The sequence below is a fragment of the Giesbergeria sp. genome (assembly GCF_028686475.1).
Classification (GTDB): Bacteria; Pseudomonadota; Gammaproteobacteria; order Burkholderiales; family Burkholderiaceae_C; genus Simplicispira.
Window position 1 is genome coordinate 1 of the sequence record NZ_JAQUCA010000006.1, and the last position, 54,742, is coordinate 54,742.

Consider the following 54,742-nt stretch of genomic DNA (forward strand, 5'->3'; position numbering starts at 1 on the left):
AATCCGATGAATTTCACAACCTTGTCACTCATCTTTTTATACGAAAGTATAATTTAAATCTTTTATTTAGAAGTTAATAATTTTAAAAACAAAAAAATTGAAAACATTTGAAATTTTACCACCACCAAGCGCTTAATGGACAACAACCCGCGCAAGCACCCCAAGGCCGCCAATGCCGACATTGCCCTGCTGCTAGAAGGCACCTTTCCGTATGTCAGTGGCGGGGTATCGAGCTGGATTAACCAAATCATTCGCGCTTATCCCGAATACCGTTACGCCATCATTTTTTTGGGCAGTCGCCGTGGCGATTACAAAGGCTTTCGGTACGAACTGCCCGCCAATGTGGTGCATTTTGAAGAACACTACCTCTACGACGATTTAACCGCCGCTGGCTTGCCCACAGGGCGCAAAGGCAGCCCCGCGGCCTTTGCCATGATGAATGCGCTGGTGCAATCATTGCGCCAAGGCGAAGCAGGGCGAGACCTGACCTTGGGTTTGCTGCGCGATTTGGTGCGCGAAATCATGCCCGGTGGCCAGTTGCAATTGGACGATTTTTTATACAGCGAACTCTCTTGGCAACTGCTGCGCGATACCTACCGTGAGTATTGCACCGACCCCTCGTTTGTCGATTATTTTTGGACGGTACGCATCATGTTTCAGCCGCTGTGGCTGTTGGCGCGTATTGCCCACCAGCTGCTGCCGGTGCGGGTGCTGCACAGTGCATCCACCGGCTATGCGGGCTGCTTGGGGGCAATGGTGCATCAAAGCCGGGGGCTGCCGCTGATTTTGTCGGAACATGGCATTTACACCAAAGAGCGCCAAATTGACCTGCTCAAAAGCGAGTGGATTCGCGACAACCGCAACGTGTTTCAGCGCGACCCGACCGAGGTATCGTACTTCCGGCAAATGTGGATTCGGTTTTTTGAGTGGATGGGGCGCTACTGCTACGAAGCCGCCAACCCCATCATTGCGCTCTACGAAACCAACCGCCTGCGCCAAGTGCATGACGGAGCCAAGGCCGAACGCACCTTCAACATCCCCAACGGCATCAACTTGGGGCGCTTTGCCCCCTTACGCAGCCAACGCCCCGCAACGCCGCCGCCAGTGTTGTGCCTGATTGGCCGGGTGGTACCGATTAAAGATGTCAAAACCTTCATCCGTGCCATGCGCCGGGTGGTGAACCAATTGCCACAGGCCGAAGGCTGGATTGCTGGCCCAGCAGAAGAAGACCCCAGTTATGCCCAAGAATGCACCAACTTGGTCCAAAGTTTGGGCCTACAAACCCAGGTTAAATTTTTGGGCTTTCAGAAGGTAGAGGCCCTGATGCCGCAAATTGGGCTGGTGGTGCTGTCGTCCATCAGCGAAGCGCTGCCGCTGGTGATTTTGGAAGGCTACGCCGCTGGCGTGCCGACCATCTCCACCGATGTAGGCTCTTGCCGCCAACTGATTGAGGGCCTAGATGCCGAAGACCGCGCTTTAGGCCCGAGTGGCCGCGTGGTCAACATTGCCGACCCGCAAGCGCTGGCCGATGCCAGCATCGCCCTGCTCTCTGATACCCAAGCCTGGGCGCAGGCCAGCGCTGCCGCCATTGCCCGGGTGGAGCGCTACTACACCGACACCATGATGTTTGACCGCTACCGCCAAGTCTATGAGCAAGCGCTACACCACCCGAAAGGAGCGCCCTGATGGCTGGCATTGGCTTTGAACTGCGCCGCCTGCTACGCAAAAACACCCTGCTGGGTTTAGCGCAAGCCTATGCCTATGCCGGGGTGATTGGCTCGGGGCCGTGGATTTTTTCCATTGTGGGGATTTTGCTGGTGGGAATTTTTAGCGCCAGCGTGGTGGTGCCCGCTTTTTTTGTCACGCAGTTTCAAACCTCGGTCACCTATTTGGTGGCCAGCAGTTTGGTACTGACCGGGCTGGTGCAACTGGCGTTTACCCGTTTTGTGTCCGACCGCTTGTTTGAAAAAAAGCCCGAAGTGATTTTGCCCAATCTGCACGGCCTGCTGCTGCTGGTGGTGGGCGCGGCCAGCATTTTGGGCACGCTGGCCTTGTTTGTACTGCTACCGGGCGAGCGCCTGTTGTATCGGCTGTTGATGTTGGCCGGTTTTGTGGTGATGTGTGCCGTCTGGGTGCTGACGGTGCTGCTCTCGGGCATGAAGCACTACAAAGCCATTACCTTCTTGTTTGCTGGGGCTTACACCCTGATTGTGATTGCGGCCCTGCTGATGCGCCCTTGGGGCTTAGAGGGCCTGCTGGGCGGCTTTGTATTGGGCAATTTGGTGCTGCTGGCCGGAATGTGGTTGTTTGTGGTGCATGACTTCAACCCTACGGGACAGTTGATGGCCTTTGATTTCGCCCGGCGTGAGCTGTGCTACTTCTCTTTGATGGCGGTGGGCTTTTTGTACAACTTTGGCATCTGGGTGGATAAGCTGATGTTTTGGTACTTTGAGCCTACCTCGCAGCAGGTGATTGGCCACCTGCGCGCCTCGCTGATTTACGACCTGCCGGTGTTTTTATCCTACCTGTCCATCATTCCGGGCATGGCGGTATTTTTGGTACGCATCGAGACCGATTTTGTCGAGTTTTACGACAAGTTTTATGATGCGGTCCGCAGTGGTGGTTCTTTAGAATACATCGAATCCATGCGCGATGAAATGGTCTATTCGATTCAGCAAGGGCTGGTAGAAATTGCCAAAACCCAAACTTTGGCCGTACTCATCACCTTTGTGGCTGGGCCAGCTATCTTAAAAGCCTTGGGCATTTCTTTGCTTTACCTGCCCTTGCTGTATGTGCAGGTGGTGGGGGCCGGTTTGCAGGTGGGGCTGATGGCGGTGCTGAACGTGTTTTTTTACTTAGACCAGCGCCGCATTGTGTTGCTACTGTGTGGCCAAATGGTGCTGCTCAATATCGTACTCACCGCCCTGAGCCAATACTATGGGGCCGCCCTGTATGGCTATGGCTTTACGGTAGCCATGCTGATAACCCTGCTCACAGGCTTGATTTTGCTCACGCGCCAACTGAATCGTTTGGAATACCAAACCTTTATGCTCCAGTAGCATAGTGGCTGCGCCTGATGAAATCCCCCCATCTTTACTGCACTTGAGTTGCATCTTTACCATGCCTTTGCTACGTCCTCGTGTTTCGCCATTTGCCGCCCCGTGCTGGGCCGCTGCCTTGCTGGCACTGGCCGCTGGCAGTGCCAATGCCAATGTCAGTGTGCAAATAGTGGCCCCCAGTGGCCAAACCCCAGTGCTAGAACTGCAAACACCGGTGCGATTGACAGCGTTGGTCAATATAGATGGCCAGCCGGTCGATAACGGTACGCCGGTGCATTGGAGCAGCAGCAGCTTGGCCGGGAGCTTTGCAACCAGCAGCAGCCCCACCGTCAGTGGCCGGGCCAGCACGCTGCTGCGCGGCATGGTGCCCGGAGCGCACAGCCTGCACGCCGAAGCCGAAGTAGCTGGGCAGCGCTACGCCGTGACCTATGGGTTTTATTTGCGCCAGCTCCCCAGCCCGCTAGAGCTGCTGGTGCCCGCTTATTTTTATCCGTCGAGTGGGGGTTCGGGCTGGGATATTTTGGCGGCGGCGGCCAGCACTTACCCCGATTTAAAAATCAGCGCCATCCTCAACCCAAGCAATGGTATTTTTACGAGCGCCCCAGCCCGCTATGTGCAGGCAGCGCAAAACTTTGTGGATGCTGGCGGCCAATTGTTGGGCTACGTCTATACCAATTATGGGCGTGGCCCGCGCACCTTGGCCGATGTGCAAACCAACGTTGACCGCTATTTAACACTGTACGGGCGCGGCCTGATTAGCGGCATTTTTGTCGATGAAATGAGCAACAAAGCCAGCGATTTGGCTTTTTACCAAGCGTTGTACCGCTACATCAAAGACAAAGACCCCAGCCTGCGCGTGGTGGGCAATCCGGGCACCATACCGGCGACGCGCATGGCCACGGTGGCCGATGCCCTGATTACCTTTGAAGGCCAAGCGCTTAATTTTGCCAATTACGACCCCCGGCGCACCGGCCCTTGGCTTTACAACCTGAGCAACAGCCGCCAAGGCGCGTTGGTTCACAATGCCAGCACCTGCACCGCCATGCAAACCGCGCTCAAGCGCGCCGCCACGGCACAGGCCAATAGCGGCTTGGTGTATATCACGCACCGGCCATACGACTACGCAACCAACACCGGCAACCCCTGGGCCAGTCTGCCCACCTACTGGACAGCCCTGCTCCAGAGCCTGCAAGCTATCAACCAAGGCCAGCCGCTGCCAACGTGCTAGTTTTAGGCCGTGGCCCCCAAGGCATCGGCGCGCGCTTGCGCGGCCTCAAAATCTAAATCGCCCGAGTAAATGGCGCGGCCACAAATCACGCCTTGCACGCCTTCGTCCTCTACCGCGCACAAGGCTTCGATGTCGGCCATGCTACCCAAGCCGCCCGAGGCAATCACCGGGATAGTAACGGCCTGCGCCAGCTTGACAGTGGCCTCTACGTTGATGCCCGAGAGCATCCCGTCGCGGCCAATGTCGGTGTAGATGATGGACTCTACGCCCCAGTCTTCAAATTTTTTGGCCAAATCGGTCACGTTGTGGCCGGTGAGTTTGCTCCAACCATCGGTAGCAACTTTGCCATCTTTGGCATCTAGGCCCACAATGATGTGGCCGCCAAAAGCAGTGCAAGCATCTTTGAGGAAGCCGGGATTTTTAACGGCTGCCGTGCCAATAATCACATAGCGCAAGCCGCCGTCAATGCAGCGCTCGATGGTGTCCAAATCGCGAATGCCGCCACCCAGTTGCACCGGAATGTCGTCGCCCACTTCGCGCAGGATGGCCTTGATAGCGGCCAAGTTTTGCGGCTTGCCCGCAAAGGCACCATTTAAGTCCACCAAATGCAGGCGGCGCGCACCGGCATTTACCCAACGGCGCGCCATCGCGGCGGGGTCTTCACCAAAGGTGGTGGATTGGTCCATATCGCCTTGTTTCAGGCGTACACAGTGGCCGTCTTTGAGGTCGATGGCGGGGATGAGCAACATGGTGGGTTTGGCAAAAACGTAACAAACAACAAAAAAATGCGATTGCACCTCAAACAAGAGGCACCAACCGGGACTTAGGGCATCCAGTGCAAAAAGTTGCGATAAAGCTGCAAGCCTTGGTCGGCACTTTTTTCGGGGTGAAATTGCGTGGCAAAAATATTATCGCGCGCAATCGCGGCAGCAAACCAGCCGCCATAGTCGGCCTCGCCAGCGCAATGCGCGGCTTGGGCCGGTCGGGCATAAAAACTATGCACAAAATAGAAATAACTATGGTCGGGCACGCCTGCCCACACCGGATGCACTGCACCCGCGTGGCGCACTTGGCGCACTTGGTTCCAGCCCATTTGCGGCACTTTGTAGCGGCTGCCATCGGTTTGGCTGCGGCCTTGCAGGTCAAACTTGACGACCTCGCCGGGAACCAGGCCCAAGCCGGGGGTATCGCCCTCGGCGCTGTGGTCGAGCAGCATTTGCATCCCCACACAGACACCAAACAGCGGTTTGTTGACCGCTGCTTCTAGCACCGAGGCGCGCAGGCCCGATTGGGCCAACTCGCGCATACAGTCGGGCATGGCCCCTTGACCGGGCAAGACGACGCGCTGCGCGGCGCGCACATCTTCGGGCTTGGAGGTAACTTGCACCGTCCAGCCACTGCCTTGGGCCGCTGCTTGCACCGCTTGCGATACCGAACGCAAATTGCCCATGCCGTAGTCCACCACGGCCACGATTTTGCTGGCACTCATCACAAAGAACCTTTGGTGGACGGAATGGTGCCAGCAGCGCGCGGGTCTAGCTCCAGCGCGGCGCGCAACGCACGGGCAAACGCCTTAAAAATAGTTTCGCATTGGTGGTGCGCGTTAATGCCCTTGAGGTTGTCAATGTGCAAGGAAACGCCCGCATGGTTGACAAAACCTTGGAAAAACTCAAACACCAATTGCGTGTCCAGCTGGCCGAGCATGGCGCTGGTAAATTGCACATCCATGTGCAAACCGGGGCGACCAGAAAAGTCCACTACCACGCGGCTTAAAGCCTCGTCTAGCGGCACATAAGCATGGCCATAGCGGCGAATGCCTTTTTTATCGCCCACGGCTTGGGCAAACGCTTGGCCTAGCGTGATGCCAATATCCTCGACGGTGTGGTGGCCGTCAATGTGCAAATCGCCTTGGCATTGGACATCTAAATCCATCAGGCCGTGGCGGGCAATTTGCTCTAGCATGTGGTCTAAAAAACCAATGCCGCTGTGGAGTTGGGCTTGGCCGGTGCCGTCCAAATTGAGACGTACCGTAATTTTGGTTTCCAGCGTATGGCGGGTAACGTCGGCTTGACGCATGTCGTGGGGCGCTCGTTCTAGGGTGATGGGAAGCTGGGCATGATAGCATCCAGCGCCTGAGCGGCAGCCCGTGTTTTGTCTGTTGCAACGCTGCCGCCCCTTCTTGGGAAGCTATCGCATGAGCCGTTTTTGGAGCGCCGTAGTTCACGGCCTGACCCCTTATGTTCCGGGCGAACAGCCCAAAATTGACAATCTGGTCAAACTCAATACCAACGAGCATCCCTATGGCCCCTCGCCACGCGCTTTAGAGGCTATTCGGCAGGCCACCAACGACAGCCTGCGCCTCTACCCCGACCCCAACGCCGATGCCCTCAAAGCCGCCTTGGCGCAACGCCACGGTGTGCAGCCAAACCAAATTTTTGTCGGCAATGGTTCGGACGAGGTGCTGGCGCACGCTTTTATGGCGCTGCTAGACCAAGAGCGCCCGCTGTGGTTTCCGGACATTACTTACAGTTTTTACCCGGTGTATTGTGGTTTGTATGGGGTTCAGCACCAGACCATCCCACTCACGGCAGATTACGCCATTTGCGCCGATGATTATTTGCCCCAAGACGAAAGCCAAGCCGGGGCCATCATCTTCCCCAACCCCAATGCCCCCACTGGCTGCTTGCTGCCCTTGGCCGAGATTGAGCGCATCGTGGCGGGCAACCCCGATGCCGTGGTGTTGGTCGATGAAGCCTATGTCGATTTTGGTGGCGACAGCGCCATTGCCTTGGTCAACCAATACCCCAATCTGCTGGTGGTGCATACCTTCTCGAAAAGCCGTTCTTTGGCTGGTTTGCGTGTCGGTTTTGCCGTGGGGCATCCCGCGCTGATAGAGGGGCTAGAGCGGGTGAAAAACAGCTTTAACTCCTATCCGCTAGACCGGCTGGCCTTGGCCGGTGCCGTGGCCTCGGTGGAGGATGAAACCTATTTCCAAGACAGTTGCCGCAAAGTGATGGCCACCCGTGCCACGCTGGTGGCGCAAATGCAGGGCTTGGGCTTTGAGGTTTTGCCATCGGCGGCCAACTTTATTTTTGCTCGCCACCCAGCGCACGATGCCGCTGGTTTGGCGGCAGCGCTGCGCCAGCGCGCCATCATTGTGCGCCACTTTAAGCAAGCGCGCATTGAGCAGTTTTTGCGTATCACCATTGGCACCGATGCCCAATGCGCCACGCTGGTGCAGGCGCTGACCGAGATTTTGGCAGGCTAAAGCTCAGCATCATCCTATGACCACTACCACCGAAATCTCCCCCGGCCTTGTCCTCCAAGGCATTACCAACCCCTTGCGCCTGCAAGACTTCAAGCTCATCGCGTTTGATATGGACTCGACGCTCATCAACATCGAGTGTATTGACGAAATCGCCGATGCAGCGGGCCGCAAGGCCGAAGTGGCCGCCATTACCGAAGCCGCGATGCAAGGCCACATTACCGACTTTAAGGACAGCCTGCGCCGCCGTTTGGCCTTGCTCCAAGGGGTGCCCGTCACACACCTAGAGGCGGTATTCACCGAGCGCCTGCGTTTTAACCCCGGCGCGCAAGCCTTGATGGCGGCTGCGCGCGCTGCTGGCCTGAAAACCCTGTTGGTGTCGGGTGGCTTCACTTTCTTTGCCGACCGGGTAAAAACCGGCTTGGGCATGGACTTTGCCCGCGCCAACCAGTTAGAAATCGCCGATGGCCACCTGACAGGCCGCTTGGTAGAGCAATGTTGGGGCGATATTTGCGATGGCACTGAAAAACGCCGCACCCTGTTAGAGGTGGCCAGCCTGCTGGGCATTGAGCCAAGCCAAACCATTGCCGTGGGCGATGGGGCCAACGATTTACCCATGATGGGCGCGGCAGGGTTGTCGGTGGCCTACCATGCCAAACCAGCGGTGCGCGCCCAAGCCAAGGTAGCGATTAACAGCGGTGGCTTAGACCGCCTGCTAGAAGTGGTAACCACCGCATGAGCGCCCCAAGCCTCCCAGAAAATGCGCCCAACTTAGCGCAAATTACTACCTTGGTGCATGATTTTTATGCCGATGTGCGCGCCGACCCAGTGTTGGGGCCAGTGTTTGAGCAAGCCCTGCATGAGCGCTGGCAACCGCACCTGCAACGCATGGTCAATTTTTGGAGCACGATTGCGCTGGGCAGCAAAAGCTACAGCGGCAATGTATTTGCCAAACACATGGCCTTGCAAGGCATCACGCCCGAGCATTTTGCTGCTTGGGTGCGGCTGTGGGGGCAACATACCGAGCGGCTGTTTGCGCCAGAAATCGCCCATGAATTACAAACCGTGGCCCACGGCATTGCACGCAATCTGTATTTGGGCTACTTTGGCACACGCCCGGTGTTCAGCACCGACCCGCCGCCCGACCCGCACGCCCTGCCCATTTTTCCGGGAACTTCGGCACAAGCCACAGACTCTATCTAAGCGTTGGGATGCACGCCACACCTTTGGGTGCTTGCTGCCATCCATCTTGCCCCTTAAAACCGATTGGAGACTTGTTTCATGCCTATGCCTAGCCCTTCCCTGCGTAGCACGGCCACCGTGATTACCCTCACCACCGCTGCTTTGCTCATGCCTTCGCTGGCCCATGCCAAGCGCTTTGGTAGCAGCAAGCCGGTGCCCGCTACCCGTATCGGCAGCAGTGCGCCACCCACAGCCCCAACGGTGGCATCGCCGTTTGCTACCGCACGGCCCACGGCCCCTACCCCACCCACAACGCCTATGCCCGCCAGTGCCGCACCGATGGCCCCAGCGGCAGGCATGGCCCCAGCTGCCCCAGCAGCTGCCGCCGGTGGCGGCATGATGGGCACCTTGGGCGCTGCCGCCGTGGGTGCTGTGGCTGGCTCTTTGGCGGGCAATGCTTTGGCCAGCGCCATGAGTGGCCCAGATGCCAAGGCCAAAGAGGCCGAAGCCGCTGCGGCCAAGGCCAAGGAAGCCGAAGCCGCCGAAAAAGAAGCCCAAGAGCTGCAAAAGAAGGCCGATGAGGCCAAGAAGAAAGCCGAAGAAGCACGCGCTGCCGCCGCTGCCACAGCGCCAGCGGCCAAATAAACCGCACAGCCAGTGCGGGTGGGTGCGGTGGTGCTGCTTATCCGCCAGCGCGCTTGACGCGGTGGCCTAGCTTTTGCAGGGCCTCCAGCACACGCTCGACGTGGTCGCCCTGCACTTCAATCACGCCCTCTTTGACCGTGCCACCGCTGCCGCAAGCGGCCTTGAGCTGCTTGCCCAGTTGCGCCAGCGCGGGCGCATCCAACAAAACCCCTTTGACCAAGGTGACGGCTTTGCCGCCGCGCCCCTTGGTCTCGCGCGAGACACGCACAATGCCATCGCCTTGCGGCAACACGGCAAGCTTGCAGACGCACTGCGCCTGCGCTTGACGACAATCGGGGCACATGCGCCCATGCTCGGTTGAATAGACCAAGCCCCCTAAACTGGCCAGCCCCTTCATTTGCGGTTACGTCCATCGGGCGCAAAAAACAGCATGATGCCCACGACAATCAAAATCAAAGGCCACCAAACGCGAAACAACTGAAACAGGCTGATGTCAATCAGCTCTAGGTTGTTGAGCAGAAAAAAACTGCCCAACAACACCAATACGATGGCGGCAAAGTTGCCCTTCATAGAAAACTTTCAGTGTAGTAAGGTGGGTGGATGATGCGCCATCGTAAGCGCTTTAACGCGGGCCAGCGTGCCCCAGCATATGAAAATTAAGCAGCCGGGTGGCCATCACGGTTTCGACAAAAAATAACACCAGCGCCAGCAGAAATGACACCACGCCGGTTAAAAAACTGCCCAGCGCCCAACTGTGGCCGCGCAGGTTGGTGGTCTCGCCCAAAAATAACAATACGATGGTCAGGCCAATCAAAAAACCGCACAAGGTCAGCAGACCAATGCAGCCGTTGGCCATGCGGCCCCGGGTGCGTAAATAACCCAGCTCCAACAAAGCGCGTTGCAAAAACTCGGGGTCGGTGCTTTGGCGGGCGCGCTCTTCGACCACTCTGGCACGGTCAATGATGCGCGCCAAGCGTCCGGCCACGGCACCAATCATGCCAGCGACCGCCGTAAGCAAAAACACCGGCGCGACCGAGAGCTGAATGCTGTGGGTGATGGTGGAAGAATCAACAGACAAGGGCATGGCGCACTCTCTCACGGGCAAAGTGAAGGGTTTTCAGGGCAGCAGTTCAAGCGCTTGCTGGTAGGCCGGTTGGAACATCAGTTCGTCCCACGGCAGCGGCGGGGTCAGGGGCAACAGGGCCATGCGGCGCGCTTCGCTGTCGGGGTTGGGTTGCCACTGGCCCAAAGTATGGGCGCGGGCCAAGCCGTCGAGCAGTTCATCAATGGCCGCACCATCGCCCACGCTTTGGTTGCACAGCAATACCAAGTCACAACCAGCTTGCAAGGCGGCCACGGCGGCATCGGTGTAGCTGACGGTTTGTCCATCTAAACGGCGTGCGCCTTCCATGCTCAAATCGTCACTGAAGATGGCTCCGTCAAAGCCCATTTGCTGGCGCAAAATGTCTTGCAACCAGCGGCTAGAAAAACCCGCAGGGCGCTTGTCCACCTTGGGGTAAATCACATGCGCGGGCATCAAGCTGCTCAGGCTGCTACGCAACCACGGATAAGGCGCGGCATCGTCGGCCAAAATTTTCTTCAGGCTACGTTTATCTACCGGCACTTCAGTGTGCGAGTCGGCTTTGACATAGCCATGCCCCGGAAAATGCTTGCCACAGTTGGCCATGCCGCCTTGCAGCAGGCCGTGCATCAGGCTTTTGGCCAGCAGGGTGACGATGCGCGGGTCACGGTCAAAGGCGCGGTCGCCAATCACGCCGCTGCTGCCCCAGTCCAAATCCAGCACCGGGGTAAAGCTGAAATCGACACCGCAGGCACGCAGTTCGCTCGCCAGCACATAGCCTGTGGCGGTGGCGGCATTGCTGGCTTGCAAAGCGCTGCCGGTTAAAAAGCTGCTGCGTTTTTGGCTTTTTTTGCTGGCTTTGTCGCCTTTTTTCTTTTTGCCTTTACTTTTTTTCGTGCTATCGCGTTGCCATAACTTGCCCAGTGCTTGCATGGGCGGCAGATGGGTAAAGCCATCACTGCGAAAGCGTTGCACGCGGCCCCCTTCGTGGTCCACGCAAATCAGCAAATCACCGCGCACTGCTTTGATGGAGGCGGTCAGTTCTACCAGTTGTTGGCGGTTTTGCCAGTTGCGGGCAAACAAAATCACACCGCCGGTCAGGGGGTGGGCCAGACGGCGGCGGTCGGTGTCGGTCAGTGTGGTACCTGCCACGTCCAGAATCAGGGGGGAATGGGTGTTGTCGCTCATGAAAAAAATGGGGCTTCAGAAGGAGGGGGGATAATTTTTTCTACCACGCAAAAGCCGACGGCATAGTCTTGCTCGTCGCTGATGCTCAGGTGGATACTAAGCTGGCGTTGTTGCAGCCAAGTGTGTAAAGCGCCGTGGGCCAAAATGGCCGGTTGACCACCCTCTAGCGTGCTGATTTCGCAGGCTTGCCAAGACATGGGCAGCACCATCCCGAGACCAATCGCTTTGCTGAAGGCCTCTTTGGCACAGAAACGGGTAGCAACAAAGCGTACCGCGCGTTCAGGGCAGCGGTGGTGGCGCTCTTGCCATGTTGCCAGTTCAGTCGGGGTCAAAATTTTGGCGGCAAAGCGCGCGCCATGCTGCGCCAAACTGGCCTGAATGCGCCGAATGTCGCAAATATCGGTGCCGATACCGTAAATCATTTTTTGAAAAGCACCACGACAGATAGACGACCATAATTTAGCATGTGAATTTCCATTCATTTTTTACATGGAGCGCATCATGCCCTTGCCTGTTCGTACCTTTTTCGCGCTTACTGCTTCGTTTCTTCCTTTGCTGGCGGCAGCCCAAGTGGCCGAAATGCCCGCGCCAGAAGCTTTCAAACCCGGTGACCAATGGGTTTGGCGACAAATTGACAACCGAACCAAGCTGGAAGAGGGCAAGCCCACCCGTACCGTGGTGCTGAATGATGGCATCTTGAATTTTTCGTATGGCAATTCGCAGACAAAAATTTTAGATGGCTTGATAGGTCGTCCCGCCACACAGCAATGGCGACAATGGCCGCTGGAAGTGGGCAAAAAATGGACGCACAACGAAGACTGGCGGCGGGCTGATGGGGTGACGGGCAATACACAAGCACAAGTAGAAGTCACGGCTTACGAGGAGGTAGATGTTCCAGCAGGTAAATTCATGGCCTTCAAAATTGAGCACAAAGGCTTTTTTAACAACTCACGCGGCAATCGTGGCCAGCAGATAGATACCTTTTGGTACGCACCAGAAGCCTTGGCAGATGTGAAGCTGATTCGCAACGATGGCTACAACATGTACACCCGAGAGCTGATGTCGTACAAGCGCGGCACGCCCTAATCTGCGGCTTGCTGGATGCAGTCCAGATAAGCGCGCACGGTGGCGGCATAGCCTAGCTCCAAGGCATCCGCAATCAGCGCGTGGCCAATGGAGACTTCCTGTAAGCCGGGCACGGTTTGGACAAAGGCGGCCAAGTTGTCGCGGTTCAGGTCGTGGCCGGCATTGACACCCAAACCCACCTCTAAGGCCGCTTGGGCGGTGGCACGGTAGCGCTCTAGCTGTTGCGCTTGTTCTGCTGTGCCCCAAGCGGCGGCATAGGGTTCGGTATAGAGTTCTACCCGGTCGGCACCTAGGGCTTTGGCGGCGGCCATTTGCTCAGGGATGGCATCCATAAACAGGCTCACGCGCACGCCCAAGGCGCGGCATTCGGCTATCAGGGGGCGCAGGCGCTGGGCCTCTTGCGCTAGGTTCCAGCCGTGGTCGCTGGTGAATTGGCCTTCGCCGTCGGGCACAAAAGTGGCTTGGTGCGGGCGCACGCTGCGGATAAAGTCCATCAGGTTGTGGAACGGGTTGCCCTCGATGTTGTATTCGCGCTCGGGCCATTGTTTTAACAGGGCGGCCAGTTCCGTCACGTCTTGGGCGCGGATATGGCGCTCGTCGGGGCGTGGATGCACGGTAATCCCTTGCGCCCCAGCTTGCAGGCACAGCAACGCCGCGCGCGTCACGCTGGGGATGCCCAAATGGCGCGTATTACGCACCAAGGCGACTTTGTTCACGTTCACCGACAAGACGGTGTGCTGGGTAGAAGAAGCAAAAGCAGTCATAACGTTTGAAGTTCCATCATCAGTTGGCGCGTGCGTAACATCGGCGGGCCACAGTGGTGTTGCAGCACCACGCGCAACTGGGGTTTGAGTGCTGCGGCTACTGGGGCGCAGGCTTGCAACAAGGCCGATAGGCGCATACCGCTGCCCTCTAGTGCCTGGTTGAGTTGCAACCATTGTGCGCCGCTAAGGCAGGCGCGTTCTGTGGCTGGGCTGGGGCACAGGCCACGGTCGGGCAGCAGGGCATAGCGCGCTTCTGGCTGCAAGCGGGCCAAGGTCAGGGTGTCGGTGTTGAGGGCCGGTAGCAAGCCCAGTTCGCGCAGTAGCAACAATTCAAAGGCACGTAACACGGGCTCTAAGGCATCGCCATGCTGGCTGGCCAGCACGCGCACCACGGCGGCATAGGCATCAAACAGGGCCGGGTGGGGGTCTTGGTGCGCCAACAGGCGCAGCAATAGCTCATTGAGGTAGGTGCCCGAGAGCAAGGCATCGCCCATCGGCATGGTGTGTCCGCCCACCCATTCCGCCCCTTTGAGCGGGTGGATGCCACTGCCATCGCTGGGGGAGTTGGCTGGACTGATTGGGCTGGCGCTTTCTGTCCAGTTCAGGCTTAAAGGCTGCAAGGGCAGCAGCACCGGGCGAAAATTGGAGCTGGGCTTTTTGGCCCCTCTGGCCACCAGCGCCACACGCCCGTGGTGGCGGCTAAATACTTCCAGAATCAGGCTGGACTCGCTCCAGTCGTAGCGGTGCAGCACAAAGGCTGGTTCGTGGCTAAAGCGGCGCGCAGTGGCCACGGCAAGGCTTATTCGTAGCCGAAGGAACGCACACGGGCTTCATCGTCGGCCCAACCGGAGCGCACCTTGACCCACAGCTCGACAAACACCTTGGCATCCATCAGTTTTTCTAGCTCTTGGCGCGTTTCGGTGCCAATGCGCTTGAGGCGCTCGCCCTTGTCACCAATCACCATCGCTTTGTGGCTGTCGCGCTCCACCACGATGGTGGCGGCAATGCGAATCATGCGCTTGTGGTTTTTGCTTTTTTCTTCCTCAAACTTGTCGATGACAACGGTGGAGGTGTAGGGCAGCTCGTCGCCGGTGAAGCGAAACAATTTTTCGCGCACGGTTTCGGAGGCGAGGAATTTTTCACTGCGGTCGGTTAGCTCGTCGGCGGCGTACCACCACGGCGCTTCGGGCAGGTATTTTTCGCAGATGCCGTACAGGCGGCCAATGTCACCTTTGTTTTTGGCCGACATGGGCACAAACTCGGCAAACGGGTGGCGCTCTTGCATATCGCGCAGCCACGGGGCAATCTCGGCGCGGCGATGTACGTTGTCTAGTTTATTGGCAATCAGTAGCGTGGGGATGCCCGGTTTGAACAGGCTTAGCACCTTGGCATCGGCCAAAGTAAAGCTGCCGGCCTCTACGACAAACAAAATCAAGTCCACATCACCAATCGCGCCCATCACGGTTTTGTTGAGCGATTTATTCAGCGCGGTGGCGTGGCGCGTTTGAAAACCGGGGGTATCGACAAAAATAAACTGTGTCGCTCCTTGTGTGCGGATACCGGTGATGCGGTGGCGCGTGGTTTGCGCCTTGCGCGAGGTAATGCTGATTTTTTGCCCCACCAGCGCATTGAGCAGGGTGGATTTACCCACGTTGGGCTTGCCCACGATGGCAATCACGCCGCAGCGTTGACCCTCTGGGGCCGGGGTAGCGCCCGGTGCTTGGGCGGCAGCCAGCATGGCCTCTAAATCGGGCTGTGCTGGGGCGGGGGCGGAATCGTTGGCAGAGTCTGGGTTCATATTCTTTTGGATTGGAGGAGGGTCTGCATGGCCGCAGCGGCGGCTTGTTCGGCCATGCGGCGCGTGGCACCGCTGCCGCGTGCAACCAGTTCAAGTTCGGTAATTTGGCATTCCACTTCAAAGGTTTGCCGATGCGCGGCCCCTTCGGTGGCCACCACGGTGTATTGGGGTAGTTTCATTTTGCGCCCTTGCAGCCATTCTTGCAGCGCTGTTTTGGCATCTTTGGCGGCGGCCTGCATTTGTGGGTTGATTTCCACGGCGGCAAACAAGCGATGCACCAGTGCCTCGGCCACGCTATAACCCGCATCCAGATAGACTGCGCCAAGCAAGGCTTCTAGGGTATCGGCCAAGATGGAAGCCCGCTGCTGACCGCCCGAACGCGCTTCGCCCTCGCCCAAGCGCAACACGCTGGGCAGTTGCAATTGCAGCGCCAGTTGGTGCAACGTGCCCTCTTTGACCAAATTGGCCCGAATGCGCGATAAATCGCCCTCAGGTTGGTGGCTCAGGCGCTGGTAGAGCAGACTAGAGACGGCCAAGTTCAGCACCGAATCACCCAAAAATTCTAGGCGCTCGTAGTGGTCGGCGCTAAAACTACGGTGCGTAATGGCGCGTTGCAGCAACGCCGGGTTGGCAAACTGGTGTTGCAGCCGTGCTTGCAAGGCTTGCAACGGAGGCAGGGTTTTAGGGTTTACTTTGGAGGTCAAATCGGTACACCAGATAGGCTGGGCCAGCTAAAGCGATTTCACGGGCATATTTGGCCCGCACGACCACTTTGTCGCCATTTTTGGTCACGTCCAAGTCGGCACCTTTGACGGAGCTGATGTCGTCAATCTGTGCGGCTTTGTCAAACAAACTGCGTACCTCGGGCACACTGGAGCCGGTTTTGGCTTTTTCCAAGGCTTTTTGGATGGATTGTGATTCCACAAAAATCGGAATCGACTGCCCACCAATGGCAAAAGCCGCCACGGCCAGCAAGCCAATGATAATCACACCGATAAAAGACAGGCCGCGCTGGCGTGAGCGGCGGCTACGATGAGGGAGGTGCATAGCTCTACTTCCTTGTATGAAAACGCAGCCGTTAATGGAACGGCCCAATGCGCTTGAGGTCGCCAAAATTCATCCAAACAAAAAAGGCCCGGCCCACGATGTTGGCATCGGGCACAAAGCCCCAGTAACGCGAATCGAGCGAATTATCGCGGTTGTCGCCCATCATGAAATAGTGGCCCTCGGGCACTTTGCACACCACGCCCTCAATGCTGTAGCGACATTGGTCGCGGTAAGGAAAATCACTGGCCCCTTGGACAAAGGCGGGCGCTTCGGCGTTGTTGAGCAAGCGGTGCGGCTGCTCACCCAGTTTTTCTTCAAATTGCTTAAAGTAGCGCATAGCGCTGGCATCAAAAAAATCAGGCACCGCTGTGGTGGGCACGGCTTGGCCGTTTACCGTCAGGCGCTTGTTCAGGTAGGCCACCTCGTCGCCGGGCAAACCCACCACGCGCTTGATGTAATCCATATGGGGCTGGGGTGGGTAGCGAAACACCATCACATCGCCACGCTGGGGTTTATTGCCTTCGGTGATTTTTTTGTTAATGACGGGCAGGCGCACGCCATAGGTAAATTTGTTCACCAAAATCAAATCGCCCACCAGCAGCGTCGGAATCATGGAGCCGGAGGGAATTTTGAACGGCTCGAACAAAAACGAGCGCAACAAAAACACCGCACAAATTACCGGAAACAGCCCGGCGGTCCAGTCTAGCCACCAAGGTTGGGCCAGTGCCTGCTGTTGGGCTTGGTTCACGTCCAAGTCCACCTTGGCAATGCCCATGCGGTCGAGTTCGGCGCGGCGCGCGCTGGCAGCATCGGCAATGGCCTGGGCGGCGCGTTGGCGTTGCGGCAAAAAGATAAAGCGTTCGGCCAGCCAGTAAGCACCCGTGACCACGGTAGCCAAAAACAGCAGCAGGGCGAAGTTACCTTCGATAAAACCGGTGTACCACGCGCCGATGTAGCCGACAAAGGCCGCCAGCAGCAGCGAGGTAAAAATTTGCACCATTTGCATGTCAATCTTCCACTTGCAAAATGGCCAAGAAGGCTTCTTGTGGCACTTCGACCGAGCCAATTTGCTTCATGCGCTTTTTACCGGCTTTTTGTTTTTCCAGCAGCTTGCGCTTGCGGCTGACATCGCCGCCGTAACATTTGGCCAACACGTTTTTACGCAGTGCCTTGATGCTTTCGCGCGCGATGATGTTGGCCCCAATCGCGGCTTGAATGGCCACATCGAACATCTGGCGGCTGATAATTTCGCGCATTTTGGCCACCACAGCGCGCCCCCGGTACTGCGACTGGCTACGGTGGACGATGATGGACAGCGCATCGACCTTCTCGCCATTGAGCAAAATATCCACCTTGACCACATCCGAGGTGCGGTATTCTTTGAACTCGTAGTCCATCGAGGCATAACCGCGCGAAACCGATTTGAGCTTGTCAAAAAAGTCCAACACAATCTCGCCCAAGGGCATTTCGTAGGTCAGCATCACTTGGCGGCCGTGGTAAGCCATATTCATCTGCACGCCGCGTTTTTGGTTGGCCAGCGTCATCACCGGGCCGACGTAATCTTGCGGCATGTACAAATGCACGGTCACGATAGGCTCGCGGATTTCTTGCAGTTTGCCTTGGTCGGGCATTTTGGCCGGGTTTTCTACCATGATGACCTCACCGCCGGGCTTGACCACTTGATAGACCACGCTGGGCGCGGTGGTGATAAGGTCTTGGTCAAACTCGCGTTCTAGGCGCTCTTGCACAATTTCCATGTGCAGCAGGCCCAAAAAGCCGCAACGGAAGCCAAAACCCAGCGCTTGGCTCACTTCTGGCTCGTAGTGCAACGAGGCATCGTTGAGTTTGAGCTTTTCTAGCGCATCGCGCAGTTGGTCGTATTCGCTGGCCTCGGTCGGGTACAGACCCGCAAACACCTGGGGTTGAATTTCTTTGAAGCCGGGCAGGGCCTCGGCGGCGGGGCCAGCATTGTTGGGTAGCTTCTTTTCCAGCGTAATGGTGTCGCCCACCTTGGCCGCTTGCAGCTCTTTAATACCCGCGATGATGTAGCCCACCTCACCGGCGCGCAGGGCATTGCGCGGCTCGTTGGCCGGGGTAAATACGCCCAAGTTATCGGCGTTATAAACGGCCTCTGAGGCCATCATTTTGATGCGTTCGCCCTTGAGCAAGCGGCCATCGACCACGCGCACCAGCATCACCACGCCCACATAGGGGTCAAACCAGCTGTCAATAATCATGGCGCGCAGCGGCGCGTCAGGCTTGCCCTTGGGCGCGGGCACCTTGGCGACGATGGCTTCTAAAATTTCGTCAATGCCCATGCCGGTTTTGGCCGAGCAGGGAATGGCATCGGTGGCATCAATGCCAATTACGTCTTCAATTTCGGCTTTGGCGTTATCGGGGTCGGACTGGGGCAAGTCCATTTTGTTGAGTACCGGCACCACTTCTACGCCCAAATCGAGCGCGGTGTAGCAGTTGGCCACGGTTTGCGCTTCTACGCCTTGGCTGGCATCGACCACCAACAGCGCCCCTTCGCAGGCCGAGAGTGAACGGCTGACTTCGTAAGAAAAGTCCACATGGCCGGGGGTGTCAATCAGGTTCAGGTTATAGACCTGACCATCTTTGGCCTTGTACTGCAAAGAAGCGGTTTGCGCCTTGATGGTGATGCCGCGCTCTTTCTCGATGTCCATCGAGTCAAGCACTTGGGCCTCCATCTGCCGCTCCTCCAGCCCGCCGCAGCGCTGAATCAGCCGGTCTGCCAGCGTGGATTTGCCGTGGTCAATGTGGGCAATGATGGAAAAGTTTCGGATGTGGTTCATGTGTCGGTTACAGAAAAAGGCGCGCGCAAGAAAAAAGGACGCATCCGCTGATGATGCGCCCTGAACCAACGCTCCCCGGCCACTGCGGTGGTTGGTGTGGTGTGGTGGAAGGCAGTACAGCGCAAGTCCCGGCGGCAGGGCCAGCGTCTGGGACAGGCGGCTATTCTACCCAACGAGGCCCCAGCGCCCGCTTTAGCGGTTGGGCCGAATCAGCGCATACTGCGCCCATTCGCCCCGGCGAAACAGCACATTGATGGGCTTGGCTTTATCGGCCTTGGCCAACACGGCCTCTAGCTCTTTGGCGCTAGAGACTTCGGTGTTGGCAATGGCCAAAATAATATCGCCCTCGCGCAGGCCAGCCCGTGCCGCCGCATCGCTGGCGGCATCGACCAACACCCCGGTTTTGTGCTTGAGTTCGCGTTTTTGCGCTTCGCTCAAATCTGACACCTGCAAGCCCAACTGCTGCGCGCTGGCCAGCTTGGTTTTACTGTCGCTGTCGGTGGCTTTGCGCGTGCTGGCAACTTTGTCGGGTTCTACTTCGGCAATGGTGATGGTCAAATCACGATTGCCACCCCGGCGAAACACGCTGATGGTGCTTTTGCTGCCCGGCTTGGTGCTACCGACCAAGCGCGGCAAATCCGATACTTTTTCAATCGCTTTGCCGTTGAACTTGGTAATCACATCACCGGCTTCGATGCCCGCTTTCTCGGCGGGTGAACCCGCTTCTACCCCCGTCACCAGCGCGCCCTGCTGTTTGCCCAAACCGATGGATTCGGCCACATCTTTGGCCACCGGGCCAATTTGTACGCCAATGCGTCCGCGTGTGACTTTGCCGCTGGCGCGCAGTTGTTCACTCACGCGCATGGCTTCGTCGATGGGAATGGCAAAGGCAATGCCCATATAGCCGCCCGAGCGCGAATAAATTTGGCTGTTGATGCCCACCACCTCACCGCGCATATTGATGAGCGGGCCGCCGGAGTTGCCGGGGTTAATCGCCACATCGGTTTGAATAAAGGGCAAATAATCGCCGGTGTCACGTTGTTTGGCACTGACGATGCCGGCTGTAACCGAGCTTTCTAGCCCAAACGGCGAGCCAATCGCCATCACCCACTCCCCCACGCGCAGGCGGCTGCTGTCGCCCACTTTGACGGCGGGCAGGCCGGTGGCATCGATTTTTAGCACCGCTACATCGGTGCGCTTGTCGGTGCCAATCACTTTGGCTTTGAACTCGCGTTTGTCGGTCAGGGTGACCAGCACTTGGTCTGCGCCTTCAATCACGTGGGCGTTGGTCATGACATAGCCGTCGCTGCTGACGATAAAACCCGAACCCACGCCGCGCGAGGATTGGCCGTCTTCATCGTGCGGACGCTGTGGGCGTTGCTGGCGTGGCATTTGTGGCGTGGGCAGGCCAAAGCGCTTGAAAAACTCTAGCATTTCTTCGTCCATGCCCCCGGTGGGCACGCGCGCGGCGATTTTTTCGGTGGTGCGGATATTGACTACCGCCGGACCCACTTGTTCGACCAAATCGGTAAAGTCGGGCAGGCCACGCGCCACAGCGGCTGGTTGGGCGATGGCATTGCCAGGCATGGCGGTGATGCTGGCTGCTGCCATCACGCAGGCGGCCAGCACAGAGCGCGAAACTGTCCAGTGTGTGTTTTTCATCAGAAGCCTTTCTGCAAAGTAAAAACGCCCGGCACGCTGGCGGGGCGGTCTGTGCTTCAGAAGGCGTTGGCGGCGATTGGTTCCGCAGTCTTAGCGCTTGGGCGACTCAAAATTGGCGTTGCGTAAAAAATTAGCAGGCAGTTGCAAGGCCGAGGCTCCATGAAACTGCTGGTGGGCCGCCAGCAATTCGTCCAAACGCGGGTCACGCAACATGACTTGGGGGGTGGATTGGCCCAAGTTATCAGTTTTGGCCACTGCCACCGGAGCAGCAGCCAATGGGGGTTGCGCTACCACCGATGCAGCAGGGGCGCTGTTGGCCGCCCATTGCCCTGTGGCTGGCCCTTGGCCACTGCTGCCCCAAGTGCTCCAAGCCAAACTGGCCACGGTGGCCAAGGAGGCGACACCGGCCAGCATTTTCCAGCGGAACACCGAATCGTTGGCCGCCGCCTTGGGCACGAAAGCGATGGACTGCGCTGGCATTTCTTGCGCCTGTACCGGCGCAACGAGGGCCGCAGGCGCGACCGCCACCGGGGGCACACCGTGCAGGGACTCTTGGGCCAAGTTTTGGCGCAGTCGGGCTAAAAAAGCGCCATCGTCGTGGGTTTGGCGCGCCAATTCGGGCGAGCGCAACACATCGCCCACCAGTTGGTACAACTGCCACGTTTCACGCCCCGCATCGGTGGCGGCAAAGTGCAGGGCTTGCGCCCATTCTTCATCGGGCAATTCACCATCGGCCAAGGCCGAGAGTTGTTCGCGTTGGGTTTGCTGTTCCATGATTTTTTCACCTGTTTGGGGCCTGTGCGGGCCACCATGAGCTATTGCAACGTCAAGCGCCTTCAGCGACGGCTGCTTACCAGCGTTTGCCGCTTTGGTTTTGCAGCAAAGGCCGCACACGCGCCGAAATGGCTTCGCGCGCCCGAAAAATGCGTGAACGCACTGTGCCGATAGGGCAGTTCATGGCCAAGGCAATTTCGTCATAGCTCAATCCTTCAATTTCCCGTAGCGTTACGGCTTGGCGCAAGTCTTCGGGCAGGGCTTCCATCGCGGCATTGACGGCAGCAGCAATTTCTTGCGCCGCCAACACCGTCTCTGGGGTTTCGTCTGTACTTGGTTCATGTCCGGGCCGTGAAGTTTCATCGTTTTCATCGTGAACCGACATAGCGCTTTCGTAAAGCAGCGGGTCACGCTTGAGGTCGAGCAGCGCTTTCTTGGCCGTATTGACAGCAATGCGGTACAACCAGGTATAAAACTGGGCCTCGCCACGAAACTGGGGCAGGGCGCGGTAAGCACGGATGAAGGTTTCTTGGGCGATGTCTTCTATCAAATTGCTGTCGCGCACCATGCGACCAATCAGGCGCTCGATGCGGCGCTGGTATTTAATCACCAACAGTTCGTAGGCGCGCTGGTCGCCTGCCACGGTGCGCTGCACCAGCGCCCAATCACTGTCACCCGGAGGTACATCGGCAGGAGGAGAGACGGTCATGGTGTGGGGGTAGGGGGTGGTGAAGGGGCGGGAGGGGCCAGCAATGCGCGGCGCACATCGAGCCATTGGGGGGGGTCTTGGCGCTGCTCTAGCCACAACCAAACTACTTGGCCAGAGCCGGGGGCTTGCCAGCGTACCCACAGGCTGTGCTGCCAGTCCAGATGAATCGAGGCACTGCCGAGACCACTGGCGGTGCCGCCGGAAGGTGTCCAGCTCCAATGGTAGCCATCCCAAGCCAAGCTGCCTTGGGGCGATTGCCACCAAAACCACAGCACCCACAGGGTACACAGCAGCCACAGCAGCAAGGCCGATGCCCATGCGACTTTGCCCGGCGCGGCCCCCGCTATGCTCCAAGCCAGCAAGCCCCCCAACCCCGCTGCCACCAAGCACAGCAAGCCGCTCAATAGCCTAGGGCTACGGCGCACCGGGTAGGCCACCAAGGGGGCCGACTGGCTCATGCTGCCCCTTGGGCGCTGGCGTGCGATGTGGCGCGGCAGGCCATACAGCAGTAGGCCGGCAATGGCGGCTTAAATGCGCCGGAACACCAGCGAGCCGTTGGTGCCGCCAAAGCCGAAATTGTTTTTGACGGCAATATCGAGCTTGGCATCGCGGGCGGTGTTGGCGCAATAGTCCAAGTCACATTCTGGGTCGGGCGTGTTCAGGTTGGTGGTGGGCGGAATTTTTTGCTGCTGCAAGGCCAGCACGGTAAAGATGCTCTCGATACCGCCAGCACCGCCCAACAGATGGCCCGTCATGGACTTGGTAGAACTGACCACCATTTTGTGGGCATGGTCGCCAAAGGCGGCCTTGATGGCATTGGTCTCGTTGATGTCGCCCAGCGGCGTGGAGGTGCCGTGCGCGTTGAGGTAGTCCACCTGATTGGCGTTGATACCGGCATTGCGTAGCGCAGCCAGCATGGCGCGGCGTGGGCCATCCATGCTGGGGGCGGTGATGTGGCCAGCGTCGGCACTCATGCCAAAACCGCACAATTCGGCGTAAATTTTGGCCCCACGCGCTTTGGCGTGTTCGTACTCTTCTAGCACCATCACGCCAGCGCCTTCGCCCAGCACAAAGCCGTCGCGGTCTTTGTCCCACGGGCGCGAGGCGTGTTGGGGGTCATCGTTGCGCGTGGAGAGGGCGCGCATGGCAGCAAAACCGCCCACGCCCAGCGGCGAAATGGTGGCCTCGGTGCCGCCAGCGACGACGATGTCGGCATCGCCGTACTCAATCATGCGGCCACCTTCGCCAATGCAGTGCAGGCCGGTGGTGCAGGCTGTTACAACCGCCAAATTGGGGCCTTTGAAGCCAAAGCGCATGGAAACATGCCCAGCCACCATGTTGATGATGGAAGCGGGCACAAAGAAAGGAGTCACGCGCCGGGGGCCACGACCGACCAACTCGGTGTGGGTGTTTTCGATCAGCGGCAGGCCGCCGATGCCCGAGCCAATCACACAAGCGATGCGCGTGGCCAACTCTTCATCCAAGGCATCGCCGGTGGGCAAGCCAGCATCTTGCACCGCTTGCGCGGCAGCAGCAATGCCAAAATGGATAAAGCTGTCCATAGTGCGCGCATCTTTGGCGCTGATATAAGACCCTAGGTCAAACCCTTTGACCTCACCGGCAATTTTGCAGGCGAAGTTCGACGTATCGAACTTGGTGATGAGATCAATACCGGATTTTCCGGCGAGGATATTGGCCCAGGCATCTTGTACCGTGTTACCCACGGGGCTGATGCAACCTAGGCCGGTCACGACAACGCGACGACGGCTCATGCGTTAAAACCTTGTGCTGATCGAAAGGCGCGGTGCGCCGATTAAGCCTTTTGGTGGCCGGTGGCGTAGTCGATGGCGTTTTGCACCGTCGTGATTTTTTCGGCATCTTCGTCAGGGATTTCGATGCCGAATTCGTCTTCGAGGGCCATTACCAGTTCTACGGTGTCCAGCGAGTCGGCACCCAAATCGGCCACGAAGGCTTTTTCGTTGGTAACTTGGGACTCTTCTACGCCCAGTTGCTCGGCAATGATTTTTTTGACGCGTGCTTCAATATCGCTCATGGTTTCCCTCTGGGAGGTTGTGAATGAATTCTCGATTCTAGCCGTATCAGGAAGTAAGCCGAAATAGCTTACTGCCACGATGCAATCGGCATCATCTTCGGGCAACTACATGTACATGCCGCCATTGACGTGCAATTCTTGCCCGGTGACATAGCCCGCTTCATGGGACGCAAGGTAGGCCACGGCATGGGCGATGTCGGATGGCTTGCCCAAACAACCCAATGGAATTTGCGCTGTCAGGGCTTTTTGCTGTGCTTCGGGCAGGCTGGCGGTCATGTCGGTGTCGATGAAGCCGGGGGCCACGCAGTTGACGGTGATGTTGCGGCTGCCCAGTTCACGCGCCAAGGCGCGCGTCATACCGGCCACACCGGCCTTGGCGGCGGCGTAGTTGGCCTGACCGGGGTTGCCCGAAGCGCCCACCACGCTGGTGATGCTGATGATGCGGCCAAAACGCTGCTTCATCATGGGTTTGATAGCGGCACGGCTCACGCGAAACACGGCTTTCAGATTGGTGTCCAGCACGGCATCCCAGTCGTCATCTTTCATCCGCATGGCCAGTTGGTCACGGGTGATACCAGCGTTGTTCACCAGCACTTGCAGGCCGCCTTGTTGCTTGACGATGCCATCTATCAGCGCTTCTACCGCTGGGGCATCGTTGACATCCAAAGCCGCGCCTCGGCAGCTGGGGTAGGCGGCCAAGGCCGCGCTGATGCGCTCGGCCCCTTCAGCCGTGGTGGCCGTACCAATGACTTGGTAGCCACGGGCAGCCAGTTCTTGGGCAATGGCTGCACCAATACCGCGCGATGCGCCAGTGACCAGTGCCACGGGGGCTTTTGTGGTGGATTCGCTCATGCCAATAACTCCTTGGTTTGGGTCAGGGTGGTGGGGTCGTACAGGGCGGCACCGACCAGTTCGGCATCAATGCGCTTGACCAGCCCGGCCAATACCTTGCCGGGGCCGCATTCGATGATATGGCTGATGCCACGGGCTTTGAGTGCTTGCACGCATTCCACCCAGCGCACCGGGCCAAAGGCTTGGCGGTAGAGTGCATCGCGGATGGCATCGGCATCTTGCTGTACCGCCACGTCGATGTTGTTGAGGACAGGAATTTGCGGCGCGGCCAGCACGGTCTCTGCCAAAGCCAGGCGCAGTTTTTCAGCCGCAGGTTTCATCAGGCTGGAGTGAAACGGTGCCGATACCGGCAATGGCAGGGCGCGTTTGGCTCCGGCGGCTTTGAGCATTTCGCAGGCTTTTTCGACGGCGGCTTTGCTGCCCGCAATCACGGTTTGGGCTGGGTCGTTAAAGTTAACGGCCTCTACCACTTCGGCGCTGTTGCCCAATGCAGCAGTGGCTTCGGCGCAGCCCGCGATGACTTTGGCGGCTTCTAAGCCCAAAATAGCGGCCATTGCGCCGGTGCCCACCGGCACGGCTTCTTGCATGGCAGCAGCGCGCAGGCGCACCAGCGGTGCTGCTTGGGCCAGCGTGAGTACGCCCGAGGCCACCAAGGCCGAGTATTCGCCCAGAGAGTGCCCGGCCACGGCAGCAGGCAAAGCGCCGCCTTCCGCTTGCCAGACCCGCCATGCCGCTACACCGGCCACCAGCATCACCGGTTGGGTGTTGGTGGTCAGGGCCAAAGCTTCTTTCGGGCCTTCGTGGATGAGCTTGGCAACATCTTCACCCAAGGCATCGGAGGCTTCTTGCAGCGTTTGCGCCACCACGGGGTGGTCGCTCCAGGCATCCAACATACCCACAGATTGGGAGCCTTGTCCCGGAAAGACAAATGCAAAAGTCTTCATAGTTTTTTTATGGAAAAAATCAGAGTTTGAGCAGCACCGCGCCCCAAGTAAAGCCACCGCCTACGCCTTCGAGCAGCAGGGTTTGGCCTTTTTGCACCTGACCGGCGCGCACGGCGTGGTCTAGTGCCAGCGGAATCGAGGCCGCCGAGGTGTTGCCATGCTCTTGCACCGTCACCACGACTTTGTCCATGCCCATTTTGAGCTTGCGCGCCGTGCTTTGCATGATACGGATATTGGCTTGGTGCGGAATCAGCCAATCAATATCGGCTTCGGTCAGGTTGGCTTTGTGCAGCACCGTGCGGGCGGCACCTTCCAATAAACCCACCGCCAGCTTGAACACCGCTTGGCCGTCCATCGTCAGCAAGGGCAGGCCAGTCACTTGGCCGCCCGAAACATGGCCGGGCACGCACAAAATGCCCACATGTTTGCCATCGGCGTGGATGTCGGTGGACAAAATGCCCGGCTCCTCCGAGGCTTCTAGCACCACGGCCCCAGCGCCATCGCCAAACAGCACGCAGGTGGTGCGGTCTTGGAAATCCAACAGGCGGCTAAAAATTTCGGAACCCACCACCAGCGCCCGCGTGGCCGTGCCCGCGCGAATCATGGCATCGGCGACCGTGAGGGCATAGATAAAGCCGCTGCACACCGCCTGCACATCAAACGCCGGGCAACCGTGGGCACCGAGTTTGTGTTGCAAGATGGTGGCCGTGGACGGAAACACCATATCGGGCGTGGAGGTGGCCACAATAATCAGGTCAATGTCTTGGGCTTGCACCCCGGCAGCATCCAAGGCTTGGCGCGCGGCCTCTAGCGCCAAATCGCTGCTCACCACATCGGCATCAGCAAAGTGGCGCGCCCGGATGCCGGTGCGCTCGACAATCCATTGGTCTGAGCTTTCCACGCCACGGGCGGCCAAATCGGCCACTAAATCGGCGTTGGTTACGCGGCGCGGGGGCAGGTAGCTGCCCGTGCCGATAATGCGGGAGTAGGGTTTCATCAGTGTGCGCGTGAAACCTCGGCATTCATGCCGGGGAGGCAGAGCGCGGAACGCACAGCGTTCCTGGCTTGGGGCCTTGCCGGTTCACGTTTTGCGCTGTTGGCCCGGTTGAAGAAGTAGCCATAGCCATCACCACGCTGAATCACGCGACAATGTTTGTGGCTGATGCCTTGCACCACGACGGATTGTCCGTCTTGGTAGCTTTGGATGTTAAAAGAACCACTGGCTCGAATCGCCACACGACCGATGTGGATGCCAGCTTTGACCCCCGAGGGCACTTCGGCGCGTACCATGTCGCCAGTGCCAAAACCATGCACCCGTTTACGGCGCATGAGGTAGCCCCTTGGAAAGCCAAATTTGTTCAGCCTTGTGCGTTGGTAACTGCCTCGGCCTGTGGCTTTGAGTGTTAGCGTGGGGCATTGCCAGTTTTGCAGGACTTGCAGGGTTCCGACGCAAGCAGCATCGAGTGCATGGGTTTTCGGGATACCCAGCGTGCAACGGTTGAATTTGGTTTGACCACCCGAAGCCAGTTCGACCGGCAAGCCGGTGGCTTGCAGCGCATTCGCCAGCGCCCAGCGGGTAGCATTGACTGCTGCTGCATCACGCAGGGGCTTTTTCGCATCTGCGAGTATCTTGGCCAAGCGCTTGGGGTCTTTGGTCAAAAAATCTTCAATGCTACGCGCGGCTTTTTTCTGGTTGCAGCAGGCGCAAGCCAGCGTTAAGTTAGAAGCCCGATTGCTGCCGCCCTGCGCTTTGGGGTGGATGTGTTCGATTTGCAACGGAACGTCTTGGGCATCGCAATACGCGCACTGGCGGCCCCATTTTTCCAGCAGGTACTCGCGCAGTTCGTAGCCGAATAAAGTGCCTTGCTGGTATTCGATGCCCGAGATTTTCGGGTTTTGCAGGGCTTGCATATCAAAGCGCACCAGCTCAGAGCTGATGGCTTTAAGTGGTACCCAGCGTTGGATGCGTCGCACCCACGCCATGCAGGTATCGACCCGGTGTTGCAACGAGGGGGCCAGCCAACCTTCTTTTTGGTTGCCGCGATTGAGAAAACGCGGCGCACGGTGGCGCAACTGGTTTCTACGCCGACGGCGCATCTGGCGGCGAGCGGTTAAGGCTTCGGAAATTTGTCTGCCACGATGGATTAACTCCATCAAGTTCAGCACCACGGCAGTAACTTGCACTTCGCCGCTTTGCTGGTCAATGATTTCAGCATCGCGCACCAAAGCCAAGCCGGTAGTTTTGCTGCCGGGGTCGAGTTTCAAACGCAGTGGCTGAAAAGTGCAGGTATCCGCTGCACGGTCTGTAAGTCGAATCACCATCGGTACCAAGCGATGCACCCGCGCCCGGCCACGCGCCAGCAGCAGCCGGGCGCGCTTTTCGGTGCAGGGCATCAATGCCTTACCTTGGGAATCCAACACAAAAACTGCCACGTATCTCTCCATCTCTCCAAAAAAACGGCTGTCTTTCCAGCTAGTCAGCCCTTACGGGCTTAGTGAGGGACACCTTGCGATGTCGCTCCCCTCGGGAATGTTGGCAACCGGCTCCAGCTTTTACAAGCTGCGGTTTCAAGCTTCGGGCTTTTACCTTGGTCCAGCATGATTAAAACCTTGCAGAGCAGCAAACTGAGGAAGCATTTGCTGGTGCGTCTCAACGACCTGTTGTCAACGTAGCGGGCTGGTTACCGCTTTCCCTGGTCAACTTGGCTTAAATCCTTTCGGCTTCAAGCCCCATCCTTCAGGATGGGGTAATTGACGACTGAGACGCTGGCGTGGGTGCGCGCTCCGTAGTAGGGCTGGCTGGCAGCAAAAAAGGCGCTGCGTTGGCGATGCGGTGGCGTACCCGGTCCAGCAAGTTGTTGCGGGCAGCATCATACGCCCGGTTCAGGGCTTGGCCAAAGGCTACCTCATCAGCCGAGCCGTGGCTTTTGAACACCAAACCGCGCAAACCCAACAAAGCCGCGCCGTTGTAGCGGCGATGGTCTAAGCGCTTTTTGAAGGCCGACAACACCGGATAGGACATCAGTGCAGCCAACTTCGTCCAGGGGTTGCGGGCAAATTCTTGCTTGAGAAAGCTGCTGACCATGCTGGCCAGCCCTTCGCTGGTTTTGAGGGCCACATTGCCGACAAAGCCATCACAGACCACAATATCGGTCGTGCCTTTGAAGATGTCATTGCCCTCGACATTGCCAAAGAAACGGATGCTGCCCGCCTCACCCGCATGGCGCAGCAATTCACCGGCTTTTTTAATCACTTCGCTGCCTTTGATGGCCTCGGAGCCAATGTTGAGCAGCCCAACGGTAGGTTGTTCTTGGCCTTTGAGTACCGTGTCTAATGCCGAGCCCATGATGGCAAATTGCAGCAGGTGCAACTCGGTGCAATCGACATTCGCGCCCAAATCCAGCACCGTGGTGGAGCCACCCAAAGCATTGGGGATTTGGCCCGCAATCGCCGGACGGTCAATGCCATCCAGTGTTTTGAGGATGTAGCGGGCAATCGCCATCAGTGCGCCCGTATTACCTGCCGAAACGGCCGCTGCCGCCGTGCCTTCTTTCACCTGTTGAATTGCTACGCGCATGGAGGAATTTTTTTTGCGCCGCAAGGCAATCTCTACCGGGTCATCCATCGTTACCACTTCGCTGGCGTGGATGGCCTGCGCGCGCTCGTGGGTAAAGCTTTGTAAAGCCTCGGGCAGCCCCACCAGCAACAAACGCGCGTCAGGGTGCTCGTCCAGAAACCGGCGGCACGCCGCCAAAGTGACGCGGGGGCCGTGGTCACCCCCCATGCAATCGACAGCCAGAGTAATCATGGAACAAATGTGGGGCTGTTCATGCAGCCAGTTCAAGAAAGAAAGCAGCGGGAAAAGCAAAGGCCCGTGCTACAAAACAAGTAGCCACGGGCCTTTGGAGGTATGAAGGTCTGGATGCGGTCAGGCAGCAGATTTATTCTTCAGCACTTGGCGGCCACGGTAAAAGCCGTTGGGGCTGATGTGGTGGCGCAGGTGGATTTCGCCGGTGGTGGCTTCGACAGCAATGCCAGGCACGTTCAGGGCATTGTGCGAACGGTGCATACCGCGCTTGGAAGGGGATTTTTTGTTCTGTTGGACAGCCATGATGGGCTCCTGGTCTTAAAAAGGGGTTGGTAAAAACGCGAGAGGCCCATTCAAAAGACACGAGGTGGGATTCGCGCGAAGCCTAAGATTATAGCAAAGGCTTAATTTTGCCCTTTGGCAACGCGCAAACTGGCCAAAGCGGCAAAGGGATTGGGCTTTTCGGCGTTGGCCGCTTCAAAATCTTCGTCGCTGGAGGCCAGCGGCACCGATTCGGGGCACTCTTCATGGCGCGGCACGACCGGCAGGGCCATGAGCAGCTCGTCTTCTATCAGGGTGTGCAGGTCAAAATCTGGCTCTAGGGCCAACAGGTCTTCTTCAAACTCTTCGTCCAGCGCTTCGGCGGTGGCCTCGTCGGGCACAAAGCGAAACGAACGCTCTACCAGCAATGGCACATCGACCGGCCCCAAGCAGCGTTGGCACAGCATCGGGAAGGTGGCCTCGACCCGCAAATGCAGCCAAGGCTGGTGGCCGTTGCCGCCGTCCGAGAGCATCTCGGCGTCGGCTTGCCAGTCCACACGCAAATTCGGGTGCAGCAAGCCGTGGGCCTCTTCGGCCAAACGGGTGTATCTGAGCAGGGTTTCGTGGTTGGCTAAATGCCCACCGGCCTGTGCAAAGGCTTTGATGTCCAGTTTTTCGGGGTGAAAGGTCTTGCTCATGGTGTGCAGTGTAAGAGAATTACCACCATGCAAGCTTTTTTTCCCCTACAACGCCCACTGGTGCTGGGTTCGACTTCGCGTTACCGGCGCGAGCTGTTGCAACGTCTGCAATTGCCCTTTGATGTGGCCGCCCCCGAGGTGGATGAAACCCCACAACCCGGCGAAGCCCCTGCCGCACTGGCACAACGTTTGGCCTTGGCCAAAGCCCATGCGGTGGCCAGCTGCTACCCCGAAGCCGTGGTGATTGGCTCGGACCAAGTGGCCGATTTGGCGGGTCATGCGCTGGGCAAACCGGGCAACCACGAACGTGCCGTAACCCAACTGGGCATGATGAGCGGCCATACGGTGATTTTTCAAACCGCTGTGGCGGTGGTGTGCCATGCCACCGGCTTTGAACAGCTAGAGCTGGCCCCGGTGGAGGTGCGCTTTCGTACCTTATCCGAGGACGAAATTGAACGCTACCTGCGCGCCGAACAGCCCTACGACTGCGCGGGCAGTGCCAAGAGCGAAGGCTTGGGCATCAGCTTGCTCGATGCCATCCTCAGTGATGACCCCACGGCCCTGATTGGCCTGCCTTTGATTCGCACCTGCCGCCTGCTGCGTGCTGCCGGAATCATCTTGCCATGAGTGCGCCCATAGCAAACCAGCAGGGGCGCGGCAGCCTGTATTTGGTGCCTGCGCCCTTGGATTTTGGCTGTGCCAGCCAAGCCGCTTTAACCGACAGCCTGCCCACGGCCACGCTGGCCACCGCAGCGCGGCTGACGCATTGGGTGTGTGAAAACGCCAAAAGCACCCGCGCCTACCTGAAGCGGATAGAGGCCCTGCATCCCTTGGCGCAAGCACTGCAAGCACAACACATCATCGAGCTGCCGCGCGAAGCGCACAAAAAAGGCGACCACGGCGACAAGGGCAGCGCAGTATTTGATGCCCGCCCCCTGTTGGCCCCCGCTTTGGCTGGGCACGATATGGGGCTGGTCAGTGAGGCGGGGATGCCCGCTGTGGCCGACCCCGGTAGCTCGGTGGTGCGTGCCGCGCACGATTTGGGCCTGAACGTAGTGCCCTTGGTGGGGCCGGTATCGTTGTTGTTGGCGTTAGCAGCCAGTGGCTTGAATGGGCAAAACTTTGCTTTTGTCGGCTACCTGCCGCAAGATGCCGCCGAACGCACCCAGCGCATTCGCGCTTTAGAAAGTTTGGCGCTGCAAACCGGGCAAACCCAGTTGTTTATTGAAACCCCCTACCGCAATGCCGCGCTGTTGCAGGCTTTGCTGCACAGTTTGGGGCCAAATACCCGGCTGGCACTGGCCAGCGGCCTGACGCTGGCGCAGGCGCGCATCCAAAGCATGGCAGTGCGCCAATGGCGACAACACCCCGAAGCCCCCGACAAACACACCCCGGTGGTGTTTGCGATTGGCCGTTGACCACAGCTGCTACTACTGACTACTGTTAGTGGCTGTGCGCCATGCTACTGAGCAGCACCACTACGGCCATGCCTAGCAGCAGCCACGCAATTTGAGCGGCAGTTTCGCGGGCGGTGAGGCGCTTTTGCAGTTGCGGGATTAAATCGGCCAAGGCGACGTAAATAAAACTGCTAGAGGTCAAGGCCAAGAAATACGGCAACCAGTCTTGCAACTGTGCCAATAAAAAGTAGCCCAACAGGCCACCAATCGCCGTGACAGCCCCGGCCAAAGACACCTTGAGCAAGGCCATGCGGCGGCTGGCACTGCTTTGGCGCAACACGACCAAATCACCGATGTGGTGCGGTACTTCGTGCGCCAGTACCGCCACGGCAGCAATCAACCCCAAACGCATATCGGCCATAAAGGCCGAGGCAATCAATACACCATCGCCAAAGCAATGCACGCTGTCGCCAGTGAGGAGCGTCCAGCCGCCAGTGCGCGGCCCATGTGCGTGGGCATGGTGGCTATGCCCATGCTGGTGGTGGTGATGATGATTATCGTGGTGGTGCCGGTCTTCTGCGCCATGCTCGTGCCGGGCTGGGCTGTGTGCATGGCCCACTGGGTGGGGGCTGGGTGCGCCGTGGTTATGCTCATGGCCGTGGTGCCAAAGTTCGGCCTTGTCCAGCAAAAAGAAAAACACCAAGCCCACCAGCAGCACAGCAAACAAATCGTGCGCGCCCGCTTGGCTCTCAAAGGCTTCGGGCAGCAGGTGCATGAAGGAGGTGGCCAACAGCGCCCCCGCAGCCAAACTGAGCAGGTACTGTGGCCCCAAGCTGTCACTGCGCCCGCCAAAAGAGGTCCGCAATAACAGGGCCGCAATCCAGACACTGCCAATGCCAGTGACCAAGGTAGCCAGCAAAATAACCAACAACAGCATGGTTACAACACAGTACCAGTACCCTGGGGATTCGGGGCGTGCGCTTGCACCTGTTCTTTGAGCTTTTCGCTGGCATGGAAGGTCACGACACGCCGCGCCCGAATCGGTGCTGGCGCGCCAGTGCGCGGGTTGCGTCCCGGACGGGGTGACTTGCTACGCACCTGAAAATTGCCAAACCCTAGCAGCTTGACCTCTTGGCCCTCAATCAGCTGCTTGGCTATCAAGCCAAAAAAGGTATCGACTATTTCTTGGGCATCGCGCTTGTTAAGCACCACTTCTTGCTGCAACAGCTCGATCAGTTGGGCTTTGGTCAGCGCCGGACTGGCGCAGGGCTGGGAGGACATGGCATTACACCCGCAAGCGGGCTCCGGTTTGTTCAACCAATTTTGCCACCACAGCGGCCACGGCGGCCTCAATCTCGGCCTCGGTCAGGGTGGCTTCGCCACTGCCCAAGGTCAGGCGCACGGCCAGACTCTTCTCTCCAACGGCCAAGCCGGTCGCAGGTGCCACTTCAGCCCCTTTGACTGGCTTGGGACGATAGACATCGAACAACACCGCTTGGCGCAGCATCTCGGGCGCAACAGCCGATTCAATCGCCGCCATGAGCTGGGCATGGCTGACCTGTTCAGCCACCACCACGGCCACATCACGCTGCACTGGTTGGTGCTTGGGCACGGTTTTCAACTGGGGCACGTTGCGTTGCAACACCGCATCCAATTCCAACTCAAACACGATGGGCGCTTGGGGCAATTCCCACGATTGGCGCCACTGTGGGTGCAATTCGCCCACAAAACCAATCGCTTTGCCATCCAACGACACGCGGGCGCAACGGCCAGGGTGCATGGCGGGGTGGGTAGCAGGTTCAAATTGGGCCTTGAAAGGGGACAACAGGGCCTCGACATCGCCTTTCAGGTCGAAGAAGTCCACCGCTTGCTCTTTGCGGCCCCATTGCAGGCTATCGGCGGGGCCAAAAGCCAAGCCTGCTACCCGCATGGGCTGGTCAAAGCCTTGCACGGTGGTGTCGCTGTTGGGCACGGTGGCATCGCGCAAGAACACACGACCCAACTCAAACACGCGCACGCGCTCGGCGCGGCGGTCCACGTTGAATTTGAGCACCTGCAACAGTGAACCCAGCAAGGAGGAGCGCATCACGCCCATTTGGCTGGCAATTGGGTTGAGCAGCTTAATCGGCTGGGCGTTGCCTGCCAACTCGCGCTCCCAACGCTCATCCACAAAACTGAAGTTGATGGTTTCTTGGTAGCCCAGTGCAGCCAATTGGCGGCGCACCGCAAAGGCACTGCGGCGGTTTTCGGCGCGCAGTTTGGCGGTGATGGGGGCCAGTGGTGGCGTGGTGGGCAAGTGCTTGTAGCCCACCATGCGGGCGACTTCTTCAATCAGGTCTTCTTCGATAGTCAGGTCAAAGCGGTAGGAGGGCGGTGTGACGGTCAACACACCATCGCCCTCTTGCACTGGCAAACCCAAACCACGCAAGGCAGCGGCGCATTGTTGCTGCGTAACGGCCATGCCCAACACCTTGGCACAGCGGGCGACGCGCAAGGTAACCGCGCTGCGCTCAGGCAAGGTGGTTTGCTGGTCGTCGATGGGGCCAACCACGGTGTCGGGGGTACCACAAATTTCCAGCACCAATTGGGTGATGCGCTCGATATGCTCAACGGTATGTGCTGGGTCAACGCCGCGCTCAAAACGATGGCCCGCATCGGTAGAGAAGTTATAACGGCGCGAACGGCCCGCAATGGCTTTGGGCCACCAGAAGGCTGCCTCGATGTAGATGTGGCGCGTATCGTCCGACACCGCTGTGGCATCGCCGCCCATGATGCCCGCCAGCGATTCAACTTGGTGCTCATCGGCAATCACACCCACTTGGGCATCTACCGTCACGGTGTTGCCGTTGAGCAGCTTGAGCTGTTCGCCCGGCTGGCCCCAACGCACTTGCAGGCCCCCGTGGATTTTGTCCAAATCAAAAATATGCGAGGGGCGGCCCAACTCGAACATCACATAATTGGAGATGTCCACCAGCGGCGAGACGCTGCGCTGACCACAACGGGCCAGTTTATCCACCATCCACTGCGGCGTGGCAGCGCGGGTATTCACGTTACGCACAATGCGCCCGCTGAAGCGGCCACACAAATCGGGCGCTTGCACGGCCACGGGCAATTGGTCTGGGATGCCGACGGATACCGCCGGAAACTCCGGTTGCAGCAGCGGTGCGCCGGTCAGGGCCGAGAGTTCGCGCGCAATGCCATACACGCTCAAGCAGTGGGCCAAATTGGGGGTGAGCTTGAGCGTGAGCAGGGTATCGTCCAGCTTGAGGTACTGACGAATATCTTGGCCCACGGGGGCATCCAGCGGCAGCTCTAGCAGCCCGGCGCTGTCTTCCGAGATTTGCAACTCGCGCGCCGAACACAACATGCCTTGGCTTTCTACGCCACGCAGCTTGCCCAGCTTGATGCTGAAGGGCTTGCCATCTGCGCCGGGGGGCAGTTCGGCCCCCACCAAGGCGCAGGGGATTTTGATACCGACGCGGGCATTGGGCGCACCACAGACGATATTGAGCAGCGCGCCCTGTCCGGCATCCACTTGGCACACGCGCAGGCGGTCGGCATTCGGGTGCTGCACCGCCTCTTTAATCTCCCCGACCACAATGCGCGTGAACGGCGGTGCTACCGGCTGAAGCTCTTCGACTTCCAAACCAGCCATAGTCAGCGTTTCGGCCAGTTGGGCCGTGGTGAGCGGGGGGTTGCAAAATTCGCGCAACCAAGATTCAGGGAATTGCATAGTCAGACTCGGATACTTCAGGGGCCGGGCAGGGGAGCTGGAGGGGCTGGGTTCGCTTTATTGGAACTGCGACAAGAAACGGATATCGCCGTCAAAGAACAGGCGCAAATCATTCACGCCGTAGCGCAGCATGGTTAAACGGTCCATGCCCATGCCAAAGGCAAAGCCGATGTATTTTTCGGGGTCTAGGCCCATATTGCGTACCACGTTCGGATGCACTTGGCCCGAACCGGCCACTTCCAACCAACGGCCTGCCAAGGGGCCAGTTGGAAACTGAATGTCGATTTCGGCGCTAGGCTCGGTGAACGGAAAGAAGCTGGGGCGGAAACGCAGCACCAAATCATCACTTTCAAAAAAGGTGCGGCAAAAATCGGTAAAAACCACTTTCAGGTCTTTGAAGCTGACGTTCTCGCCAATCCACAAGCCTTCGCATTGGTGAAACATGGGCGAGTGCGTGGCATCGCTGTCCACACGGTAGGTGCGGCCCGGCACAATCACGCGGATTTCCGGCATGGACTGACCGGCATCCATCAGGTGACGGTACTGCTTGACGTGCTGCACCGCATGGCGCACCTGCACCGGGCTGGTGTGGGTACGTAGCAAATTAGGCGCTGTGGCCGAACCGCCTTCGACATAAAAAGTGTCGTGCATGGAGCGCGCGGGGTGGTCTTCGGGGGTGTTGAGCGCCGTGAAGTTGAACCAGTCGGCCTCAATTTCTGGGCCTTCGGCCACGTCAAAACCCATCGAGCCAAAAATGCCCTCAATGCGCTCTTGCGTCAGGGAGACGGGGTGCAAGCCCCCCATGCCGCGCTGGCGACCGGGCAGGCTCACATCCAACGCCTCGGCCTTGAGTTGGAGTTGCAACTCGACATCGGCCAGCGCTTGGCGGCGCGCGGTCAGGGCGGCTTCAATGGCTTGCTTGGCCAAGTTGATGGCCGCGCCGCGCGATTTTTTTTCTTCTACCGACAGCTGCGCCATGCCCTTCATCAGCTCGGTGATGCGTCCAGCTTTGCCCAAAAACTGCGCCTTGGCGTTTTCTAGCTCGGCGGGGGTGGCACTTTGCGCGAACAACTGCTGTGCGCTTTCGGCCAGAGAGTCCAACTCGTTCATGATTTTTGCTCTTGAAAAGGCACAAGGGCTAGTGCTTTTGCAAGCCTAGCCCTTGTGGTTAGTGCGCTCACAGCTACTGCGGGCAGTAGCTACGGCTATGAAACTCAAGCAGCCAGTTTGGCCTTGACTTGTTCCACGATGGCGCCAAAGGCGGCCTTGTCATGCACGGCCAAATCGGCCAGCATTTTGCGGTCAATTTCGATGGCGGCTTTTTTCAGGCCGTTGGCAAATTGGCTGTAGGTCAGGCCCAATTCACGCGCACCGGCGTTGATACGGGCAATCCACAATTGGCGGAAAACGCGCTTGCGGTTACGACGGTCACGGTAGGCGTATTGGCCGGCCTTCATCACCGCCTGTTTGGCGATGCGATAGACGTTACCACGACGACCACGGAAACCCTTGGCCAGTTTCAGAACTTTTTTGTGACGGGCATGGGCCGTTACACCACGTTTGACGCGAGGCATGTGTTTACTCCTTGTTCGTCAGTGAATTACAAGCCGCACTTGGGCAGCATCTGCGCCATGTGACCCATATTGGTCTCATGCACGGCAGCCACACCACGCAACTGGCGCTTGTTCTTGGTGGTCTTCTTGGTCAAAATGTGACGCTTGAAGGCATGGCCGCGCTTAACGGTACCACCTGGACGAACGCGAAAGCGCTTTTTAGCGCTGCTCTTGGTCTTCATTTTGGGCATGTGAATGCTCCTTTGATTGTGCTCGTGAGGCGTTTGCAAACCTTTGCAAACTTGTTGGCCCCGAGACACTTCTGATTGGCAGGCCCCAAGCCTGCCACAAAGGGCGCGCTAGGCGCGCCCTTTGGTTTCCTGCATTGGCCACCCACTGAGGGTAGCCAGTGCAGGCTATTGGGTTGAGTGGACAGCGTCTGCGCCGCCGTCGGCGGGCTTAGTGCCACCACCACCGGCTTTTTTGCGCGCCGGAGCAATCATCATGATCATCTGGCGGCCTTCTAGGCGCGGAAACTGCTCGACCAAGATGGTATCGGCCAAATCATCGCGCAGGCGATTGAGCAAGGCCAAGCCCAGTTCTTGGTGGGTGATTTCACGGCCACGAAAACGCAGCGTGATTTTGCATTTGTCACCGTCGGCCAAAAAGCGGCGAATGTTACGCAGCTTGATGTTGTAGTCGCCATCATCGGTACCGGGGCGGAACTTGACTTCCTTGATTTCGATGACCGTCTGCTTGGCTTTGGCCTCGGCAGCACGTTTTTGCTCTTGGTATTTGAATTTGCCGTAGTCCATCAGGCGGCACACCGGCGGGTTGGCCGTGGCGGCAATTTCTACCAAATCCACATCCAACTCGCCTGCCATACGCAGGGCTTCCATCAGGCTAACCACGCCCAGCGGCTCATTTTCAGGGCCGGACAGGCGCACCTCGGGGGCCATGATTTCACGGTTGAGGCGGTGCTTGCGCTCCTCACGGTGGCGACGATCACGAAATTCAGTAGCTATGGCTATCACCTTCAGTCTAAATGCTACGAAAAGCGTAGCTGCTTGCAAACAGACAACAAGAACTGCGCCGTGATGAAGTTGCTTAGAACCTCTATCACTGCTTGGTGGCAACGGCTTGGGTGATCAGCTCGATGAACGCATCGACCGACATGACACCTAAATCTTTATTACCCCGGGCGCGCACTGCGACTGTACCGGCTGCACGTTCTTTATCGCCAGCGACAAGAATAAACGGCAGCTTCTGCATGGAATGCTCGCGTATTTTATACGTAATCTTTTCATTACGAAGGTCTGTGATGACGCGCAGTGGCTGTTGGGGCAAGGCTTGTTGCAAACGGGCCACCACTTCGCGGCAATAATCGGCCTGATCGTCGGTGATGTTGAGTACCGCTACCTGCACTGGGGCCAGCCAAGTGGGCAGCGCACCGGCGTGTTCTTCAATCAAAATACCAATAAAGCGCTCTAGGCTGCCCACAATCGCGCGGTGCAAAATGACAGGGCGTTTGCGGCTGCCATCTTCGGCCACATACTCGGCATCGAGGCGCTCGCTCAGGTTAAAGTCCACCTGAATCGTGCCGCATTGCCATTCGCGGCCAATCGCGTCTTTGAGCGTGTATTCAATTTTGGGGCCGTAAAAAGCGCCATCGCCTTCGGAAATGACAAACTCGCAGCCCGAATGGCGCAGGCTGTCCATCAGCGCCTGCTCGGCCTTGTCCCACAACTCATCCGAGCCAATACGCGCCGCTGGCCGGGTCGAGACTTTGTACAAAATATGGGTAAAACCAAAATCGGCATAGACTTGCTTGAGCACCTGGGTGAAGGTGTCGCACTCGGGCAAAATTTGGTCTTCGGTGCAAAAAACGTGGCCATCGTCTTGCGTAAAGCCGCGCACGCGCATGATGCCATGCAGCCCGCCCGAAGGCTCGTTGCGGTGGCATTGGCCAAACTCGCCGTAGCGCAGCGGCAAATCGCGGTAGCTCTTGATGCCTTGCTTAAAAATCAGGATGTGGCCGGGACAGTTCATCGGCTTGAGCGCATAGTCGCGCTTTTCCGACTCGGTAATGAACATGTTGTCGCGGTACTTGTCCCAGTGGCCGGTTTTTTCCCACAGGGTTTTTTCTAAAATCTGCGGCCCTTTGACTTCTTGGTAGCCGTTTTGGCGATAAACACCGCGCATGTATTGCTCAACCTGCTGCCACAACGTCCAACCCTTGGGGTGCCAAAACACCAAACCGGGGGCGTGTTCGTCCATGTGGAACAAATCCAACTCGCGCCCCAGCTTGCGGTGGTCGCGCTTTTCGGCTTCTTCTAGGCGCGTTAGGTACTGTTGCAGCTCGTCTTTGCTCGTCCAAGCGGTGCCGTAGATGCGTTGCAGCATCTCGTTGCGGTGGTCGCCGCGCCAGTAGGCACCGGCCACCTTCATCAGCTTGAAGTGCTTGAGCTTGCCGGTGCTGGGCACATGCGGGCCACGGCACAGGTCTTCAAAGGCACCTTCGCGGTACAGGCTCACATCCTCGTTGCTGGGGATGCTGGCGATGAGTTCGGCCTTGTAATTTTCGCCCAAGCCTTTGAAGTAGGCCACGGCCTCGTCGCGTGGCAGCACGCGGCGCACGATAGGCTCATCCTTGTTGGCCAGTTCGCTCATTTTCTTTTCGATGGCGGCCAAGTCTTCAGGGGTGAACGGGCGCTTATAGGAAAAATCGTAATAAAAGCCGTTTTCCACCACCGGGCCAATCGTTACTTGGGCCTCGGGGAACAGCGTTTTGACGGCATAGGCCAACAAGTGGGCGCTGGAGTGGCGAATCACCTCTAGGCCATCGGCATCTTTGGCCGTAATGATGGCCAAGGGGCTGTCTTGGGTGATTTGGTAGCTGGTATCGACCACCTTGTCGCCGATTTTGCCCGCCAGCGCCGCCTTGGCCAGACCGGCACCAATCGAGGCGGCGACTTCGGCCACCGTCACTGGGCCGGGAAATTGACGTTGCGAACCGTCTGGGAGCGTGATGTTCAACATGGGACGATAGAAAAATAAAAACGCGGCTCTGGGGCCGCGCTAAAAACAAGAAAGAAAACCGGTGCAGGCGCGAACTGCCGCCCCCTCAAAGGGCAGAAAAAAACTCCGTGGTGGTAGTTCGCGGTGTCATAACCGGGGTGCCTTTCTTGCACTGAAAAAGGAGAAAGTGAAGCCCCGATTGTCCCATAAAACCCAGCGGCCTTTACTTGCCCCGTGCTGGCAACACACCATGCAAGGTAGCGGCCAAGTCTTCGGCAGAAAATTTGGCCACGTAGCCATCGGCACCCACGCCGCGCACATGGTCTTCGTTGGCCGAACCTGAGAGCGAGGAGTGAATCACCACCGGCAGCCCCTTAAAGCGGGCATCGCCTTTGATATTGCGCGTCAGGGTAAAGCCGTCCATCTCGGGCATCTCCAAGTCGGTCAGTACCAAACACACCTTGTCCATGATGGTTTTGCCCTCGGCATGGGCTTGGTCCGCCAGCACTTGCAGCCTGTCCCAAGCCTCTTTGCCGGTTTTGACCATCTCGTAAGGCGCGTGCAGGTGCTGCAATTCTTGCTCAATCAGGGTACGGGCCACAAACGAATCATCCGCCGCCAAAATGATGGTGCCGTTTTTGATGTTGAGCTGTGAACGCGGCTTTTGCGATTCATTGGCGCTTTGCTCTTGTGGCGTGACCATTTGCAAAATGGCCTCGACATCCAGCACTTGGGCCAAGCGCGTGCCATCGGTATTGCCGTCTAAACGGGCAATGCTGGTAACGAGCTTGCCAGCAGCGCCGCTGCTTTCAGCAGACAACACTTGGTTCCAATCCAAACGCACAATATCTTCTACCGATTCGACCGCAAAGGCTTGCGTCGTGCGGGCAAACTCGGTCACCAGCATGATGTTCAAACCCGTAGTTGGCTTGCAGCCCACGATAGCGGGCAAATCCAGCACCGGAATCACCTGACCACGCAAATTGACCACCCCCAAAGAATGGGCTGAACCACCGGCAATCGGCGTGATGCTGGGCATGGCCACAATCTCGCGGATTTTGAACACATTGATGCCAAACAGCTCCGATTGTCCCAGTGCAGTATCTGTTCCTAGACGAAACAGCAGCAGCTCAAACTTGTTGGAACTGGTGAGGTTGGTCCGCTCATCAATCTCGTGTTGTACAGATTTCATTCCATGTCCTTTGCGCGGAGACTCGCGCGGGCAAATTTTAGGCTCTGGCGTGTGCTTCTACATGACTATACAAAAGAAAAATCCAAGCCAGCGTCGCCCGAGGCTAACACCAGTACCGACTGCGAGGATGGCCTACCATTGCAGCCCCCCAGCCAAACAACAGAATACTTTTTTCTACATCCTCTTTTGGAGAGGCCGCAGCCCAAGCCATGCTTTTAGGATTGATACCCCGCTCATTTCGCAGTCGCATGGCGACTTTTTTTGGCTTGCTGTCTTTGCTGGTGGGTCTGCCAACCTACCTCTACGTGAGTGAGGTGTACCGAGAACAGCTGCTGCGCGACCGACGTGAATACCTCAATGCCTTGACGGCTTCGGCGGCCACCGTAATCGCAGAGAATTTGGTAGAGCGCCGCCGCGAAATAGAGCTGTTGGCACAAACTACACTTTACCGGCGTGCCCCACTCGACAGCCCTGAGTTTCGCCCCAGCTTAGAGCGGCTAAAACAGTCTTATCCGCATTATTCTTGGATTGGCTTGGCCGATGCCGAAGGCCAAGTGCGCGCCGCCACCTCCAACCACCTGCTTCGGGCCAGCGTGGCGCAACGCCCCTGGTTTCAACAGGGGCGCACTGGCATTTTTACCGGCGATTTGCACGAAGCCCTGTTGTTGGCCAAACTACTGCAAAAACCCATACAGGGGCAGCCGATTCGGTTTATTGATTTTGCCGCCCCGGTATATGACGATGCCGGTGTATTGCGCGGTGTATTAGCCGCCCATGCCCATTGGCAGTGGGCCGGAGATGTGCTGCAAGTGGTCAGGCCGCGCAATGCCGAAGAACTGGGTTTGGATTTGTTCATCGTCAACCGCAACAACGAAGTCATCTACCCAGAAAATATCCCCACCGCGCTGAAAGTGCCCACCCCCGAGCAGCTGCGCCAGCCCGAAACGGGCTACTTCCACAACTGGGGCCAAGAGCAAGGCACGCTGTACCTCACGGCCAGTGCGGCCATTCAAAACCCCGTACCTGCCACCCCGTTAGAGTGGCGCGTGGTGGCACGCCAGCCAGCAAAAACTATCTTGACCGATGTGTGGGCTTTACAGCAGGTGATTTTATGGGCCTCTGGAGCTGCTGGCATCGCCTTTTTGTTGTTGGCATGGCTAGTGGCCAACCACATCAGCCACCCACTAAAGCGCCTGACCAGCATTGCGCGCCGCATTGAACGCGGCGAAGAAAAAGTATTGTTCGATGGCAATTTTGAGGCGCTAGAACTGCAACGCCTCTCCAATGCCTTGCAAGGCATGTATTCCACCCTGTTGGCGCAAAAAGAATCCTTAGCCCAAAACAACCAAATTTTGGAGGCCAAAGTGGTCGAGCGCACCGCCGAGCTACAGCAGCTCAATGCAGCACTAGACCGGCAAGCCCGCACCGATGCCCTGACCGGCCTGCCCAACCGCCGCCAAACCTACGAGCGGCTAGAAGAAGAATTTCTCCGCTTTCAACGCAGCCATGAGCCTTACAGCATCCTGATGCTGGATATTGATTTTTTCAAGAAAATCAATGACACCCACGGCCATGCCACAGGCGACATCGTGCTGCAACAGGTGGCGCACACTTTGCGCCAATCGGTGCGCGAGGTGGATTTGGTCGGGCGCGTGGGGGGTGAAGAATTTATGGTTATTCTGCCCATGACCCACCTGGACCAAGCGCTGTTGGTGGCAGAAAAAATCCGCCAGACAGTGGTTAATACCCCGATAGAGCCAGTAGGGCACATTACCCTGAGCCTCGGGGCGCAAGAAGTAGGCGTGGTAGATAAAAACCCACACGAGGCGGTAGAACAAGCGGACCAGTGCTTGTACCAAGCCAAGCAACAAGGGCGCAACCGGGTGGTGGCCTTCGGGTGCTTGGACTAAGAGGCCGTCGCCTCATACAGCGCGTTTTGCGTCGTCACCCGTTGCACAAAACCCGAGCGCTCCATCAAAGAGCGCGGTTGTTCTTGCGCTTGGTACAGGTGCAACACGCCACCGCGCAAGCCTACCGCCTTGAGAATTTGTTCTAACCCATCCAAGCCCGTGGTGTCGAGCGCAAACAAGCCTTTCATGTCCAACACCACCTCGGCACCGGCGGGGCCAGATTCAATCGTTTGCACCAGCGGGTCTATCTTGGCCATCGCACCAAAAAACAACGCGCCATGCAGTTGCCACACCAGCCGAGGCCGTGCAGGCGCGGCGCCTGTATTGGTGCTTGTTTCGGTGGCCGAGGCAGGTACCAGCTCGGCGCGAAACAAGGCCCCCATGCGCCGCACAAACAGCACACAGGCCAGCGCCAGCCCCACCTCTACCGCTACCGTCAAATCGAACACTACCGTTAGGAAAAAAGTGCCCAACATCAACAGCCGGTAATGGTTGCTGAAATGTTTGAGGCGCACAAACTCATGCCACTCGCCCATGTTCCAAGCGACAAACAACAAAATACCGGCCAACACCGCCAGCGGAATATGCAGCGCCAGCGGTGCCGCCAGCAGCACAATCAGCGCCAATACCAAGGCATGGACGATGCCTGCCATCGGCGTCGTGGCCCCAGCGCGCAGGTTGGTAACGGTGCGGGCAATGGTGCCCGTTACGGGCATACCGCCAAAAAACGGCACTACTAAATTGGCCACACCTTGCGCCATCAGTTCTTGGTTCGGGTCGTGCTTGCGGATGTGCGGGTCGGTGGCCAATTGGTCGGCCACGCGCGCGCAGAGTAAAGATTCAATCGCGCCCAGCAGGGCGATGGTCAGGGTAGGGGTGGCCAACAGGCGTGCAGTCTCCCAAGAAAACGACGGCAACGCAAATGCTGGCGGTTGTTGTGGAATGCCACCAAAGCGGCTGCCAATGGTTTCTACTGGCAACTCCAGCAGGTAGGCCAGTGCCGTGAGTGTGACCAGCGCCACCACTGGTGCTGGCACACGGGCAAACGCGCGCACTGTATGCCCTTCGGCCACGCGCAACACCGGCGAGCCTTTCAGAAACAAACGCGGCCACAGAAACAAGCCCGCCAAACAGGCCAGCCCCAGCGCCAAGGCATGGAGATTCACGGTATCCATATGCAGGGCCAGCACCTGCACCTGCGAGAAAAAATTGCCCGGCATTTTTTCAATGCTCAGCCCGAGCCAATCTTTGAGCTGCGACAGCGCAATCAACACCGCAATGCCATTGGTAAAGCCAATCACGATACTGACCGGGACAAAACGCACCAAATTGCCCAGCCGAAACAGCCCCAGCGCCAACAGCAGCACCCCAGCGCAAGCGGTAGAAATGAGCAGATTGGCGACACCGTAGCGCTCGACAATGCCATACACAATCACGATGAACGCCCCCGCTGGCCCGGCAATTTGCACATTGGTACCGCCCAACAGCGACACCAATACCCCGCCAATAATCGCCGTCCACAGCCCCGCCTCGGGCTTGAGGCCACTGGCAATGGCAAAAGCCATCGCCAAGGGCAGGGCCACAATGCCCACCGTGGCACCGGCACCGATGTCGGTCAGGGCGCGGCTGCGGTCATAGCCACGCAAAGCATCCAAAATACGGGGACGAAAAGCAAAAGACCAAGACATGCACGCTCCACAAAAAGCCATTGGGCCAAAGACAGCACTGCCGGGAACGGTGCCCATGTTGGCAACCGCGACCCCGGCAGCAGCGCTAAAGTGTAAACAGCAAAAAAATCAGTCGCTATTGCCGACAACCCGCCCCGGCGGCACAAGCGCTTGTGCGTTTGGAGTGGCCTCGGCGGTTGGCGTACTGCTGGGGGTAGCCAGCACCTGTCCGCCTTTCCAGCGGCGCAACACGCGCTGAAAAATCAAAGCATTGGGAATTTGCAAAAAGCTGCCGGGCGTGGCGCTATCTTCTAACGTGGTGTAGAGCATATTGATGTCAATCACCCGACCCTTGGCACCGGGTTTTTCTGCGGTATCAAGTAGCTCGATGGTGTCGCCCAAACTGAACGGCCCGACGGTAAAAATCAGCAGCGCACAAAACAGATTCGACAGCACACTCCAAGCGGCAAAAAAAGCCACCGCCCCCACCGTGGCAAAGCCGGTGAAGGCCGTCCACAGCACCGTGGCCGAGACCCCTAGGCGCTCCAGCACCAACAACAGCGCACTGGCCAAAATGGTCCAGCGCAACAAGCCGTTGATGGGCACCGTTAACTCCAACGGCATGTGGTAATGGGCACCAGCCCTGTCCACTAAGCGCAGTACCAGCCGCTGCAAGGCCCACGCGGCCAGCAAGATGAGCAAAATTTGCCCACCCGGAATGATGACTTCCAGCCAATCTTGCGCCCATTCGGGCAATTGGTCTTGCCAGTTGCGCTTGGCCATACTCTGAGCGTATTTTGCTTAAAGTTCGCGGCGCAGCGCCGGGAACAAAATCACATCACGGATGCTGGGGCTATCGGTCAGCAACATCATCAGGCGGTCGATGCCAATACCGCAACCACCGGCGGGTGGCATACCGTACTCTAAGGCGCGCACAAAGTCGTGGTCGTAGTACATGGCTTCATCATCGCCTGCGTGTTTGTTGTCCACTTGGGCATGGAAGCGCGCTGCTTGGTCTTCGGCATCGTTAAGCTCGCTAAAGCCGTTGCCAAACTCGCGCCCAGTGATATACAACTCGAAGCGCTCGGTCACTTCGGGGCGCTGGTCGTTGGCACGCGCCAGCGGGCTGATTTCGGTCGGATGCTCCATGATGAAGGTAGGCTGCCAGAGTTTGTCTTCTACCGTCTCTTCAAAATACAGTACCTGCAAACCGGCCAGTGTGCGCTGCGAGAGGCGATGTTTGGCCTCAGTAAGGCCCAGTTTTTGCAGTGCCGCCAGCAACCACGCGGCATCATCGACATGGTCACCGGCGTCGGTGTGCGCGATGATGGCTTCGCGGATGGTGAGGCGTTGGAAGGGTTGGCTCAAATCGACCCCCCGGTCTTGGTAGGACAGCTCCAAAGTGCCCACGGCCTTCATGGCGGCATCGCGCACCAGCGCTTCGGTAAAGTCCATCAAATCGCGGTAGTTCCAATAGGCGGCGTAGAACTCCATCATGGTGAACTCGGGGTTGTGGCGCACCGAGATACCCTCATTGCGGAAGTTGCGGTTGATTTCAAACACGCGCTCAAAGCCGCCCACCAGCAGGCGCTTGAGGTACAACTCGGGCGCAATGCGTAGGTACATCTCCTGCTCTAGCGCGTTGTGGTGCGTGACAAACGGCTTGGCATTGGCCCCACCGGGAATCGGGTGCAGCATCGGGGTTTCTACTTCTAAGAAGTTGTGCTGCACCATGAAATCACGAATTCCACTGACGGCCTTGCTGCGTGCAATAAAGCGGCGGCGGGCCGCTTCGTCGGTCATTAAATCGACATAGCGTTGGCGGTATTTGACTTCTTGGTCGGCCACGCCGTGGAACTTGTCTGGCATGGGGCGCAGGCTCTTGGTGAGCAAGCGCAGTTGCGTCACTTTGATGGTCAACTCGCCGGTTTTGGTCTTAAAGGCTGTGCCTTCGGCACCGATGATGTCGCCCAAATCCCAATGTTTGAAGGCGGCATACAGCTCTTCGCCCAGCGCATCGCGCGTAACGTACAGTTGAATGCGGCCACCGGTGCTGCCCAAGGAGCCATCTTGCACCGTGGCAAAGCTGGCCTTGCCCATCACGCGCTTGAGCATCATGCGCCCGGCCACCGACAAAGTGACGGCTTGTGCTTCTAGCGCCTCGGCGCTGGTGTCGGCATATTGTTGCTGCAAATCAGCCGCGTGGTGCGCCGGTTTGAAATCATTAGGAAAGGCCACGCCATTGCTACCTTGCAGCGATTGGCGCAAGGCGCGCAGTTTGTCGCGGCGCTCGGCCATGAGTTGGTTTTCGTCTTGGGAGGGAGAGGCGTGAAGATGGTCAGACATAGGTGCCGTCGGTGCGGGACGTAAAAATGGGGCTGCGAGCAGCCAAACCGCTAATTTTATGGGCTTGGGGCTATCATCAGCCTAAGCGCACCCCGCGCACCAGAATTTGCGACTCTCATCATGCTTTACCAGATTGTTTCTTTTTTGCTGGACGTGGCCGCTGGCCTGTTGTCTGGCGCTTGTTTGCTGCGCTTGTATATGCAATGGCAGCGCGTACCGTTTGGCAACCCGGTCGGGCAGGTGGTGTTTGCCCTGAGCGATTGGCTGATTTTGCCGCTACGCAAAATCATACCTCCCTTGGGTGGTATTGATATGGCCAGCTTGTTGGCGGCTGCGCTGGTGCAGTTGTTGCAATACCTGGTGTTGTGGTTGTTGTTGGGCGCAGGCTCGGGCTGGCTGTGGTTGCCTTGGCTGGCTTTGTGTGGGCTGGCACAGGTCGCCCTGACGGGCATGACGGGCATCATCCTGGTGCAGGTGGTGCTATCGTGGGTGCAAACGCGCTCGCCCATTGCAGACATTATTTACCGGCTCAGTGAGCCACTACTGCGCCCCTTGCGCCGGGTGGTGCCGCTGGTGGGCGGGGTCGATTTTGCGCCGCTGGTGCTGCTGGTGCTGCTGCAAGTGGCGGTGATGGTGTTGGGCTACGTGCAAACTTCCGTGTTGCGTTAAAAGCCTAATAATTGTCATAGCCCTCGCTATCGCCAGACCCTAAAGCCAAGCTCTCAAAGCGGGTTTGGTTTTTATGAAAATACAGCTTGACTGTGCCAGTGGGGCCGTTGCGCTGCTTGCCAATGATGATTTCGGCAATGTTTTGGTCTTTACTGTCTTTGTTGTAGTAATCGTCTCGGTAGATAAACAAGATGATGTCTGCATCCTGTTCAATCGCGCCTGATTCGCGCAAATCGGACATCATGGGGCGCTTGTCGGTGCGGGTTTCGACGCTGCGGTTGAGCTGCGATAGGGCAATCACTGGGCAACCCAACTCTTTGGCCAGCATTTTTAAGCCCCGCGATATTTCGCCCAATTCGGTAGCGCGGTTCTCGCCATGCCCACCGCTGGATCCGCTCATCAGTTGCAGGTAGTCCACCACCACCAGCCCCATTTTGCCGCCCAATTGCCGCGCCAAGCGCCGCGCATTGGCACGCAATTCGGAGGGGGTCAGGCCGGGGGTTTCATCAATGTACAAGCCCATTGTGCGTAGCCTTTCGATGGCTTCCGTCAGACGCGGCCATTCTTCGGGCGTGACGCGGCCATTACGCAAGTGCGATTGATCGACACGTGCCATCGAACCTACAATCCGCACCGCCAACTGGGCGGCGCTCATTTCCATAGAAAAAATGGCGACCGGCAAATTTTCGTGCAGGGCGGCATTCTCGGCAATGTTGATAGCGAAGGCCGTGTTGTGCGTGACCACGTCGTCATTGGTGATGTACAGGCGTTCTGGATGGCTCACAGCAATGCACTGGCATGGTGCTTCGCGGCTTGGCGTAATACTGCTGATGGTGAGCCGCTTGGCCCGCTGGCGCTCTAGCGGTAAGCGTGCCTGTTTTTCAGGCAACAGAAACAATGCTTGTGGCTGCGGATGGGCAATGTGGCAAATATAGGCAGGCAAGCCCGGCACCCGCAGGCCGTGGCTGTTACGGTAGTGTGGTGTTTTGCTGCTGATAGAACACCAACCGCCGAGCGAGCGCACCAGCTCGGCCAAATCCAGCGCCAATTGGTGGCTGGCGGTAGAAAAACGCACGCTGCCCCAGCGCTCTACCCAACCATCGGTATCGAGCAAACCACGCAGCAAATCTAAGCGGACAGCCCGCTGGGCTTCCAAATACAGGCGCGGAATAAACTTGGCATCACTGGCCAAACCGGATAGCCGCAAGCGCTCCAGTTCCACGCGCAAAGGATTAGGCTGTGCGCCGCCTTGCGCGCCCAGCCAAGCGCCTAGCACCCACGGGTCAATAGGCAAGGGATCATGGTGGCCAAAATCACCATTGGCTGTATCTATCCACAAGCGCCCTTGGTAACGTTTTTTTTCTAGCAACGCCATCATTTCGGCGGTGCTGAGCACTTTTGCTGCTGGCCAATGCCGACAATGCACACGCCATAAATGTTCGGCACAAGCTTCGGCGCTACGCCCATCCGAGAAGCTGAGGCGATAGACCGGTCGCACCCCTTGCGGAAAAATTCCTGTGACCACAGAGGCTTGACCATCCACCGAAGCCAGCGCGTCGCCCACCTCTAGCTGGCCCATTGCTTTCCAGCCGGTACGGGTGCGTACCTGTGCGTCCAATGGCTGCGCCTTGCCCATCGAGGGCCGCGCCGCCAGCACCACCATATCCCCCGCTTGGAGGCCTGAAGTCATTTTGTCCAAATCGATAAAACCGGTAGGCACACCCGTGATGTCGTTGGGGTTGTCGGCCATCTCTTGGATACGATCCATCAGCGTCACCGACAGATTTTCCATGGACTGGAAGCCCTGCTTCATGCGCGAGCCTTCTTCACCGATGTTGAAGATTTTTTGCTGCGCCTCGTCCAGAATTTTTTCTACCGCGCGGCCTTGGGTATTGGCGGCGTTGGTGGCAATATCGTTGCTGGCGTGCAGCAGTTTACGCAAAAGAGAGCGCTCGCGCACAATTTCGGCATAGCGGCGGATGTTGCTGGAGCTGGGCACATACTGGGCCAAGGAGTTGATATACACCAAGCCGCCCACTTCTTCGCCCTTGTTGCTGCTTTGCAAGCGCTCATAGACCGTAATCACATCGGCGGGCTTGTTGTCGTTGATCAGCTTGCCAATGCAAGCATAAATCAACTGGTGGTCGTGGCGATAAAAGTCGGTTTCTACCAACAAGTCGCCCACCCTGTCCCAGGCGTTGTTGTCTAATAGCAAACCACCCAGCACGCTAGACTCCGCCTCGATGGAGTGGGGCGGCACGCGCAGTTGCGATAGCTCGCGGTCTTCGTAGGGGGCAAAGCCACCATCCATAGGCATGAAGGGGTCAGAAGGCATCGGATTCCTTGGAGCAAGCCGGGGATGCTAACGGGTAACAAACGGGTAACGAACGGAAAAAACAAAAAAACCGCCCGAAGGCGGTTCGTGCAGAGCGCAAAGTGCGATCAGGCGGTTTCGCCGTACACCGACACAGTCACTTCTGCCACCACATCGGTGTGCAGCGACACGTTGACCGTGTTGTCGCCAATGGTCTTGATGGGGCCATTGGGCAGACGAATTTGCGACTTGAGCACCTTAAAGCCTTGCTTGTTCAGCTCGTCGGCAATGTCGTGGTTGGTGACCGAACCAAACAAACGGCCATCTACGCCAGCCTTTTGCGTCAGCTTGAACACCTTGCCAGCCAGCTTTTCGCCTTCGGCTTGGGCAGCAGCCAGCTTCTCGGCGGCGGCTTTTTCCAGTTCGGCGCGGCGGGCTTCAAACTCGGCCTTGGCAGCAGCAGTAGCGCGGCGGGCGCGACCAGTAGGAATGAGGAAGTTGCGGGCGTAACCGTCTTTGACCTTGACCAGATCACCGAGGTTACCGAGGTTCACAACCTTGTCGAGCAGGATGATTTGCATGGGTTGTGCTCCTTAGATCTTGTGCTGGTCGCTGTAAGGCACCAGGGCCAGGAAGCGGGCGCGCTTGATGGCGGTGTTGAGCTGGCGCTGGTAAATGGCGCGGGTGCCGGTCAGGCGTGCGGGGATGATTTTGCCGTTTTCGGCGATGAAATCACGCAGCGTGTCCACATCCTTGTAGTCGATTTCTTCGACGCCAGTGACGGTGAAGCGGCAGAAGCGCTTGCGCTTGAACAGCAGCGATTGGGTATTGCGCTTGGGGCGCTTGTCTTTGTTGAATTTCTTGAACGTGGCCATTGCGGACCTCTTGAAAATTAATTTTGTTGAATATCCTGAACGTGCAGCACGACAGACTTGCCATTGCGCGGTGTGCCTAAAAAACCGCTGAATTGCCACAAGCTACCCAAGGGCAACTTGGCCAATTGCTCAGCCAAAGGCCCAAAGGCCACAGCTTTGACGCTGGCCTTGACTTCTCGGGCTTGCCCGGCTTCTTGCTGGCGCGAGCTATGCTCTAAACGCAGGGCAATGGCGGGCAATCCGGCGGGCGTGAATCGCAAAGGCTCAGCCTCGGTGATACAGGCCGTCAGGGCAACGTGGTTTTGCACTCCGCTGGCAAGTGTGGGCTTAGCGTTCTGCGCGCTCGGTGCGCTCAGCGCGTTCGCCACGTTCACCGGCAGCAGCGTATTCGGCTTGGCTGGCTTTGCGGGCTTCTTCGCGCTCGACGGTCTTCATCATGGAAGAAGGGCCGGTGTCCGCCTTCTTCTTTTGCACGGTCAGGTGGCGCAACACGGCATCGTTGAACTTGAAGGCATGCTCCAGTTCGGCCATCACGGCTTGGTCGGCTTCGATGTTGACGCACAGGTAGTGGGCCTTGGCCAGCTTGTTGATCAGGTAAGCCAGTTGACGGCGACCCCAGTCTTCAACACGATGCACCTGACCGCCGCCAGCGACGATCATGCCCTTGTAACGTTCGAGCATGGCAGGAACCTGCTCGCTTTGATCCGGGTGGATCAACAAAATGATTTCGTAATGACGCATGCATACTCCTTCTGGATTAGGGAGCCACCCACTGCGTCTGTAGCGGTGTGGCAAGGCAAAGCCCGAGATTATAGCCACAGACCACGCCAAGCGTGCCAGCTTGTACACTTGGGCCTGCTTTGCTGCACATGCCGACACCATAAGGTGTGCGCTAGTGCTTGAAATGGTTTGGGCTGCCCCCAACTGCTGTGCAGCTCCACTGTTTTACCAGTTTCTTTTCAGTTTCTTCTACCAAAGTTTCCGACATGCCTGAAAACAACACTTCTGCCCCTGCCACGCCCCCCGCGCCCGAAGAAATTGAGGCCGCACTGGCCGCCAATGCCTCGGATGAGATGGCACGTTTGCAATCCGAACTGTCTGAACTCAAGGCCAAGAGTGCCGATTTGGCCGACCAATTTTTGCGCGCCAAGGCCGAGGCCGAAAACGCCCGCCGCCGCGCCGAAGAAGATATTGCCAAAGCGCGCAAATTTGGCATTGAAAGCTTTGCCGAAAGCCTGTTGCCCGTCTGCGATAGCCTAGATGCTGCGCTGGCCCTGCCCAACGCCACAGCACAACAACTGCGCGAAGGCTCCGATGCCACCTTGCGCCAACTCACTGCGGCGCTAGAGCGCAACAAAGTCGTGGCCATCAACCCGCCAGCGGGTGAAAAGTTCAACCCCAATTTTCACCAAGCCATCAGCGTGGTGCCCGCCGACCAAGAGCCTAACACCGTGGTCACGGTGCTGCAAAAGGGCTATGTGATTGCCGAGCGCATCTTGCGTCCGGCCTTGGTCACAGTCACGGCACCCAAATAAAAAATAGTGTGCGGGTATGGCTTGAACCTTCGCCAACCGACCACACGTTAGACGCATTCAATCATTTCACCAACATCACAAAGAGAGAGAATCATGGGAAAAATCATCGGTATTGACTTGGGCACCACCAACAGCTGTGTCGCCATCATGGACGGCAACAGCACCAAGGTGATTGAAAACAGCGAAGGCGCACGCACTACCCCCTCCATCATCGCTTACCAAGAAGATGGCGAGATTTTGGTCGGTGCTTCGGCCAAACGCCAAGCCGTCACCAACCCCAAAAACACCATCTACGCTGCCAAGCGCCTGATTGGTCGCAAGTTTGACGAAAAAGAAGTCCAAAAAGACATCGACCTGATGCCTTTCAGCATCACCAAGGCCGACAACGGTGACGCTTGGATTGAAGTGCGCGGCCAAAAACTGGCCCCGCCGCAAATCAGCGCCGAAGTGCTGCGTAAGATGAAGAAAACCGCCGAGGATTACCTGGGCGAGACCGTGACCGAGGCCGTGATTACGGTGCCAGCCTACTTCAACGATGCCCAACGCCAAGCCACCAAAGACGCTGGCCGCATTGCGGGCTTGGATGTCAAGCGCATCATCAACGAGCCTACCGCTGCCGCCTTGGCCTTCGGTTTGGACAAAGCGGGCAAGGGCGACCGCAAAATTGCCGTCTATGACTTGGGCGGTGGTACTTTTGACGTCTCCATCATCGAAATTGCCGATGTCGATGGCGAAAAACAATTTGAAGTGCTGTCCACCAACGGCGACACCTTCTTGGGCGGTGAAGACTTTGACCAGCGCATCATTGATTTCATCATCAGTGAATTCAAGAAGGAATCTGGTGTTGACCTGACCAAAGACGTGCTGGCGCTGCAACGCCTGAAAGAAGCGGCCGAAAAAGCCAAAATCGAGCTGTCCAACTCGGCGGCCACCGACATCAACCTGCCCTACATCACGGCAGATGCTTCTGGCCCCAAGCACCTGAACATCAAACTCAACCGCTCCAAACTGGAGCAATTGGTAGAAGAGCTGGTCGAGCGCACCATTGCCCCCTGCCGCACCGCTATCAAAGATGCGGGCATCAGCGTCTCGGACATCCAAGACGTGATTTTGGTCGGCGGCATGAGCCGTATGCCCAAGGTGCAAGAAAAGGTAAAAGAGTTCTTTGGCCGCGAGCCACGCAAAGATGTGAACCCCGACGAAGCCGTGGCCGTGGGTGCCGCCATCCAAGGCCAAGTGCTGTCGGGTGACCGCAAGGACGTGCTGCTGCTGGACGTGACCCCGCTGTCTTTGGGCATTGAAACCCTGGGCGGTGTCATGACCAAAATGATTACCAAGAACACCACCATCCCGACCAAGTTCGCGCAAACCTTCTCGACCGCCGACGACAACCAGCCCGCCGTGACCATCAAGGTGTTCCAAGGCGAGCGCGAAATGGCCAGCGGCAACAAACTGCTGGGTGAATTTAATTTGGAAGGCATCCCACCGGCAGCGCGTGGCGTGCCACAAATTGAAGTCTCGTTTGACATTGACGCCAACGGTATTTTGCACGTTGGCGCCAAAGATAAGGCCACCGGCAAAGAAAACAAAATCACCATCAAGGCCAACTCGGG

59 protein-coding genes (1 of these 59 cut by a window edge) are annotated in these 54,742 nt (G+C 58.0%); 14 read left to right on the forward strand and 45 right to left on the reverse strand.

Going from position 1 to position 54,742, the window contains the following annotated elements; translation table 11 throughout:
* Positions 1-135 precede the first annotated feature (135 nt).
* The 3 genes from pelF to PHX60_RS05580 all read left to right on the forward strand — a co-directional run bounded on the left by pelF (position 136) and on the right by PHX60_RS05580 (position 4,287).
* Positions 136-1,686 (forward strand): GT4 family glycosyltransferase PelF, encoded by a 1,551-nt coding sequence (pelF, locus tag PHX60_RS05570; protein WP_300075656.1) that lies wholly within the window; start codon positions 136-138, stop codon positions 1,684-1,686.
* A complete protein-coding gene (pelG, locus tag PHX60_RS05575; protein ID WP_300075658.1) occupies positions 1,686-3,059 on the forward strand; it encodes an exopolysaccharide Pel transporter PelG in 1,374 nt (457 codons plus the stop codon). The genes pelF and pelG overlap by 1 nt, the downstream gene beginning before the upstream one ends.
* A gap of 61 nt (positions 3,060-3,120) precedes the next feature.
* Positions 3,121-4,287 (forward strand): spherulation-specific family 4 protein, encoded by a 1,167-nt coding sequence (locus PHX60_RS05580; RefSeq protein ID WP_300075660.1) that lies wholly within the window; start codon positions 3,121-3,123, stop codon positions 4,285-4,287.
* Between the two features lie 2 nt (positions 4,288-4,289).
* Here PHX60_RS05580 and hisA read toward each other — a convergent pair whose 3' ends face one another.
* The 3 genes from hisA to hisB form a co-directional block, all read right to left on the reverse strand.
* Positions 4,290-5,036, reverse strand: coding sequence for a 1-(5-phosphoribosyl)-5-[(5-phosphoribosylamino)methylideneamino]imidazole-4-carboxamide isomerase (gene hisA / locus PHX60_RS05585; RefSeq protein ID WP_300075662.1), 747 nt, complete (start codon positions 5,034-5,036; stop codon positions 4,290-4,292).
* A 74-nt stretch (positions 5,037-5,110) separates the two neighbouring features.
* Positions 5,111-5,779, reverse strand: coding sequence for an imidazole glycerol phosphate synthase subunit HisH (hisH, locus tag PHX60_RS05590; RefSeq protein WP_300075664.1), 669 nt, complete (start codon positions 5,777-5,779; stop codon positions 5,111-5,113).
* Positions 5,776-6,363 carry an imidazoleglycerol-phosphate dehydratase HisB gene (gene hisB, locus PHX60_RS05595; protein WP_300075666.1) on the reverse strand — a complete coding sequence of 196 codons (588 nt, stop codon included), beginning with the start codon at positions 6,361-6,363 and terminating at the stop codon, positions 5,776-5,778. The genes hisH and hisB overlap by 4 nt, the downstream gene beginning before the upstream one ends.
* Before the next feature lie 118 nt (positions 6,364-6,481).
* On the opposite strand from hisB, the gene hisC reads away from it, so the two are divergent.
* The 4 genes from hisC to PHX60_RS05615 all read left to right on the forward strand — a co-directional run bounded on the left by hisC (position 6,482) and on the right by PHX60_RS05615 (position 9,379).
* Positions 6,482-7,555 (forward strand): histidinol-phosphate transaminase, encoded by a 1,074-nt coding sequence (gene hisC / locus PHX60_RS05600; RefSeq protein ID WP_300075668.1) that lies wholly within the window; start codon positions 6,482-6,484, stop codon positions 7,553-7,555.
* Between the two features lie 16 nt (positions 7,556-7,571).
* Positions 7,572-8,291, forward strand: coding sequence for a phosphoserine phosphatase SerB (serB, locus tag PHX60_RS05605; RefSeq protein ID WP_300075670.1), 720 nt, complete (start codon positions 7,572-7,574; stop codon positions 8,289-8,291).
* On the forward strand, positions 8,288-8,755 hold the full coding sequence (locus tag PHX60_RS05610; RefSeq protein ID WP_300075672.1) for a group III truncated hemoglobin: 468 nt from the start codon (positions 8,288-8,290) through the stop codon (positions 8,753-8,755). The genes serB and PHX60_RS05610 overlap by 4 nt, the downstream gene beginning before the upstream one ends.
* A 78-nt stretch (positions 8,756-8,833) precedes the next feature.
* Positions 8,834-9,379, forward strand: a complete 546-nt coding sequence (locus PHX60_RS05615; protein WP_300075674.1) for an ABC transporter substrate-binding protein — start codon at positions 8,834-8,836, stop codon at positions 9,377-9,379.
* Between the two features lie 37 nt (positions 9,380-9,416).
* Here the strand turns inward: PHX60_RS05615 and PHX60_RS05620 are convergent, their stop codons facing one another.
* The 5 genes from PHX60_RS05620 to acpS are packed head-to-tail and all read right to left on the reverse strand — an operon-like array spanning position 9,417 to position 12,070.
* On the reverse strand, positions 9,417-9,776 hold the full coding sequence (locus tag PHX60_RS05620) for a translation initiation factor Sui1 (protein WP_300075676.1): 360 nt from the start codon (positions 9,774-9,776) through the stop codon (positions 9,417-9,419).
* Positions 9,773-9,949 (reverse strand): DUF5668 domain-containing protein, encoded by a 177-nt coding sequence (locus PHX60_RS05625; RefSeq protein WP_300075678.1) that lies wholly within the window; start codon positions 9,947-9,949, stop codon positions 9,773-9,775. The genes PHX60_RS05620 and PHX60_RS05625 overlap by 4 nt, the downstream gene beginning before the upstream one ends.
* 52 nt (positions 9,950-10,001) lie before the next feature.
* Complete coding sequence (locus PHX60_RS05630) at positions 10,002-10,463, reverse strand: DUF2721 domain-containing protein (RefSeq protein WP_300075680.1); 462 nt, start codon at positions 10,461-10,463, stop codon at positions 10,002-10,004.
* Positions 10,464-10,496: 33 nt separating this feature from the next.
* Entirely contained in the window at positions 10,497-11,648 is a 1,152-nt protein-coding gene (gene nagZ / locus PHX60_RS05635; RefSeq protein ID WP_300075682.1) for a beta-N-acetylhexosaminidase, read from the reverse strand.
* Positions 11,645-12,070: a holo-ACP synthase gene (gene acpS / locus PHX60_RS05640; protein ID WP_300075684.1), complete on the reverse strand. Its 426-nt coding sequence runs from the start codon at positions 12,068-12,070 to the stop codon at positions 11,645-11,647. Before acpS ends, nagZ begins: the two co-directional genes overlap by 4 nt.
* 79 nt (positions 12,071-12,149) lie before the next feature.
* On the opposite strand from acpS, the gene PHX60_RS05645 reads away from it, so the two are divergent.
* On the forward strand, positions 12,150-12,734 hold the full coding sequence (locus PHX60_RS05645) for a hypothetical protein (RefSeq protein ID WP_300075686.1): 585 nt from the start codon (positions 12,150-12,152) through the stop codon (positions 12,732-12,734).
* Here PHX60_RS05645 and PHX60_RS05650 read toward each other — a convergent pair.
* From PHX60_RS05650 to PHX60_RS05745, 20 genes are all read right to left on the reverse strand, one after another.
* A complete protein-coding gene (locus PHX60_RS05650; protein ID WP_300075688.1) occupies positions 12,731-13,498 on the reverse strand; it encodes a pyridoxine 5'-phosphate synthase in 768 nt (255 codons plus the stop codon). The two genes, PHX60_RS05645 and PHX60_RS05650, sit on opposite strands and share 4 nt — an antisense overlap.
* Complete coding sequence (locus PHX60_RS05655; RefSeq protein ID WP_300075690.1) at positions 13,495-14,289, reverse strand: recombination protein O N-terminal domain-containing protein; 795 nt, start codon at positions 14,287-14,289, stop codon at positions 13,495-13,497. The genes PHX60_RS05650 and PHX60_RS05655 overlap by 4 nt, the downstream gene beginning before the upstream one ends.
* 8 nt (positions 14,290-14,297) lie before the next feature.
* Positions 14,298-15,296 (reverse strand): GTPase Era, encoded by a 999-nt coding sequence (gene era / locus PHX60_RS05660; protein ID WP_300075692.1) that lies wholly within the window; start codon positions 15,294-15,296, stop codon positions 14,298-14,300.
* A complete protein-coding gene (rnc, locus tag PHX60_RS05665; protein ID WP_300075988.1) occupies positions 15,293-15,973 on the reverse strand; it encodes a ribonuclease III in 681 nt (226 codons plus the stop codon). Before rnc ends, era begins: the two co-directional genes overlap by 4 nt.
* Positions 15,974-15,977: 4 nt before the next feature.
* Complete coding sequence (locus PHX60_RS05670; protein ID WP_300075694.1) at positions 15,978-16,343, reverse strand: DUF4845 domain-containing protein; 366 nt, start codon at positions 16,341-16,343, stop codon at positions 15,978-15,980.
* Positions 16,344-16,374: 31 nt separating this feature from the next.
* On the reverse strand, positions 16,375-17,349 hold the full coding sequence (gene lepB / locus PHX60_RS05675; RefSeq protein ID WP_300075696.1) for a signal peptidase I: 975 nt from the start codon (positions 17,347-17,349) through the stop codon (positions 16,375-16,377).
* A gap of 1 nt (position 17,350) precedes the next feature.
* Complete coding sequence (lepA, locus tag PHX60_RS05680; RefSeq protein WP_300075698.1) at positions 17,351-19,159, reverse strand: translation elongation factor 4; 1,809 nt, start codon at positions 19,157-19,159, stop codon at positions 17,351-17,353.
* Positions 19,160-19,351: 192 nt separating this feature from the next.
* Complete coding sequence (locus tag PHX60_RS05685; protein WP_300075990.1) at positions 19,352-20,770, reverse strand: DegQ family serine endoprotease; 1,419 nt, start codon at positions 20,768-20,770, stop codon at positions 19,352-19,354.
* 141 nt (positions 20,771-20,911) lie between these two features.
* On the reverse strand, positions 20,912-21,595 hold the full coding sequence (locus PHX60_RS05690) for a sigma-E factor negative regulatory protein (RefSeq protein ID WP_300075700.1): 684 nt from the start codon (positions 21,593-21,595) through the stop codon (positions 20,912-20,914).
* Positions 21,596-21,671: 76 nt separating this feature from the next.
* Positions 21,672-22,304 carry an RNA polymerase sigma factor RpoE gene (gene rpoE / locus PHX60_RS05695; protein ID WP_300075702.1) on the reverse strand — a complete coding sequence of 211 codons (633 nt, stop codon included), beginning with the start codon at positions 22,302-22,304 and terminating at the stop codon, positions 21,672-21,674.
* Entirely contained in the window at positions 22,301-22,762 is a 462-nt protein-coding gene (locus PHX60_RS05700) for a hypothetical protein (protein WP_300075704.1), read from the reverse strand. Before PHX60_RS05700 ends, rpoE begins: the two co-directional genes overlap by 4 nt.
* Before the next feature lie 69 nt (positions 22,763-22,831).
* Positions 22,832-24,076, reverse strand: a complete 1,245-nt coding sequence (fabF, locus tag PHX60_RS05705; protein ID WP_300075706.1) for a beta-ketoacyl-ACP synthase II — start codon at positions 24,074-24,076, stop codon at positions 22,832-22,834.
* A gap of 41 nt (positions 24,077-24,117) precedes the next feature.
* Positions 24,118-24,357, reverse strand: a complete 240-nt coding sequence (acpP, locus tag PHX60_RS05710; protein ID WP_300075708.1) for an acyl carrier protein — start codon at positions 24,355-24,357, stop codon at positions 24,118-24,120.
* Positions 24,358-24,462: 105 nt separating this feature from the next.
* Complete coding sequence (gene fabG, locus PHX60_RS05715) at positions 24,463-25,209, reverse strand: 3-oxoacyl-ACP reductase FabG (RefSeq protein WP_300075710.1); 747 nt, start codon at positions 25,207-25,209, stop codon at positions 24,463-24,465.
* Positions 25,206-26,153 (reverse strand): ACP S-malonyltransferase, encoded by a 948-nt coding sequence (gene fabD, locus PHX60_RS05720; RefSeq protein ID WP_300075712.1) that lies wholly within the window; start codon positions 26,151-26,153, stop codon positions 25,206-25,208. The genes fabG and fabD overlap by 4 nt, the downstream gene beginning before the upstream one ends.
* A 19-nt stretch (positions 26,154-26,172) precedes the next feature.
* Positions 26,173-27,150, reverse strand: coding sequence for a beta-ketoacyl-ACP synthase III (locus PHX60_RS05725; protein WP_300075714.1), 978 nt, complete (start codon positions 27,148-27,150; stop codon positions 26,173-26,175).
* Positions 27,150-28,586, reverse strand: coding sequence for an RNA-guided endonuclease IscB (gene iscB / locus PHX60_RS05730; protein ID WP_300075716.1), 1,437 nt, complete (start codon positions 28,584-28,586; stop codon positions 27,150-27,152). The genes PHX60_RS05725 and iscB overlap by 1 nt, the downstream gene beginning before the upstream one ends.
* A gap of 304 nt (positions 28,587-28,890) precedes the next feature.
* Complete coding sequence (gene plsX / locus PHX60_RS05735; RefSeq protein ID WP_300075718.1) at positions 28,891-29,961, reverse strand: phosphate acyltransferase PlsX; 1,071 nt, start codon at positions 29,959-29,961, stop codon at positions 28,891-28,893.
* 120 nt (positions 29,962-30,081) lie between these two features.
* The gene (rpmF, locus tag PHX60_RS05740) at positions 30,082-30,264 is read right to left on the reverse strand and encodes a 50S ribosomal protein L32 (RefSeq protein ID WP_091453782.1); all 183 of its coding nucleotides are present in this window, start codon (positions 30,262-30,264) and stop codon (positions 30,082-30,084) included.
* Between the two features lie 101 nt (positions 30,265-30,365).
* Positions 30,366-30,920 (reverse strand): YceD family protein, encoded by a 555-nt coding sequence (locus tag PHX60_RS05745; protein ID WP_300075723.1) that lies wholly within the window; start codon positions 30,918-30,920, stop codon positions 30,366-30,368.
* A gap of 27 nt (positions 30,921-30,947) precedes the next feature.
* Here PHX60_RS05745 and PHX60_RS05750 point away from each other — a divergent pair, with 27 nt between their 5' ends.
* Together PHX60_RS05750 and PHX60_RS05755 are read left to right on the forward strand one after the other, a co-directional pair.
* Entirely contained in the window at positions 30,948-31,547 is a 600-nt protein-coding gene (locus tag PHX60_RS05750) for a Maf family nucleotide pyrophosphatase (RefSeq protein ID WP_300075725.1), read from the forward strand.
* Entirely contained in the window at positions 31,544-32,338 is a 795-nt protein-coding gene (locus PHX60_RS05755; RefSeq protein ID WP_300075726.1) for an SAM-dependent methyltransferase, read from the forward strand. The genes PHX60_RS05750 and PHX60_RS05755 overlap by 4 nt, the downstream gene beginning before the upstream one ends.
* Positions 32,339-32,363: 25 nt before the next feature.
* Here the strand turns inward: PHX60_RS05755 and PHX60_RS05760 are convergent, their stop codons facing one another.
* The 9 genes from PHX60_RS05760 to PHX60_RS05800 all read right to left on the reverse strand — a co-directional run bounded on the left by PHX60_RS05760 (position 32,364) and on the right by PHX60_RS05800 (position 41,813).
* Complete coding sequence (locus PHX60_RS05760; RefSeq protein ID WP_300075728.1) at positions 32,364-33,254, reverse strand: ZIP family metal transporter; 891 nt, start codon at positions 33,252-33,254, stop codon at positions 32,364-32,366.
* 2 nt (positions 33,255-33,256) lie between these two features.
* Positions 33,257-33,598, reverse strand: a complete 342-nt coding sequence (locus tag PHX60_RS05765) for an integration host factor subunit alpha (RefSeq protein ID WP_300075729.1) — start codon at positions 33,596-33,598, stop codon at positions 33,257-33,259.
* A 4-nt stretch (positions 33,599-33,602) separates the two neighbouring features.
* On the reverse strand, positions 33,603-36,050 hold the full coding sequence (gene pheT / locus PHX60_RS05770; RefSeq protein ID WP_300075731.1) for a phenylalanine--tRNA ligase subunit beta: 2,448 nt from the start codon (positions 36,048-36,050) through the stop codon (positions 33,603-33,605).
* A 57-nt stretch (positions 36,051-36,107) separates the two neighbouring features.
* Positions 36,108-37,160: a phenylalanine--tRNA ligase subunit alpha gene (pheS, locus tag PHX60_RS05775; RefSeq protein WP_300075733.1), complete on the reverse strand. Its 1,053-nt coding sequence runs from the start codon at positions 37,158-37,160 to the stop codon at positions 36,108-36,110.
* A 104-nt stretch (positions 37,161-37,264) separates the two neighbouring features.
* On the reverse strand, positions 37,265-37,624 hold the full coding sequence (gene rplT / locus PHX60_RS05780; protein WP_300075735.1) for a 50S ribosomal protein L20: 360 nt from the start codon (positions 37,622-37,624) through the stop codon (positions 37,265-37,267).
* Positions 37,625-37,650: 26 nt separating this feature from the next.
* Positions 37,651-37,854: a 50S ribosomal protein L35 gene (gene rpmI, locus PHX60_RS05785; protein WP_091454045.1), complete on the reverse strand. Its 204-nt coding sequence runs from the start codon at positions 37,852-37,854 to the stop codon at positions 37,651-37,653.
* Between the two features lie 165 nt (positions 37,855-38,019).
* A complete protein-coding gene (gene infC / locus PHX60_RS05790; RefSeq protein ID WP_300075738.1) occupies positions 38,020-38,637 on the reverse strand; it encodes a translation initiation factor IF-3 in 618 nt (205 codons plus the stop codon).
* 85 nt (positions 38,638-38,722) lie between these two features.
* Entirely contained in the window at positions 38,723-40,642 is a 1,920-nt protein-coding gene (gene thrS, locus PHX60_RS05795) for a threonine--tRNA ligase (protein ID WP_300075740.1), read from the reverse strand.
* A 202-nt stretch (positions 40,643-40,844) separates the two neighbouring features.
* Positions 40,845-41,813 (reverse strand): chemotaxis protein, encoded by a 969-nt coding sequence (locus PHX60_RS05800; protein WP_300075741.1) that lies wholly within the window; start codon positions 41,811-41,813, stop codon positions 40,845-40,847.
* 248 nt (positions 41,814-42,061) lie between these two features.
* Here PHX60_RS05800 and PHX60_RS05805 point away from each other — a divergent pair, with 248 nt between their 5' ends.
* On the forward strand, positions 42,062-43,723 hold the full coding sequence (locus PHX60_RS05805; RefSeq protein ID WP_300075743.1) for a diguanylate cyclase: 1,662 nt from the start codon (positions 42,062-42,064) through the stop codon (positions 43,721-43,723).
* Here the strand turns inward: PHX60_RS05805 and PHX60_RS05810 are convergent.
* From PHX60_RS05810 to lysS, 3 genes are all read right to left on the reverse strand, one after another.
* Positions 43,720-45,411, reverse strand: coding sequence for a SulP family inorganic anion transporter (locus PHX60_RS05810; protein WP_300075745.1), 1,692 nt, complete (start codon positions 45,409-45,411; stop codon positions 43,720-43,722). The two genes, PHX60_RS05805 and PHX60_RS05810, sit on opposite strands and share 4 nt — an antisense overlap.
* 108 nt (positions 45,412-45,519) lie before the next feature.
* A complete protein-coding gene (locus PHX60_RS05815) occupies positions 45,520-46,173 on the reverse strand; it encodes a mechanosensitive ion channel family protein (protein WP_300075747.1) in 654 nt (217 codons plus the stop codon).
* An 18-nt stretch (positions 46,174-46,191) separates the two neighbouring features.
* Complete coding sequence (gene lysS, locus PHX60_RS05820; RefSeq protein ID WP_300075748.1) at positions 46,192-47,736, reverse strand: lysine--tRNA ligase; 1,545 nt, start codon at positions 47,734-47,736, stop codon at positions 46,192-46,194.
* A gap of 120 nt (positions 47,737-47,856) precedes the next feature.
* Here lysS and PHX60_RS05825 point away from each other — a divergent pair, with 120 nt between their 5' ends.
* Positions 47,857-48,405: a YggT family protein gene (locus PHX60_RS05825; protein WP_300075750.1), complete on the forward strand. Its 549-nt coding sequence runs from the start codon at positions 47,857-47,859 to the stop codon at positions 48,403-48,405.
* 4 nt (positions 48,406-48,409) lie between these two features.
* On the opposite strand, the gene dnaB is transcribed toward PHX60_RS05825, so the two are convergent.
* The 5 genes from dnaB to rpsF form a co-directional block, all read right to left on the reverse strand.
* Complete coding sequence (gene dnaB / locus PHX60_RS05830; protein ID WP_300075992.1) at positions 48,410-50,722, reverse strand: replicative DNA helicase; 2,313 nt, start codon at positions 50,720-50,722, stop codon at positions 48,410-48,412.
* A gap of 125 nt (positions 50,723-50,847) precedes the next feature.
* Positions 50,848-51,300 (reverse strand): 50S ribosomal protein L9, encoded by a 453-nt coding sequence (gene rplI, locus PHX60_RS05835; RefSeq protein WP_300075752.1) that lies wholly within the window; start codon positions 51,298-51,300, stop codon positions 50,848-50,850.
* 12 nt (positions 51,301-51,312) lie between these two features.
* A complete protein-coding gene (rpsR, locus tag PHX60_RS05840; protein ID WP_044397946.1) occupies positions 51,313-51,594 on the reverse strand; it encodes a 30S ribosomal protein S18 in 282 nt (93 codons plus the stop codon).
* A gap of 17 nt (positions 51,595-51,611) precedes the next feature.
* A complete protein-coding gene (gene priB / locus PHX60_RS05845) occupies positions 51,612-51,902 on the reverse strand; it encodes a primosomal replication protein N (protein WP_300075758.1) in 291 nt (96 codons plus the stop codon).
* A 19-nt stretch (positions 51,903-51,921) separates the two neighbouring features.
* Positions 51,922-52,335 carry a 30S ribosomal protein S6 gene (gene rpsF, locus PHX60_RS05850; RefSeq protein WP_300075760.1) on the reverse strand — a complete coding sequence of 138 codons (414 nt, stop codon included), beginning with the start codon at positions 52,333-52,335 and terminating at the stop codon, positions 51,922-51,924.
* Between the two features lie 245 nt (positions 52,336-52,580).
* On the opposite strand from rpsF, the gene grpE reads away from it, so the two are divergent.
* Together grpE and dnaK are read left to right on the forward strand one after the other, a co-directional pair.
* Positions 52,581-53,129 carry a nucleotide exchange factor GrpE gene (gene grpE / locus PHX60_RS05855; protein ID WP_300075762.1) on the forward strand — a complete coding sequence of 183 codons (549 nt, stop codon included), beginning with the start codon at positions 52,581-52,583 and terminating at the stop codon, positions 53,127-53,129.
* Positions 53,130-53,222: 93 nt separating this feature from the next.
* Positions 53,223-54,742, forward strand: the 5' portion of a protein-coding gene (gene dnaK, locus PHX60_RS05860) for a molecular chaperone DnaK (RefSeq protein WP_300075764.1). 454 nt of this gene lie beyond the right edge of the window; the window shows 1,520 of its 1,974 coding nt (coding positions 1-1,520); the start codon lies at positions 53,223-53,225; its stop codon lies beyond the right edge, outside the window.

What these genes read in the sequence shown, in the direction of transcription:
- PHX60_RS05815 (WP_300075747.1), bottom strand. Translation starts at nt 46,173, where the DNA reads ATGGCCAAGCGCAACTGGCAAGACCAATTGCCCGAATGGGCGCAAGAT.
- dnaB (WP_300075992.1), bottom strand. Translation starts at nt 50,722, where the DNA reads ATGCCTATGGATGGTGGCTTTGCCCCCTACGAAGACCGCGAGCTATCG.
- thrS (WP_300075740.1), bottom strand. Translation starts at nt 40,642, where the DNA reads ATGTTGAACATCACGCTCCCAGACGGTTCGCAACGTCAATTTCCCGGC.
- PHX60_RS05685 (WP_300075990.1), bottom strand. Translation starts at nt 20,770, where the DNA reads ATGGCAGCAGCCAGCATCACCGCCATGCCTGGCAATGCCATCGCCCAA.
- hisA (WP_300075662.1), bottom strand. Translation starts at nt 5,036, where the DNA reads ATGTTGCTCATCCCCGCCATCGACCTCAAAGACGGCCACTGTGTACGC.
- lepB (WP_300075696.1), bottom strand. Translation starts at nt 17,349, where the DNA reads ATGCAAATGGTGCAAATTTTTACCTCGCTGCTGCTGGCGGCCTTTGTC.
- PHX60_RS05810 (WP_300075745.1), bottom strand. Translation starts at nt 45,411, where the DNA reads ATGTCTTGGTCTTTTGCTTTTCGTCCCCGTATTTTGGATGCTTTGCGT.
- PHX60_RS05645 (WP_300075686.1), top strand. Translation starts at nt 12,150, where the DNA reads ATGCCCTTGCCTGTTCGTACCTTTTTCGCGCTTACTGCTTCGTTTCTT.
- hisC (WP_300075668.1), top strand. Translation starts at nt 6,482, where the DNA reads ATGAGCCGTTTTTGGAGCGCCGTAGTTCACGGCCTGACCCCTTATGTT.
- PHX60_RS05745 (WP_300075723.1), bottom strand. Translation starts at nt 30,920, where the DNA reads ATGAGCAAGACCTTTCACCCCGAAAAACTGGACATCAAAGCCTTTGCA.
- era (WP_300075692.1), bottom strand. Translation starts at nt 15,296, where the DNA reads ATGAACCCAGACTCTGCCAACGATTCCGCCCCCGCCCCAGCACAGCCC.
- PHX60_RS05690 (WP_300075700.1), bottom strand. Translation starts at nt 21,595, where the DNA reads ATGGAACAGCAAACCCAACGCGAACAACTCTCGGCCTTGGCCGATGGT.
- acpP (WP_300075708.1), bottom strand. Translation starts at nt 24,357, where the DNA reads ATGAGCGATATTGAAGCACGCGTCAAAAAAATCATTGCCGAGCAACTG.
- PHX60_RS05625 (WP_300075678.1), bottom strand. Translation starts at nt 9,949, where the DNA reads ATGAAGGGCAACTTTGCCGCCATCGTATTGGTGTTGTTGGGCAGTTTT.
- grpE (WP_300075762.1), top strand. Translation starts at nt 52,581, where the DNA reads ATGCCTGAAAACAACACTTCTGCCCCTGCCACGCCCCCCGCGCCCGAA.
- pelG (WP_300075658.1), top strand. Translation starts at nt 1,686, where the DNA reads ATGGCTGGCATTGGCTTTGAACTGCGCCGCCTGCTACGCAAAAACACC.
- rpsR (WP_044397946.1), bottom strand. Translation starts at nt 51,594, where the DNA reads ATGGCCACGTTCAAGAAATTCAACAAAGACAAGCGCCCCAAGCGCAAT.
- rpmI (WP_091454045.1), bottom strand. Translation starts at nt 37,854, where the DNA reads ATGCCCAAAATGAAGACCAAGAGCAGCGCTAAAAAGCGCTTTCGCGTT.
- plsX (WP_300075718.1), bottom strand. Translation starts at nt 29,961, where the DNA reads ATGATTACTCTGGCTGTCGATTGCATGGGGGGTGACCACGGCCCCCGC.
- PHX60_RS05620 (WP_300075676.1), bottom strand. Translation starts at nt 9,776, where the DNA reads ATGAAGGGGCTGGCCAGTTTAGGGGGCTTGGTCTATTCAACCGAGCAT.
- pheT (WP_300075731.1), bottom strand. Translation starts at nt 36,050, where the DNA reads ATGCAATTCCCTGAATCTTGGTTGCGCGAATTTTGCAACCCCCCGCTC.
- rplT (WP_300075735.1), bottom strand. Translation starts at nt 37,624, where the DNA reads ATGCCTCGCGTCAAACGTGGTGTAACGGCCCATGCCCGTCACAAAAAA.
- rpmF (WP_091453782.1), bottom strand. Translation starts at nt 30,264, where the DNA reads ATGGCTGTCCAACAGAACAAAAAATCCCCTTCCAAGCGCGGTATGCAC.
- pheS (WP_300075733.1), bottom strand. Translation starts at nt 37,160, where the DNA reads ATGAACGAGTTGGACTCTCTGGCCGAAAGCGCACAGCAGTTGTTCGCG.
- nagZ (WP_300075682.1), bottom strand. Translation starts at nt 11,648, where the DNA reads ATGAGCGACAACACCCATTCCCCCCTGATTCTGGACGTGGCAGGTACC.
- fabF (WP_300075706.1), bottom strand. Translation starts at nt 24,076, where the DNA reads ATGAGCCGTCGTCGCGTTGTCGTGACCGGCCTAGGTTGCATCAGCCCC.
- PHX60_RS05725 (WP_300075714.1), bottom strand. Translation starts at nt 27,150, where the DNA reads ATGAAACCCTACTCCCGCATTATCGGCACGGGCAGCTACCTGCCCCCG.
- PHX60_RS05755 (WP_300075726.1), top strand. Translation starts at nt 31,544, where the DNA reads ATGAGTGCGCCCATAGCAAACCAGCAGGGGCGCGGCAGCCTGTATTTG.
- PHX60_RS05805 (WP_300075743.1), top strand. Translation starts at nt 42,062, where the DNA reads ATGGCGACTTTTTTTGGCTTGCTGTCTTTGCTGGTGGGTCTGCCAACC.
- hisB (WP_300075666.1), bottom strand. Translation starts at nt 6,363, where the DNA reads ATGCGTCAAGCCGACGTTACCCGCCATACGCTGGAAACCAAAATTACG.
- PHX60_RS05760 (WP_300075728.1), bottom strand. Translation starts at nt 33,254, where the DNA reads ATGCTGTTGTTGGTTATTTTGCTGGCTACCTTGGTCACTGGCATTGGC.
- pelF (WP_300075656.1), top strand. Translation starts at nt 136, where the DNA reads ATGGACAACAACCCGCGCAAGCACCCCAAGGCCGCCAATGCCGACATT.
- serB (WP_300075670.1), top strand. Translation starts at nt 7,572, where the DNA reads ATGACCACTACCACCGAAATCTCCCCCGGCCTTGTCCTCCAAGGCATT.
- PHX60_RS05650 (WP_300075688.1), bottom strand. Translation starts at nt 13,498, where the DNA reads ATGACTGCTTTTGCTTCTTCTACCCAGCACACCGTCTTGTCGGTGAAC.
- PHX60_RS05610 (WP_300075672.1), top strand. Translation starts at nt 8,288, where the DNA reads ATGAGCGCCCCAAGCCTCCCAGAAAATGCGCCCAACTTAGCGCAAATT.
- PHX60_RS05750 (WP_300075725.1), top strand. Translation starts at nt 30,948, where the DNA reads ATGCAAGCTTTTTTTCCCCTACAACGCCCACTGGTGCTGGGTTCGACT.
- lysS (WP_300075748.1), bottom strand. Translation starts at nt 47,736, where the DNA reads ATGTCTGACCATCTTCACGCCTCTCCCTCCCAAGACGAAAACCAACTC.
- PHX60_RS05580 (WP_300075660.1), top strand. Translation starts at nt 3,121, where the DNA reads ATGCCTTTGCTACGTCCTCGTGTTTCGCCATTTGCCGCCCCGTGCTGG.
- PHX60_RS05800 (WP_300075741.1), bottom strand. Translation starts at nt 41,813, where the DNA reads ATGAAATCTGTACAACACGAGATTGATGAGCGGACCAACCTCACCAGT.
- acpS (WP_300075684.1), bottom strand. Translation starts at nt 12,070, where the DNA reads ATGATTTACGGTATCGGCACCGATATTTGCGACATTCGGCGCATTCAG.
- PHX60_RS05765 (WP_300075729.1), bottom strand. Translation starts at nt 33,598, where the DNA reads ATGTCCTCCCAGCCCTGCGCCAGTCCGGCGCTGACCAAAGCCCAACTG.
- rpoE (WP_300075702.1), bottom strand. Translation starts at nt 22,304, where the DNA reads ATGACCGTCTCTCCTCCTGCCGATGTACCTCCGGGTGACAGTGATTGG.
- rpsF (WP_300075760.1), bottom strand. Translation starts at nt 52,335, where the DNA reads ATGCGTCATTACGAAATCATTTTGTTGATCCACCCGGATCAAAGCGAG.
- PHX60_RS05630 (WP_300075680.1), bottom strand. Translation starts at nt 10,463, where the DNA reads ATGCCCTTGTCTGTTGATTCTTCCACCATCACCCACAGCATTCAGCTC.
- lepA (WP_300075698.1), bottom strand. Translation starts at nt 19,159, where the DNA reads ATGAACCACATCCGAAACTTTTCCATCATTGCCCACATTGACCACGGC.
- rplI (WP_300075752.1), bottom strand. Translation starts at nt 51,300, where the DNA reads ATGCAAATCATCCTGCTCGACAAGGTTGTGAACCTCGGTAACCTCGGT.
- fabG (WP_300075710.1), bottom strand. Translation starts at nt 25,209, where the DNA reads ATGAGCGAATCCACCACAAAAGCCCCCGTGGCACTGGTCACTGGCGCA.
- fabD (WP_300075712.1), bottom strand. Translation starts at nt 26,153, where the DNA reads ATGAAGACTTTTGCATTTGTCTTTCCGGGACAAGGCTCCCAATCTGTG.
- PHX60_RS05670 (WP_300075694.1), bottom strand. Translation starts at nt 16,343, where the DNA reads ATGCACCTCCCTCATCGTAGCCGCCGCTCACGCCAGCGCGGCCTGTCT.
- PHX60_RS05615 (WP_300075674.1), top strand. Translation starts at nt 8,834, where the DNA reads ATGCCTATGCCTAGCCCTTCCCTGCGTAGCACGGCCACCGTGATTACC.
- PHX60_RS05700 (WP_300075704.1), bottom strand. Translation starts at nt 22,762, where the DNA reads ATGAGCCAGTCGGCCCCCTTGGTGGCCTACCCGGTGCGCCGTAGCCCT.
- PHX60_RS05825 (WP_300075750.1), top strand. Translation starts at nt 47,857, where the DNA reads ATGCTTTACCAGATTGTTTCTTTTTTGCTGGACGTGGCCGCTGGCCTG.